The 57,671-nt window shown below is 43.8% G+C and carries 53 protein-coding genes (1 of these 53 running past the window's edge); 12 read left to right on the top strand and 41 right to left on the bottom strand.

The annotated features are described in order from the left end of the window. From B6A27_RS11595 to B6A27_RS11550, 10 genes are all read right to left on the bottom strand, one after another. Positions 1 to 464 carry the 5' end (the start) of an iron-containing alcohol dehydrogenase gene (locus B6A27_RS11595; protein WP_080862202.1) on the bottom strand. The gene continues 682 nt to the left of window position 1, outside the view, so only the first 464 of its 1,146 coding nucleotides appear in the window; the start codon lies at positions 462 to 464; its stop codon lies off the left edge, out of view. Between the two features lie 628 nt (positions 465 to 1,092). After that, entirely contained in the window at positions 1,093 to 1,536 is a 444-nt protein-coding gene (locus tag B6A27_RS11590) for a hypothetical protein (RefSeq protein WP_231734678.1), read from the bottom strand. 67 nt (positions 1,537 to 1,603) lie between these two features. Beyond that, positions 1,604 to 2,230, bottom strand: coding sequence for a thymidine kinase (locus B6A27_RS11585; RefSeq protein ID WP_066150649.1), 627 nt, complete (start codon positions 2,228 to 2,230; stop codon positions 1,604 to 1,606). Between the two features lie 133 nt (positions 2,231 to 2,363). Next, positions 2,364 to 2,564, bottom strand: a complete 201-nt coding sequence (gene rpmE / locus B6A27_RS11580) for a 50S ribosomal protein L31 (protein WP_044741529.1) — start codon at positions 2,562 to 2,564, stop codon at positions 2,364 to 2,366. 130 nt (positions 2,565 to 2,694) lie between these two features. Continuing rightward, a complete protein-coding gene (rho, locus tag B6A27_RS11575; protein WP_044741528.1) occupies positions 2,695 to 3,966 on the bottom strand; it encodes a transcription termination factor Rho in 1,272 nt (423 codons plus the stop codon). 643 nt (positions 3,967 to 4,609) lie between these two features. Continuing rightward, positions 4,610 to 5,575 (bottom strand): class II fructose-bisphosphatase, encoded by a 966-nt coding sequence (gene glpX, locus B6A27_RS11570; protein WP_066150651.1) that lies wholly within the window; start codon positions 5,573 to 5,575, stop codon positions 4,610 to 4,612. 28 nt (positions 5,576 to 5,603) lie between these two features. Beyond that, on the bottom strand, positions 5,604 to 6,890 hold the full coding sequence (locus tag B6A27_RS11565; RefSeq protein ID WP_044741526.1) for a UDP-N-acetylglucosamine 1-carboxyvinyltransferase: 1,287 nt from the start codon (positions 6,888 to 6,890) through the stop codon (positions 5,604 to 5,606). Positions 6,891 to 6,979: 89 nt separating this feature from the next. Next, positions 6,980 to 7,627 carry a fructose-6-phosphate aldolase gene (gene fsa / locus B6A27_RS11560; RefSeq protein WP_080862201.1) on the bottom strand — a complete coding sequence of 216 codons (648 nt, stop codon included), beginning with the start codon at positions 7,625 to 7,627 and terminating at the stop codon, positions 6,980 to 6,982. A gap of 86 nt (positions 7,628 to 7,713) precedes the next feature. After that, the gene (locus B6A27_RS11555) at positions 7,714 to 8,574 is read right to left on the bottom strand and encodes a class II fructose-bisphosphate aldolase (RefSeq protein WP_044741524.1); all 861 of its coding nucleotides are present in this window, start codon (positions 8,572 to 8,574) and stop codon (positions 7,714 to 7,716) included. A 191-nt stretch (positions 8,575 to 8,765) separates the two neighbouring features. Beyond that, entirely contained in the window at positions 8,766 to 9,125 is a 360-nt protein-coding gene (locus B6A27_RS11550; protein WP_044741523.1) for a response regulator, read from the bottom strand. A 188-nt stretch (positions 9,126 to 9,313) separates the two neighbouring features. Here B6A27_RS11550 and B6A27_RS11545 point away from each other — a divergent pair, with 188 nt between their 5' ends. After that, positions 9,314 to 9,847 (top strand): DUF2529 domain-containing protein, encoded by a 534-nt coding sequence (locus tag B6A27_RS11545; protein ID WP_201722561.1) that lies wholly within the window; start codon positions 9,314 to 9,316, stop codon positions 9,845 to 9,847. Positions 9,848 to 9,890: 43 nt separating this feature from the next. On the opposite strand, the gene B6A27_RS11540 is transcribed toward B6A27_RS11545, so the two are convergent. From B6A27_RS11540 to B6A27_RS11500, 9 genes are all read right to left on the bottom strand, one after another. Then, complete coding sequence (locus tag B6A27_RS11540) at positions 9,891 to 11,486, bottom strand: CTP synthase (protein ID WP_044741522.1); 1,596 nt, start codon at positions 11,484 to 11,486, stop codon at positions 9,891 to 9,893. Positions 11,487 to 11,656: 170 nt separating this feature from the next. Continuing rightward, positions 11,657 to 12,175 carry a DNA-directed RNA polymerase subunit delta gene (rpoE, locus tag B6A27_RS11535; RefSeq protein WP_236631839.1) on the bottom strand — a complete coding sequence of 173 codons (519 nt, stop codon included), beginning with the start codon at positions 12,173 to 12,175 and terminating at the stop codon, positions 11,657 to 11,659. Between the two features lie 227 nt (positions 12,176 to 12,402). Beyond that, complete coding sequence (icmF, locus tag B6A27_RS11530; RefSeq protein WP_080862199.1) at positions 12,403 to 15,660, bottom strand: fused isobutyryl-CoA mutase/GTPase IcmF; 3,258 nt, start codon at positions 15,658 to 15,660, stop codon at positions 12,403 to 12,405. A gap of 21 nt (positions 15,661 to 15,681) precedes the next feature. Beyond that, complete coding sequence (locus B6A27_RS11525; protein WP_044741591.1) at positions 15,682 to 16,311, bottom strand: TetR/AcrR family transcriptional regulator; 630 nt, start codon at positions 16,309 to 16,311, stop codon at positions 15,682 to 15,684. Positions 16,312 to 16,332: 21 nt separating this feature from the next. Next, the gene (locus B6A27_RS11520) at positions 16,333 to 17,475 is read right to left on the bottom strand and encodes an acyl-CoA dehydrogenase (RefSeq protein ID WP_044741519.1); all 1,143 of its coding nucleotides are present in this window, start codon (positions 17,473 to 17,475) and stop codon (positions 16,333 to 16,335) included. A gap of 16 nt (positions 17,476 to 17,491) precedes the next feature. After that, positions 17,492 to 18,625, bottom strand: a complete 1,134-nt coding sequence (locus B6A27_RS11515; RefSeq protein WP_044741518.1) for an acyl-CoA dehydrogenase — start codon at positions 18,623 to 18,625, stop codon at positions 17,492 to 17,494. A 43-nt stretch (positions 18,626 to 18,668) separates the two neighbouring features. Beyond that, positions 18,669 to 19,520: a 3-hydroxybutyryl-CoA dehydrogenase gene (locus tag B6A27_RS11510; RefSeq protein ID WP_044741517.1), complete on the bottom strand. Its 852-nt coding sequence runs from the start codon at positions 19,518 to 19,520 to the stop codon at positions 18,669 to 18,671. A gap of 158 nt (positions 19,521 to 19,678) precedes the next feature. Next, on the bottom strand, positions 19,679 to 20,857 hold the full coding sequence (locus B6A27_RS11505) for an acetyl-CoA C-acetyltransferase (RefSeq protein WP_080862198.1): 1,179 nt from the start codon (positions 20,855 to 20,857) through the stop codon (positions 19,679 to 19,681). A gap of 216 nt (positions 20,858 to 21,073) precedes the next feature. After that, the gene (locus tag B6A27_RS11500; protein ID WP_066150671.1) at positions 21,074 to 23,179 is read right to left on the bottom strand and encodes a heterodisulfide reductase-related iron-sulfur binding cluster; all 2,106 of its coding nucleotides are present in this window, start codon (positions 23,177 to 23,179) and stop codon (positions 21,074 to 21,076) included. 203 nt (positions 23,180 to 23,382) lie between these two features. Between B6A27_RS11500 and cls the strand changes: the two genes are divergently transcribed. Further along, positions 23,383 to 24,570, top strand: coding sequence for a cardiolipin synthase (cls, locus tag B6A27_RS11495; protein ID WP_066150674.1), 1,188 nt, complete (start codon positions 23,383 to 23,385; stop codon positions 24,568 to 24,570). 29 nt (positions 24,571 to 24,599) lie between these two features. On the opposite strand, the gene B6A27_RS11490 is transcribed toward cls, so the two are convergent. From B6A27_RS11490 to speE, 5 genes are all read right to left on the bottom strand, one after another. Next, positions 24,600 to 24,767 (bottom strand): XapX domain-containing protein, encoded by a 168-nt coding sequence (locus tag B6A27_RS11490; RefSeq protein ID WP_066150676.1) that lies wholly within the window; start codon positions 24,765 to 24,767, stop codon positions 24,600 to 24,602. A gap of 194 nt (positions 24,768 to 24,961) precedes the next feature. Continuing rightward, entirely contained in the window at positions 24,962 to 26,632 is a 1,671-nt protein-coding gene (gene argS, locus B6A27_RS11485; RefSeq protein ID WP_080862197.1) for an arginine--tRNA ligase, read from the bottom strand. Further along, the gene (locus tag B6A27_RS11480; RefSeq protein ID WP_066150680.1) at positions 26,632 to 27,066 is read right to left on the bottom strand and encodes a YwiB family protein; all 435 of its coding nucleotides are present in this window, start codon (positions 27,064 to 27,066) and stop codon (positions 26,632 to 26,634) included. Before B6A27_RS11480 ends, argS begins: the two co-directional genes overlap by 1 nt. Before the next feature lie 251 nt (positions 27,067 to 27,317). Further along, positions 27,318 to 28,199, bottom strand: a complete 882-nt coding sequence (gene speB / locus B6A27_RS11475) for an agmatinase (protein ID WP_044741510.1) — start codon at positions 28,197 to 28,199, stop codon at positions 27,318 to 27,320. 13 nt (positions 28,200 to 28,212) lie between these two features. After that, entirely contained in the window at positions 28,213 to 29,040 is an 828-nt protein-coding gene (speE, locus tag B6A27_RS11470; RefSeq protein WP_044741509.1) for a polyamine aminopropyltransferase, read from the bottom strand. A gap of 181 nt (positions 29,041 to 29,221) precedes the next feature. Between speE and B6A27_RS11465 the strand changes: the two genes are divergently transcribed. After that, positions 29,222 to 31,285: a transglycosylase domain-containing protein gene (locus B6A27_RS11465; RefSeq protein WP_080862196.1), complete on the top strand. Its 2,064-nt coding sequence runs from the start codon at positions 29,222 to 29,224 to the stop codon at positions 31,283 to 31,285. Between the two features lie 154 nt (positions 31,286 to 31,439). Here B6A27_RS11465 and B6A27_RS11460 read toward each other — a convergent pair whose 3' ends face one another. Both B6A27_RS11460 and B6A27_RS11455 read right to left on the bottom strand, forming a co-directional pair. Then, entirely contained in the window at positions 31,440 to 31,949 is a 510-nt protein-coding gene (locus B6A27_RS11460) for a YwhD family protein (protein WP_080862195.1), read from the bottom strand. A gap of 12 nt (positions 31,950 to 31,961) precedes the next feature. After that, entirely contained in the window at positions 31,962 to 32,582 is a 621-nt protein-coding gene (locus B6A27_RS11455; protein ID WP_080862212.1) for a site-2 protease family protein, read from the bottom strand. Between the two features lie 116 nt (positions 32,583 to 32,698). Between B6A27_RS11455 and B6A27_RS11450 the strand changes: the two genes are divergently transcribed. Continuing rightward, positions 32,699 to 32,944, top strand: coding sequence for a 2-hydroxymuconate tautomerase (locus B6A27_RS11450; protein WP_080862194.1), 246 nt, complete (start codon positions 32,699 to 32,701; stop codon positions 32,942 to 32,944). A gap of 121 nt (positions 32,945 to 33,065) precedes the next feature. Continuing rightward, positions 33,066 to 34,367 (top strand): NCS2 family permease, encoded by a 1,302-nt coding sequence (locus B6A27_RS11445; RefSeq protein ID WP_080862193.1) that lies wholly within the window; start codon positions 33,066 to 33,068, stop codon positions 34,365 to 34,367. A 50-nt stretch (positions 34,368 to 34,417) separates the two neighbouring features. Here the strand turns inward: B6A27_RS11445 and B6A27_RS18670 are convergent, their stop codons facing one another. From B6A27_RS18670 to B6A27_RS11430, 4 genes are all read right to left on the bottom strand, one after another. Continuing rightward, entirely contained in the window at positions 34,418 to 34,570 is a 153-nt protein-coding gene (locus B6A27_RS18670; RefSeq protein WP_156487537.1) for a hypothetical protein, read from the bottom strand. Between the two features lie 10 nt (positions 34,571 to 34,580). After that, positions 34,581 to 35,093, bottom strand: coding sequence for a YwgA family protein (locus B6A27_RS11440; RefSeq protein ID WP_044741503.1), 513 nt, complete (start codon positions 35,091 to 35,093; stop codon positions 34,581 to 34,583). A 13-nt stretch (positions 35,094 to 35,106) separates the two neighbouring features. Beyond that, positions 35,107 to 36,408, bottom strand: a complete 1,302-nt coding sequence (locus B6A27_RS11435) for an HD domain-containing protein (protein ID WP_080862192.1) — start codon at positions 36,406 to 36,408, stop codon at positions 35,107 to 35,109. Positions 36,409 to 36,545: 137 nt separating this feature from the next. Then, on the bottom strand, positions 36,546 to 36,773 hold the full coding sequence (locus B6A27_RS11430) for a YuzB family protein (RefSeq protein ID WP_044741501.1): 228 nt from the start codon (positions 36,771 to 36,773) through the stop codon (positions 36,546 to 36,548). Positions 36,774 to 37,355: 582 nt separating this feature from the next. Here B6A27_RS11430 and B6A27_RS11425 point away from each other — a divergent pair. Continuing rightward, positions 37,356 to 38,003 carry an RsfA family transcriptional regulator gene (locus tag B6A27_RS11425; protein WP_044741500.1) on the top strand — a complete coding sequence of 216 codons (648 nt, stop codon included), beginning with the start codon at positions 37,356 to 37,358 and terminating at the stop codon, positions 38,001 to 38,003. 351 nt (positions 38,004 to 38,354) lie between these two features. Here B6A27_RS11425 and lipL read toward each other — a convergent pair whose 3' ends face one another. Continuing rightward, complete coding sequence (gene lipL, locus B6A27_RS11420) at positions 38,355 to 39,188, bottom strand: octanoyl-[GcvH]:protein N-octanoyltransferase (RefSeq protein ID WP_080862191.1); 834 nt, start codon at positions 39,186 to 39,188, stop codon at positions 38,355 to 38,357. 82 nt (positions 39,189 to 39,270) lie between these two features. Then, positions 39,271 to 40,245: a phosphate acetyltransferase gene (gene pta / locus B6A27_RS11415; RefSeq protein ID WP_080862190.1), complete on the bottom strand. Its 975-nt coding sequence runs from the start codon at positions 40,243 to 40,245 to the stop codon at positions 39,271 to 39,273. A 209-nt stretch (positions 40,246 to 40,454) separates the two neighbouring features. Here pta and hemQ point away from each other — a divergent pair, with 209 nt between their 5' ends. The 3 genes from hemQ (at position 40,455) to gerQ (ending at position 42,391) form a co-directional block, all read left to right on the top strand. Next, positions 40,455 to 41,201, top strand: a complete 747-nt coding sequence (gene hemQ, locus B6A27_RS11410; protein ID WP_044741497.1) for a hydrogen peroxide-dependent heme synthase — start codon at positions 40,455 to 40,457, stop codon at positions 41,199 to 41,201. Positions 41,202 to 41,438: 237 nt separating this feature from the next. Continuing rightward, complete coding sequence (locus B6A27_RS11405) at positions 41,439 to 41,861, top strand: cell wall hydrolase (protein WP_044741496.1); 423 nt, start codon at positions 41,439 to 41,441, stop codon at positions 41,859 to 41,861. Positions 41,862 to 41,887: 26 nt separating this feature from the next. Continuing rightward, a complete protein-coding gene (gene gerQ, locus B6A27_RS11400; RefSeq protein ID WP_066150698.1) occupies positions 41,888 to 42,391 on the top strand; it encodes a spore coat protein GerQ in 504 nt (167 codons plus the stop codon). Positions 42,392 to 42,526: 135 nt separating this feature from the next. Here gerQ and B6A27_RS11395 read toward each other — a convergent pair whose 3' ends face one another. Together B6A27_RS11395 and B6A27_RS11390 are read right to left on the bottom strand one after the other, a co-directional pair. Continuing rightward, a complete protein-coding gene (locus B6A27_RS11395) occupies positions 42,527 to 42,895 on the bottom strand; it encodes a DUF423 domain-containing protein (protein ID WP_066150701.1) in 369 nt (122 codons plus the stop codon). Between the two features lie 116 nt (positions 42,896 to 43,011). Continuing rightward, positions 43,012 to 43,263 carry a YwdI family protein gene (locus B6A27_RS11390; protein ID WP_201722560.1) on the bottom strand — a complete coding sequence of 84 codons (252 nt, stop codon included), beginning with the start codon at positions 43,261 to 43,263 and terminating at the stop codon, positions 43,012 to 43,014. A gap of 96 nt (positions 43,264 to 43,359) precedes the next feature. On the opposite strand from B6A27_RS11390, the gene B6A27_RS11385 reads away from it, so the two are divergent. Beyond that, positions 43,360 to 44,976 (top strand): glycoside hydrolase family 13 protein, encoded by a 1,617-nt coding sequence (locus B6A27_RS11385; RefSeq protein WP_080862189.1) that lies wholly within the window; start codon positions 43,360 to 43,362, stop codon positions 44,974 to 44,976. A gap of 125 nt (positions 44,977 to 45,101) precedes the next feature. On the opposite strand, the gene B6A27_RS11380 is transcribed toward B6A27_RS11385, so the two are convergent. The 6 genes from B6A27_RS11380 to B6A27_RS11355 all read right to left on the bottom strand — a co-directional run bounded on the left by B6A27_RS11380 (position 45,102) and on the right by B6A27_RS11355 (position 52,458). Then, the gene (locus B6A27_RS11380; RefSeq protein ID WP_066150707.1) at positions 45,102 to 45,779 is read right to left on the bottom strand and encodes a uracil-DNA glycosylase; all 678 of its coding nucleotides are present in this window, start codon (positions 45,777 to 45,779) and stop codon (positions 45,102 to 45,104) included. 255 nt (positions 45,780 to 46,034) lie between these two features. Next, complete coding sequence (locus B6A27_RS11375; RefSeq protein ID WP_044745198.1) at positions 46,035 to 47,417, bottom strand: glycine--tRNA ligase; 1,383 nt, start codon at positions 47,415 to 47,417, stop codon at positions 46,035 to 46,037. A gap of 296 nt (positions 47,418 to 47,713) precedes the next feature. Continuing rightward, positions 47,714 to 48,529 (bottom strand): glycosyltransferase family 2 protein, encoded by an 816-nt coding sequence (locus B6A27_RS11370; protein WP_080862188.1) that lies wholly within the window; start codon positions 48,527 to 48,529, stop codon positions 47,714 to 47,716. A 16-nt stretch (positions 48,530 to 48,545) separates the two neighbouring features. Then, on the bottom strand, positions 48,546 to 49,463 hold the full coding sequence (locus tag B6A27_RS11365) for a DMT family transporter (protein WP_080862187.1): 918 nt from the start codon (positions 49,461 to 49,463) through the stop codon (positions 48,546 to 48,548). A gap of 77 nt (positions 49,464 to 49,540) precedes the next feature. Continuing rightward, positions 49,541 to 50,737, bottom strand: coding sequence for an MFS transporter (locus tag B6A27_RS11360; protein WP_080862186.1), 1,197 nt, complete (start codon positions 50,735 to 50,737; stop codon positions 49,541 to 49,543). Between the two features lie 89 nt (positions 50,738 to 50,826). Further along, complete coding sequence (locus B6A27_RS11355; protein WP_080862185.1) at positions 50,827 to 52,458, bottom strand: M20/M25/M40 family metallo-hydrolase; 1,632 nt, start codon at positions 52,456 to 52,458, stop codon at positions 50,827 to 50,829. 593 nt (positions 52,459 to 53,051) lie between these two features. On the opposite strand from B6A27_RS11355, the gene B6A27_RS11350 reads away from it, so the two are divergent. Beyond that, on the top strand, positions 53,052 to 54,290 hold the full coding sequence (locus tag B6A27_RS11350) for a PucR family transcriptional regulator (protein WP_044745193.1): 1,239 nt from the start codon (positions 53,052 to 53,054) through the stop codon (positions 54,288 to 54,290). A 112-nt stretch (positions 54,291 to 54,402) separates the two neighbouring features. Next, entirely contained in the window at positions 54,403 to 55,539 is a 1,137-nt protein-coding gene (gene ald, locus B6A27_RS11345; protein WP_080862184.1) for an alanine dehydrogenase, read from the top strand. A 487-nt stretch (positions 55,540 to 56,026) separates the two neighbouring features. Here the strand turns inward: ald and putP are convergent, their stop codons facing one another. Beyond that, a complete protein-coding gene (gene putP / locus B6A27_RS11335; protein ID WP_080862182.1) occupies positions 56,027 to 57,481 on the bottom strand; it encodes a sodium/proline symporter PutP in 1,455 nt (484 codons plus the stop codon). Between the last annotated feature and the right edge of the window lie 190 nt (positions 57,482 to 57,671).

Genomic DNA, 57,671 nt, shown 5'->3' with positions numbered 1-57,671 from the left:
TTTGTATCGACAATAACGGAAAATTGCGATACTTCTGAACCTGATCCAGCGGTAGTCGCAACCATGACCTGCGGGGGAAGCGGATGGTGGATTTTATCCACTCCCTCATAGCTTTGAATCTGGCCGCCATTGGTGGCGAGAATGGCAATCGCTTTCGCTACATCAATCGAACTGCCGCCGCCAACGCCAATAATGGAGTCACACTCATGCTCCATATAAACGCGGCATCCCTTTTCTACTTCTTCATCTTTCGGATTAATCGTGATATCAGAAAAAGTAGTGTACTTTAAGCCCGCTTGCTTACAGCTTTGAATGACCACATCTAGCCACCCTGCTGCGATCACACCTGGATCACTGACAATCAAGACATTTGTCGCACCAAGCCGTAAGCAGCTTTCTCCCACCTGCTGAATGGATCCGTTTCCAAAAATGATTTCTGGCATCATGAATTTGTGAATGTTCATACTTTCTCCATCCTAATTATAACCTTTTACTAATTTTATAATTATTCTCAATTTTTTGTCCACAAAAAAACCGGGATACAGTATAACGGCTTTTTATTTCAGGTGGCCAATAAGCTGTTCCCCGGCAGGACTCTTCTGTTTTTTTATATAGAACGGAGTTCATCTTTCAAGCTTTCCATTTTAGCGGCGTCATCCAGCGCAGCTGATGTTAACCCTATCAACCCCATTCATTGGATGCGCCGATAGATTCCTCTCAGATGAGCAAATAAAAATCTTATGAGATGATTCCATTCGTGGTTACGCTTTAGCATGAGCGAGATCATGGACGGACTTGTCGCCAACCGTCGAAGAAATGACATTCTGCTTTTGAATGGGCGATAGGTTCTATCCTCTCATTGGATTGATATCATTTGACAGTCGATTCCATGCTGAAATCGTTCATTACTTATGTATCATAAATAAACTTTTAGAGATTGAAGGGATATGTCTGTAAACACATACGGTCAGAAGACAAGTATATGTGCTTACCTTCCGACCGTTAAACTTCATCACTGCACATGTTCATCTGTCCAATTGCATCTCTCAATATTATGCAGCACCAAAAACCCTATTGCAGAGCAGGCACATATCAGTCATGGATTCGTACATGAACACGATAGGTCGGGATTGCCTTTGTCAATAATTGCTGCAAACGCGCTTGATCTTTTTGTCTCTGCTCATTCGACAGACGGTTTCGTGCATGAACGGTGATCCACATGTCAGCACCATTCATCCACACCGATCCAGCCTCATAATTTGTATATTTTTCCACTACTTGAACCGCTTTTCGCACATCCGCACGATTATTTTCGCTGCCATCGGTCAAGCTTATAAAATTCGGGTTTTGATTGGTGTTTTCTGGATCATCAAAATGATTATACATTCGATCATAATTGGGCTTGGCCCGATCCCCTGTCATTAGTTTTCTTCCGTTTTGATCTTCCTTTTGCGCATGATATTGTGAATCGGTTGGATTCAGTGCACATGCGGAAAGGAGCACACCGAAAAGTAACGGCAGTACCTTTTTCATCATTCGTCGCCTCCCTGCCGTTATCTTTTCCTGTTATGACAGAAATATTGATAGCAGAATGTACCATGCACTACCGAATGATACGTTCGGTTTCGCTTCCATTACGGTCTCGCTTCTCTGGCTTATCAGGAACTTCATGATGATGGCGGCAACGCGGCTCATATGATTCACTGGCTCCCACTAAAATCACCGGATCATAATAAGAAGCAGGTTTGCCATTAATGAGTCGCTGTGTACGGCTTGCTGGGGAACCGCATACCGTACATACTGCTTGAAGCTTTGTGACCGATTCGGCAATCGCCATTAATGTCGGCACAGGACCAAATGGTTCACCGCGAAAATCCTGATCCAATCCAGCTGCAATGACGCGATAACCGCGATCTGCTAACGTTTGCACAATTTCGACAATTTGCTCATCAAAAAATTGCACTTCATCAATGGCAACGACATCCGTTTTTTCTGATATGTATTCTAATATTTCCTCAGCAGTCGCGACGGAAATAGCAATCACTGAAGCGCCATTATGAGATACAACCGCTTCTTCGCTATAGCGGTTATCAATCGCAGGTTTAAATACCTTCACTTCCTGCTTTGCAAATGTAGCACGACGAACGCGGCGGATCAGCTCCTCTGATTTTCCAGAGAACATGCTGCCGCAAATCACCTCGAGCCAGCCTGATTGTTTCATTACATCCATCGGGGCTTCCCCTTTCTTTCCAAACTTCATGAAAAAACAGGCAAGTGAATCAACTTCGCTTGCCTGTTCTGTACGTTTACTCATCGAAGTAATGATAAAGCGGCACGCTAATCGCTCAGCGAGCCGTTTTCTATTATTTAAGGCCGTATTTTTTGTTGAATTTATCAACACGTCCTGCAGCAGAAGCGAATTTTTGACGTCCTGTGTAGAATGGATGGCACTCAGAGCAAATCTCTACGCGCACTTCCTCTTTCACAGAGCCGCTCTCAAACTCGTTTCCACAAGCACATTTTACGATCACTTTTTTGTACTCAGGATGAATGCCTGCTTTCATTTCTTTTCATCTCCTTCCGCCCTGAATCATTTCGAAACAGAGTTTCTCTATCCGTTGTGAGTCATTTCTCATTGTTTGACAAAACACACATGATAAAATTATAGCAAGGGTGTTATGGTTTTGCAACTGGTTATTTTTTAATCCCTATATTTTTCCATTCATCGTCTAATATCGAGAAAAATTCTTCATTTGTTTTCGTTTGGCGAAGCTTATTTAAAAAGCGCTCGATAAAATCTGGTGTATCCGACATCGTTTTGCGAATCGACCAAAGCTTGTCTAAATGCTCTTTTGGAATCAGCAATTCTTCTTTACGAGTACCAGAACGGCGAATATCAATAGCTGGGAAAATCCGACGTTCCGCCAGCGAGCGATCTAAGTGCAGCTCCATATTGCCCGTTCCTTTAAATTCCTCATAAATCACATCATCCATGCGCGAGCCGGTATCGACAAGCGCTGTCGCTAAAATCGTCAAGCTGCCGCCTTCTTCAATGTTGCGCGCAGCTCCAAAAAATCGCTTCGGACGGTGGAAAGCGGCTGGATCAATCCCTCCGGAAAGTGTCCGTCCACTTGGCGGAATGACTAAATTATAGGCTCTTGCCAAACGAGTAATACTGTCCATTAAAATGACAACATCGCGCTTATGCTCAACGAGGCGCATCGCGCGTTCAAGCACTAACTCAGCAACCTTGATATGGTTTTCCGGCACTTCATCAAACGTCGAGCTGACAACATCGCCCGCTACCGAGCGTTCAATATCGGTCACTTCCTCAGGACGTTCATCAATTAGAAGGACAATCAGCTCGACATCCGGATGGTTTGTCGTAATACTGTTAGCGATTTCTTTTAAAAGCATTGTTTTCCCTGCTTTTGGGGGAGCGACAATTAACCCGCGCTGGCCAAAGCCGACCGGGGCGATTAAATCCATAATTCGCGTCGACAGCTTATCCGGCGTTGTTTCTAATTTCATTTGGCGACTTGGATAAAGCGGCGTCAAGGCAGGAAAGTGAACGCGTTCTTTCGCTACTTCAGGGTCTTCGCCATTTACAGCCTCCACGTGAAGAAGCCCATAATATCGTTCATTTTCTTTAGGAGGACGAACTTTTCCTGAAACTTTATCGCCATTTCTTAAATCAAAGCGGCGAATTTGCGAAGCGGAAATGTAAATATCCTCTGAGCTTGGAGAGTAATTGATCGGCCTTAAAAACCCGAACCCTTCTGATTGAATGATTTCGAGAACGCCTTCCATAAACAATAATCCGTCTTGTTCAGCCTGTGCTTTTAAAATAGCGAAAATAAGCTCTTTTTTTGTTAGTTTACTGTAATAAGAAATTTTATATTGCCGAGCTAGTTCATATAGCTCTTTAAGTTTCATATTTTCTAATACCGAGATTGTTAAGTCCATTTCGCCACCACACTTTTACTATTTTTCATTCTCTCCCATATACACCAAATGAATTTATGAAATAAGCTATGGATGGGATGAAAGAAGATTACGAAGGTTTATATGTTAAAGAAGCAAAAAATCGCAGAGCTTATTTTTATGCACACACGGCATGACTATTTTACCCTTTTTACAGTTTTTTAATCAACCATTTTTTATTTTTATCATGATCAATACAGGTTAGAGTGCTTCCTCCGAAGTAAAGCTAAGGGACGTGCGGAGCCGGATGTTGATCATTTGCGGATGAGATCGATTACATATCATCCATTCGCCGATTGGTTGGAACACTACATAGGCAAGCGCCCATAAAATGATGATGATAGATCATCCATTTGGACCTTGCAACAAAAATGAGCGGGTTGAGGTGCTATATGAGTAGATGTAACTGAACATTTGCGGCGATATGAAGCTTGTTATTGTCCTTTTCTCATCTGATGCACTCCAGTTTCTAGATAAATTAAAACACCATAGGCTGTCAATGAAACGTTCCCATTCTACAAAAATGGGATGAATTCCTTGGCTTTTCATCTTTCCAGCCATTTGACTAGTGACAGCGTGATAGAAAGGAGCGAGGGAAGCTGCATCTGCCCCTCGCTCACATGGCTTATGGTTTAATGACTAAATTAGGTTTTTTCTTTAAGCTGTGCCGCCCGTCAATGAAACGAACCGTGCCTGATTTCGCCCTCATGACAAGGGAATGCGTTTCTCCATAAGAGCCTTTAAATTGAACTCCTCGCAAAAGCTCACCGTCAGTGACACCCGTTGCAGCAAAAATAGCGTCATCCCCTTTTACTAAATCTTCCATACGCAGCACTTTGTCGACATTCAATCCCATTTTTTGGCACCGTTCCAATTCTGCGTCATTTTGCGGCAGAAGCTTCCCTTGAATTTCACCGCCTAAGCATTTTAACGCCACAGCGGCTAATACACCTTCTGGCGCTCCTCCTGATCCAAACAAAATATCAACACCGGTATGATCGAACGCCGTATTAATCGCTGCGGCCACATCGCCATCATTAATGAGTTTAATGCGGGCGCCGGCCTCTCGCAGTTCCGCTATAATATGCTCATGCCGCGGGCGATTTAACACGATGGCCACCACGTCTTCAATATCTTTATTTTTCGCTTTCGCAACCGCTTTCAAATTGTCTATAATTGGCGCATTGATATCAATCATCCCTACTGCTTCTGGGCCAACGGCAATCTTATCCATATACATATCAGGAGCATGAAGTAAATTTCCATGGTCGGCTACTGCTACTACCGCCAATGCATTCCAGCCCCCAGATGCCAAGATATTGGTTCCTTCTAGAGGGTCAACTGCCACATCAACACGCGGCCCATAACCGTTTCCTAGCTTTTCACCAATATATAGCATCGGCGCCTCATCCATTTCTCCTTCACCGATAACGACTGTTCCTTTCATTGGAATCGTGTCAAAGACGTCACGCATCGCCGATGTCGCCGCACCGTCCGCTTCATCCTTTTTTCCGCGACCCATCCAGCGCGCTGCGGCTAATGCCGCTGCTTCCGTTACACGAACAAGCTCCATTGATAAACTTCTTTCCATTGTGACTTCTCCCTCTCCCCTTCGTTGCCTATAGATTTTGAATTTGCTCAATTTCCTGATCGGTCATTTTCTCCCGCCAAATGGTTGCGCCTAATCCTGTCAATTTTTCGACAAGATGGCTATACCCACGGTCGATATGATCGACCCCAGTAATTTCCGTCATTCCATCCGCCATTAAACCAGCGATGACAAGAGCTGCACCCGCCCGTAAATCGCTCGCTTTCACTTTCGCTCCCTGCAGCAGCGTTGGACCGGTTACGATGGCCGAGCGTCCTTCTACCTTAATGTTGGCGTTCATTCTCCGCAACTCATCAATATGTTTAAAACGCGCACTGTAAATGGTATCGGTAACAACGCTTGTCCCATGTGCCTTGGTTAATAAAGCTGTGAATGGCTGCTGCAAATCTGTTGGAAAGCCTGGATATACGAGCGTTTTCACATCGACCGCTTTCATTTGCGGAGATCCAACAACCACCATTTGATCATCGCTTGCTTCGACACGCACACCCATTTCACGCAGTTTTGCTGTTAATGACTCCAAATGCTGCGGAATCACATTGTCGATCATCACTTCTTGTCCCATGGCAGCTGCGGCAATCATAAATGTTCCTGCCTCAATTCGATCAGGAATAATGGAATGACGGCACCCTGTCAATCGCTCCACCCCATCAATGCGGATAATATCCGTTCCCGCTCCTTTAATTTTAGCCCCCATGTTGGACAGTAGTGTGGCTACGTCAATGATTTCTGGCTCTTTTGCAGCATTTTCAATGATGGTGCGTCCTTTCGCGCGTACAGCAGCCAGCATAATGTTAATGGTTGCCCCAACACTTACTACATCTAAATAGATACGGGCACCGCGCAATTCATCCGCACGCAAGTAAATGGCTCCTTGCTCGTTTGTGACTTTAACTCCTAACGCTTCAAACCCTTTAATGTGCTGGTCGATCGGGCGCGGTCCTAAATGACAACCGCCCGGTAGACCGATGACAGCTTTTTTAAAGCGGCCGATCATCGCTCCCATTAAATAGTAAGAAGCGCGCAGCATTTTCACTTTTCCGTTTGGAAGAGGCATTGACACGATGTTCGTCGGATCAATTGTCGCTTCTTTGCCATCAAAATGGAACGTGCCGCCAATTTCCTCGATTAACTCTCCTAATACGCGAACATCCGAAATATCAGGCAGCCCTTCGATTGTTACCGGCGATTCAGCGAGAATCGTTGCTGGAATCAACGCCACAGCACTGTTTTTCGCCCCGCTGACTCGCACCGTTCCGCGCAAAGGGTCGCCGCCTATGATCTTTAATTTTTCCATTGTAGTCTCCCTTCCAGCGAAGATGCCTTGCTTTTGCGCGAATTGCAACGGAAACGCTTATTTACAGTTTAGACCAAAACTCATGATTTTTATCGCTGTTTTTGCTGATTCCAATCTGCTAAAAATTTTTCAATTCCTTGATCAGTAAGTGGATGCTGGAATAGCTGCATTAATACCTTATAAGGAATCGTCGCAATATGAGCTCCTCTTAATGCTGCCTCCGTTACATGAAGTGGGTGACGAATGGATGCTGCGATGATTTCTGTCTCAATGCCGTGAATATCAAAAATGTTGGCAATCGTTGAAATAAGCTCCAATCCGTTATGACCGATATCGTCTAAACGCCCAAGGAATGGTGAAACATATGTTGCACCAGCACGTGCAGCTAACAGAGCCTGATTGGCAGTAAAGATGAGGGTAACGTTGGTTTGAATTCCTTTTTCACTAAATGCCTTAACGGCTTTAAGACCTTCTGGCGTCATCGGTACTTTAATCGTAATATTTGGAGCGATTTTCGCTAGCTCTTCTCCTTCGCGAATCATTCCTTCTGCATCCGTTGAAATAACTTCGGCGCTTACAGAACCTGATACAATCGATGTAATCTGGCGAAGGCGATCGTGGAAGGACACGTTTTCTTTGGCTACAAGGCTCGGGTTAGTCGTCACTCCCGCTAAAACCCCCAGCTCATTAGCCTGTTTAATTTCTTCCAAATTTGCCGTATCAATAAAGAATTTCATCGCTCTCTCCTCCTAAACATATTCCTTAATGAAATGAAACAAAACCGCTCGTTTCGGGTTCAAACCGAAACGATGCGGCTATCTGATTACAAAGCTTTTCCAGAGGAACCAAACTCGCGCATTTTCCCAATGACGGTTTCTTTAATAGCGTCACGGCCAGGACCGATAATTTTGCGTGGATCGTATACTTTTGTATCTTGCGCCAAGATTTCACGCACAACTTTTGTAAAGGCCATTTGGTTTTCAGTATTTACATTGATTTTTGAGGTTCCAAGTGAAATCGCGCGTTGGATTTGTTCCGTCGGAATGCCTGTACCACCGTGCAATACAAGCGGAACGCGCGTTAAATCACGGATAATTTCCATTTCTTTGAATCCTAATTTTGGCTCTCCTTTGTAAGGACCATGCACAGAACCAAGCGCTGGAGCCAAGCAATCGATATTTGTACGCTTAACAAGCTCCTCGCATTCCTTTGGATCTGCATAAATAATGCCGTCTGCCACCACATCGTCCTCTTGTCCGCCGACTGTGCCGAGCTCCGCTTCGACAGACACGCCGCGCGTATGGGCATACTCGACCACTTGTGAAGTGATCTGGACATTTTCTTCAAACGGATGATGAGAAGCATCGATCATTACGGATGTAAAACCAGCATCAATCGCTGCTTTACATTTTTCGAAGCTGGAACCATGGTCAAGATGAATGGCCACAGGAACGGTAATATTCATATCCTCCATTAATCCTTTCACCATGTTGACAACCGTTTTAAAGCCGCCCATATATCGAGCTGCTCCTTCTGATACACCGAGGATTACTGGAGATTTTTCTTCTTCGGCAGCGGCTAAAATGGCTTGGGTCCATTCTAAGTTGTTAATATTAAATTGCCCTACCGCATATTTTTCTGCTAACGCTTTGTTTAGCATTTCCTTCATCGATACTAAAGGCATGATAAAAAACCCTCCTTGTCATTAAACTCCGCCTTTCGTCAAAAGGGAGGCTATGCCGCAGCATCGCCGCAACAACTTGCATTATGTATGAAAGGCGCGCTTCGGCCTTACTTTATAAGCATACCAACTTAGAGACGAAACAGCAACATTATGCGCACCTAGGAATTCCACAAAAATTTATTGAAAGCGCATTACGAAATATATTTTTTCACAGCTTCCCGCAATTCATCAATATCGAATGGTTTAGCAAAATGCATGATGGCGCCTAAATCTTTTGTTTCCTGAATCATATCAAGCTCGCCATATGCTGTCATAATAATGACTTTAATGTTCTCATTCATTGCCTTAATCCGTTTTAATATTTCAATTCCATCCATTCCTGGAATTTTCATATCTAATAATACTAAGTCAGGTTGGTGCTTTTGGACGATCTCTAATGCTTGTATACCGTTAGCTGCTTGAAAGGTTGTATATCCTTCTCTTTGAAAAACTTCATTTAGTAAAATACGAATGCCATATTGATCGTCAACGATTAAAAGTTTGTTTCCCATCTGTTATGCACCTCTATTCTTTGTTTTGCTAATTTGTATAATTCCGCATTTCTTTGTTGATTTCCTGCCTCTTTTCCATCATTGTCCGCAAACGAATACAGTAGCGATCATCAGCAGCCAAATGAAACGGTTGTGTTCTTTCCCCAATTCAGTATACTGTAATAATGTAAAGGACGGTGAAAAAAAGCATGATGAAAGTTTTTTCCACCCAATTAACGGGTTACTTCAAAAAACTCGCAGAGCAAGAAGAAATGGCAATCGAAGATGGTGCGCGCCTGCTTGCTCAAGCATTGATCGGGGACGGGCGCATTTTGATTCATGGCTTTGATGAGATGGAATCCGTTGCTCTTACGGCCATAAAGGGAGCAGAGATGTTGCCCAAAGCCGAGCCGCTCATGAAGCACAGAACGATTCGTGCAGATAGGAATGAAACCGATCGTGTTTTACTCATTACGCGCTTCTCCAACGATGAGCGTGCCATTGCATTAACTGAGCAGTTGATTCAGCAAAACATTCCAGTCGTCGCCATTTCAGCTGCCGTCCCTCAAGAGCCTTCGCTTGCCGATGTAGCCGATGTGCATATTGACAGCAAGCTGGTAAAGCCTCTTATTCCAAAGGATGACGGTACGCGCTTTGGATTTCCAGCTGTCATGATGGCGCTATTTGCCTACTATTGCTTGTTCTTTACGATTCATGAAATTTTTGAGGAATACAACGAATAAGACGATCTCGCCATTGATGCGAGATCGTCTTTTTCTACTGTTTTTATTTCTGCAATGATGCTTTTACAAATTCACGGAACAGCGGCTGCGGTCTTGTTGGACGAGAAGTAAATTCCGGATGGAATTGAGCCGCCACAAACCATGGATGATCCTTTAATTCAATAATCTCCACTAAACGTCCATCTGGGCTTGTGCCGGAAAAAACAAATCCTTTTTGTTCCATGATTTGTCTATATTGGTTATTAAATTCGTAACGATGGCGATGACGCTCATAAATGACCTCATCCTGATAAGCTTCATAGGCAAGAGTTCCTTCAACAAGCTTGCATGGATATAATCCCAAGCGCAGCGTTCCTCCTAAATCCTCAATATCTTTTTGCTCTGGAAGCAAATCAATGACAGGATGAGGAGTATTTGGATCAATCTCTGATGAGTGCGCATTTTCTAATCCAACTACGTGGCGGGCAAATTCAACTGACGCCAACTGCATGCCGAGACAAATTCCGAGAAACGGAATCTGCTGCTCCCGAGCGTAGCGAATCGCTTCGATTTTTCCTTCAATACCGCGATCACCAAATCCACCCGGAACGAGGATCCCGCTAGCATCTTTTAACAGTTCATGAACATTATCCCGATCTACATGTTCTGAATTGATCCATTGGATTTCTACTTCTGCATCGAAAGCATAACCCGCGTGGCGAAGTGCTTCAACAACTGAAATGTAAGCATCCTGCAATTCTACATATTTCCCGACAAGCGCTATTTTCGTTTTATCAGAAAGATGGCGCACTTTTTCGACAAGCGCCCTCCATTCGGTCATATCTGCTTCTTGGCAGTTCAGCTTGAGATGTTCGCAAACAATTTGATCTAATTTTTGCTCCTGCAGCATTAACGGCACAGCATATAATGTATCGGCATCGCGCGCTTCAATTACAGCTTTCGGGTCGATATCGCAAAATAGCGCAATTTTATCTTTCATTTCTTGCGACATCGGCATTTCGGTACGAACCACAATGACATTTGGCTGAATCCCTAAGCTGCGTAATTCTTTTACACTATGCTGAGTTGGCTTTGTTTTCATTTCTCCAGCTGCTTTAATATACGGAACAAGCGTACAATGAATATACATGACATGGTCGCGGCCAACATCGCTTTTGATTTGACGAATGGCTTCTAAAAACGGCAGCGATTCAATGTCTCCAACCGTTCCGCCAATTTCCGTAATCACTACATCGGCATTTGTTTCACGGCCAGCACGAAACACTCGCTCTTTAATCTCATTCGTAATATGAGGGATGACTTGTACAGTTCCCCCTAAATAATCACCACGGCGTTCCTTTTTCAATACCGCAGAATAAATTTTCCCAGTTGTGACGTTGCTGTATTTATTTAAATTAATGTCAATGAAGCGCTCATAATGTCCTAAATCTAAATCCGTTTCTGCACCGTCATCCGTTACAAATACCTCTCCATGCTGATACGGACTCATCGTCCCTGGATCGACATTAATGTATGGATCAAACTTTTGAATCGTTACATTCAATCCGCGATTTTTCAATAAACGGCCTAGCGAGGCAGCCGTGATTCCTTTTCCTAATGACGAGACAACGCCACCCGTTACAAAAATATACTTTGTCATCTTGTTTTTCCCCCTTGCCAAAAATATATGTAACACTTTAAAGTGTGCTCAAAGCGCCAAAATAAAAAACGCCCCTCTTACCTTTGTAAGGGAGCGTTATCATATTTAATAATTTTTAAAGAGCCCAAATAAAATTCTACATAGTCCGCCATGTAAAGTCAAGAGGAAGGTCATTCTTCCTCCTCTTCTGCTTCCTCCATCTCTAGCAGTTCATCGTCCATTTCTTCATCTTCGAGTTCAAACTCATCTTCATCAAGCAGTTCTTCATCGAACTCATCCGCTTCGTCGAGATCGAATTCGTCCTCATCGAGGAGGTCGTCGTCTAAATCGACATCTTCTTCGTCTTCATAATCATCGAGATCATCATAATCTAGTTCTTCATCGTCAAGAACTTCATCATAATCATCATATTCATCCAATACTTTTTTCTTCTTCTTCGGCTTGATCGTTGTAACATTTTCGTCTTCTGTTTGATCGTATGGATACCAAGAGCGCAATCCCCAGCGATTTTCTCCAATGCAAATAAAACGGCCGTCGATATTCAAATCTGTATAAAATTGCGCAAGGCGCCCCTTCACATCTTCTTCTTGCAAATTTGCTAAAGCAGCAATTTCACGAACAAGCTCTTGAAATAATAGCGCTTCTTTTCTCTCTGCCATCACAAGATAAGCGAGTTCAACGAGTGACATTTCTTGTAATTCCTCTGGAGAGTATTGCTGCAAACTTAAATCCGGCACTCCCTTTCTATGTAATAAACTTCCCTACCGATAAAAATGAATGAATGCACTTGGAATACATACCATTCATTATAAACAAATTCTCTTTGTTTATGCTAGCTCTGAATCAATAGTTTCTAAAATTTTTTCAGCGAAAAATGGGCTGATCCAATACAATGGATCAGCCTGCGATTGTTTGATTACATATTGCGGCGGTATTGTCCGCCCACTTCATATAATGCTTTTGTAATTTGACCAAGACTTGCGACTTTAACCGTCTCCATCAACTCTTCAAAAATATTGCCTCCGCTTACTGCTGCGTGCTTCAAGCGATTTAACGCTTCTTCGGCCTTATCTCGATTGCGTTCTTGGAATGCTTGCAAGTTCTTAATTTGCAATTCTTTTTCTTCGTATGATGCTCGAGCTAATTCGATGCTGTTGAGCTCTTCTTCTGATGGCGGATTCGGATTTAAATAGGTGTTCACGCCAATAATCGGAAGTTCGCCGCTATGCTTTTTCATTTCATAGTACATGGATTCATCTTGAATTTTGCCACGTTGGTATTGCATTTCCATCGCGCCTAATACACCGCCGCGGTCATTGAGGCGCTCAAATTCTTTTAATACCGCTTCTTCAACCAAATCGGTTAATTCTTCAATAATAAATGATCCTTGCAATGGATTTTCGTTTTTCGTTAAACCGTGCTCTTTTGTAATAATGAGCTGAATCGCCATCGCACGACGGACCGACTCTTCGGTTGGTGTTGTGATCGCTTCATCATACGCGTTTGTATGAAGCGAGTTACAGTTATCATGAAGCGCCATTAGCGCTTGAAGCGTTGTTCGAATGTCATTAAAATCAATTTCCTGTGCATGCAGAGAGCGCCCGGATGTTTGCACGTGATATTTTAACTTCTGGCTGCGCTCATTTGCGCCGTATTTTTCACGCATAACAACGGACCAAATACGGCGAGCCACACGCCCGATTACCGTATATTCAGGATCTAATCCGTTGCTAAAGAAGAAGGAAAGGTTTGGTGCAAAATCGTCAATATGCATGCCCCGGCTTAAATAATATTCAACATACGTGAAGCCGTTCGCCAACGTAAACGCGAGCTGTGTAATCGGATTCGCTCCTGCTTCGGCGATATGATAGCCGGAGATCGAAACGGAATAGTAGTTGCGCACTTTGTTTTTAATAAAGTATTCTTGAATATCTCCCATCATTTTTAACGCAAATTCTGTCGAGAAGATGCATGTGTTTTGTCCTTGATCCTCTTTTAAAATATCCGCTTGCACCGTGCCGCGCACGGTTTGCAGCGTCCAAGCCTTCACTTCTTCATATTCTGCCTCTGTTAATGGACGGCCTAATTCTTCTTCTCGTTTTTCCACTTGCTGTTCAATTGCCGTATTCATAAACATCGCCAAAATAATGGGCGCTGGACCATTGATGGTCATGGAAACAGAGGTTGATGGATGGCATAAATCAAAGCCTTTATACAACTTCTTCATATCATCAAGCGTACAAACGCTTACACCACTTTCGCCTACTTTCCCAAAAATATCAGGACGATATTGCGGATCTTCTCCATACAAGGTGACCGAATCAAAAGCCGTACTTAAGCGCTTCGCCGGATCATCTTTACAGAGATAGTGAAAACGGCGGTTCGTCCGTTCTGGCGTGCCTTCGCCAGCAAATTGCCGCTTCGGATCTTCCCCTTGGCGCTTGAACGGGAATACGCCAGCTGTATATGGAAAGAAACCCGGTACATTCTCCTTATATACCCATCGTAAAATTTCCCCATAATCTTTAAATTTCGGCAGTGCTACTTTTGGAATATCTAAGCCGGCCAAGCTTTTCGTCGTTAAGTCTGTCACAATTTCCTTATCGCGAATTTTTGTCACAAATTGCTTGGCTGCATATTTCGCTTTAAGCTCTTCCCATGAGGCAAGAATTTGCTTAGATTCCGCTGTTAATTGATTTTCATAATGTTGCTTTAACGCTTCGAGCGAGGCGAGCACTTCCTCGTTTCGTTCACGCTCTTTGACGGCTTCAATGGCCCCTTCTAATTGGAACAACCGCCGAGCCACATCGGCTTGCTGCTCAGATTTTTTGTGATAAGAGCGAACGGTATCAGCGATTTCACGCAAATAATAGCGGCGATCATTCGGAATAATCACATTTTGTTTTTGAACATCTGCCACCGATTCAAGCGTTGTTGTCCAGTTCGTTCCCGCTTTTTTATTGATCAGATCAATTAAAGCGACAAACAATGTATTCGTGCCCGGATCATTAAATTGGCTTGCAATCGTTCCATATACCGGCATTTCTGATAAATCTTTATCAAACAATTGATGGCTGCGCTGATATTGCTTTTGCACCTGGCGCTTTGCATCTTCAGAACCTTTGCGCTCAAATTTGTTGATCACGATTAAATCTGCATAATCGATCATGTCAATTTTTTCAAGCTGTGTCGGCGCACCGAATTCGCTCGTCATGACATACATGGAAATATCACATACTTCGGTAATCGCAGCATCCCCTTGACCGATTCCGCTCGTTTCAACAATGATTAAATCAAAACCGGCCGCTTTTGCGACTTCAATGGCATCTTGAATCGCCAATGAAAGCTCAGAACGAGAGCTACGAGTGGCTAGGCTGCGCATATAGACTCGCGGAGAATGAATGGAATTCATACGAATGCGGTCTCCTAATAGCGCACCACCTGTTTTTTGCTTCGTTGGGTCAACTGATAAAATAGCCACCTTTTTATCCGGAATTTCATTTAAAAAGCGGCGTATTAATTCATCGGTTAACGAGCTTTTTCCTGCTCCCCCCGTTCCTGTAATCCCTACAACCGGAACAGGTTTTGTCAGCTCTTTTATTTTATCAAGAACCGTCTCCGCAGCAGCGGCGACTTCTGTTGCCGTATCCATCCGATTTTCACATAAGGTAATCAGGCGGGCAACCGCTTGAACGTCGCCATTTGGCAAGCGTTCAAGTTCATCCGTGATCGTTCGAACCGTTGGAAAATCACACTCTTCCAACATGACATTGATCATTCCCTGTAAGCCGAGAACACGACCGTCTTCTGGCGAAAAAATGCGGGCAATTCCATAGTCATGTAACTCTTTTATTTCCCTAGGAATAATGACGCCGCCCCCTCCCCCATAAATGCGGATGTGGGAAGCGCCTCTTTCCTGCAACAGATCATGCATATATTTAAAAAATTCGACGTGTCCTCCTTGATAAGAAGAAACAGCAATGCCTTGAACATCTTCTTGAATGGCCGCATTGACAATCTCTTCTGCCGAGCGGTTATGCCCTAGATGAATGACTTCGGCGCCGCTTGTTTGTAAAATGCGGCGCATAATATTAATTGAAGCGTCATGGCCATCAAATAAGCTAGAGGCTGTCACAAAACGAACATGATGTTTCGGACGGTAAATGTGAGCCATCCTCTCTCCCCCTTATTGTCATTATGACCGTTTTTCCAAAATACCCCTTAATAACAAATCCGTCTGCAATTCAATATATTCTTCCAATGTATACATTTTGTGCAGCGCCCAACGGCGAAACGCCCACATTTGCCCTAGCACAAAAATGTTATGGGCAAACAGCTGAATTTCTTGTTCTGTTAATTCAAACACGCCATTTTGCACACAAGCCTGCAAAATATTTTCAAACATTCCGACCATTTGTAGTTCTTTATTAAGAACATATGGGAGCGAATCTTTCGTTAATGATTTTGCTTCTTGGTACATGACAAGGACTTCGTCCTGCAATTCATTGACCACCCTAAAGTAATGAGCGATCGCCAATTTAAAGCTTTCAATTGTTCCATGATGAGTATCAATGTCCTTTTCCATCCGTTCGCGTACTTCATCGTAAATGCGGTCACACACTAAATACAGCACATCTTCTTTTTGACGGATATATTCATATAAAGTTCCGATGCTAAACCCTGATGCTTTCGCAATTTCTCTTGTTGTGGTACGATGAAATCCTTTTTGCTTGAAAAGGGAAATGGCCCCTTTAATCATTTCATTGCGCCTTTTTTTCACAAGGCGTTCATCCTTTACAGATGCTGGGACTTCTCGTTTTTTCATATTCATCGTGGATCGCTCCGCTTATTCTTTTGTGAGCATTCTTGAAATGACAATTCGTTGAATTTCTTGTGTTCCTTCATAAATTTGCGTAATTTTCGCGTCACGCATAAAACGTTCGACTGGATAATCTTTTGTATATCCATATCCACCAAAAACTTGAACCGCATCTACCGTTACTTTCATCGCTGTGTCTCCAGCAAACAGTTTGGCCATCGCTGACGCTTTGCCATATGGAAGACCATTGGATTCTAGCCATGCTGCTTGGTAGGTTAACAAGCGAGACGCCTCAACGGCTGTCGCCATATCCGCCAACTTAAATCCGACTCCCTGCTGCTCGATGATCGGCTTGCCAAATTGAACGCGTTCTTTTGCATATTCCACCGCCGCATCCAATGCTCCTTGCGCGATGCCTACTGCTTGTGCAGCGATGCCGTTGCGCCCGCCATCTAATGTCATCATGGCAATTTTAAAGCCTTCCCCTTCTTGACCGAGAAGATTTTCCTTCGGAATGCGGCAATCTTCAAAAATAAGCTCGGTTGTTGGCGAAGAACGGATACCAAGTTTTTTCTCTTTTTTTCCAATCGAAAATCCTGGCGTTCCTTTTTCTACAATAAACGCGCTAATGCCTTTATGCTTTTTCTCTGGGTCTGTCACCGCGAATACAACATAAATTTCCGCTTCTCCGCCGTTCGTAATCCATACTTTCGAGCCGTTTAGCACGTAGTGATCCCCGTCAAGCACCGCCCGCGTTTTCATGGAAGAAACATCCGATCCTGCCCCTGGCTCCGAAAGGCCGTAAGCTCCAAGTTTTTCGCCAGTTGCAAGAGCGCGTAAATACTTTTGTTTTTGCTCCTCAGTACCAAATTTATAAATAGGCCAGCTTGCCAAAGAAATGTGGGCCGACAATGTTACGCCTGTCGAAGCGCAAACTCTTGATAGCTCTTCCACAGCAATCACATAAGCTAAATAATCACTGCCAATGCCGCCGTATTCTTCCGGCCATGGAATGCCGGTTAAGCCAAGCTCGGCCATTTTATCGAAAATACTGCGGTCAAAGCGCTCCTCTTCATCGCGCTCTGCCGCTGTTGGCGCGACTTCATTTTTGGCAAAATCCCGCACCATTTTTCGTATCATTTCATGCTCTTCTGTTAATTGGAAATTCATGTCCTCTCCCCCGTTTTTATAATTGTTTACTAATCACTAACCGTTGAATTTCACTTGTTCCTTCGTAAATTTCACAAATTTTTGCATCACGGAATAAGCGCTCTACCGGATAATCTTCGGTGTATCCGTTCCCCCCGAAAATTTGTACCGCTTCAATGGCATTTTCCATAGCCGCTCGCGATGCAAACAGCTTAGCCATTGATGCTTCTTTGCCGCACGGAATTCCATTTGCGCGCAAAAAGGCAGCACGATAAACGAGCAGCTTGGCAGCCTCCGTCGCTGTCGCCATATCAGCAAGTTTAAACCCCACTCCTTGCTGTTCAGCGATCGGTTTGCCGAATTGGATTCTTTCCTTTGCATAAGCCGTTGCATGTTCAAGCGCTGCTTCCGCAATACCGAGCGATTGGGCAGCAATGCCGATGCGCCCAACATCAAGGTTGGCCATGGCGATTTTAAAGCCTTGTCCTTCTTCGCCCAATAAATTTTCCGCTGGCACTTTCGCATCTTCAAAAGAGATTTGTACGGTTCGTGAACCGTGAAGCCCCATTTTCTTTTCATCTTTTCCGATGATAAATCCTGGCGTATCCTTTTCCACAATAAAAGCAGAAATGCCTCGGCTTCCTGTTTCGTCTGGATTTGTGCGGGCAAATACAATATACGTATCTGCTTCCCCGCCGTTTGTGATAAACACTTTTGAACCGTTTAAGATATAATAATCTCCTTGGCGAACGGCCTTTGTCTTTAAGCTTTTCGCATCTGAACCCGCGCTAGGCTCTGTTAAGCAAAAGGCTCCTAAATATTCACCGCTTGCAAGCTTCGGCACATATTTTCTTTTTTGCTCCTCCGTTCCAAAGTAAAGAATAGGATTCGTGCCGACAGATGTATGCACAGATAAAATCACGCCGACCGTTGCGCTGACTTTTGAAATTTCATGAATCGCAATAATATACGAAACAAAATCCATTCCTGCCCCGCCGTACTCTTCTGGAATCGTGATTCCCATTAAACCGAGCTCCGCCATCTTGCTGAGGATGGGGCGAGGGAATTCTCCTTTCTCCATTTGCTCTACAAACGGGGCAATTTCACTTTCTGCGAACTCTCTGACCATCTTGCGCATCATTTCTTGTTCTTCTGTAAAATGTAAATTCATGTTTGTCACCCTCTTTGTTGGATACTGTCAAACCATCTGTTGATTATTCATATGTGTAGAAGCCTTTTCCTGTTTTGCGTCCAAGCCATCCAGCCTTTACGTACTTGCGCAACAGCGGGCATGGACGATATTTATCATCGCCAAATCCTTCGTGAAGCGTTTCCATAATATAAAGGCATGTATCTAAGCCGATAAAATCTGCTAGGGTTAATGGTCCCATCGGATGATTCATACCGAGCTTCATGACCTCATCAATCGCCTCTTTTGTCGCTACACCTTCATATAGCGCATAAATCGCTTCATTAATCATCGGCATTAAAATACGGTTTGAAATAAATCCTGGAAAATCGTTTACTTCGACAGGTACTTTATTGAGCTTGTGGGTCATATCTTCAATCGTTTGATAGACTTCTTCAGCGGTTGCCAGCCCCCGAATAATTTCGACAAGCTTCATTACAGGAACTGGATTCATAAAATGCATGCCAATCACTTTCTCTGGTCGTTTTGTTGCTGCGGCGATTTCTGTAATCGGAAGCGAGGATGTGTTCGTTGCTAAAATGGCATGCGCAGGGGCCATTTCATCAAGCTGTGCAAACAGCTTTGTTTTCACTTCCATATTTTCCACAACCGCTTCAATGACTAAATCTACTTCGCTTGCATGTTGTAGATCTAGAGAAGGGGTAAGGCGATGCAAGATACTTGCTTTTTCGTCTTCAGTCAGCTTTCCTTTTTCGACTTGTCGCGTTAAATTTTTTGAAATCGTAGCAAGGCCGCGATCTACATATTCCTGTTTTAAATCATGCAAAAACACATCATATCCAGCCATGGCACATACTTGCGCAATACCTGATCCCATTTGACCGGCACCAATTACCATTACTTTTTTTACATCCATCTTTCTATCCTCCATCAATCAAACTTTTTGTAAAATCTTCAGCATTGAAATAGGTCGATCAATCGCGATTGGCCTCTTGTCAAGAATGGCCCGCTCTGTCTACAAGGCTTATTTTCCACACTATTCATTCCATGTACAGCTGCGGGCCTTGGTAATGTTTATACTTGTACCATAATGGCATCCCCTTGACCGCCGCCGCTACAAATAGCCGCAATTCCGATGCCGCCGCCGCGACGTTGCAATTCATGAATTAGCGTGATAATAATCCGCGCGCCGCTTGCACCAATCGGATGTCCTAGTGCGACCGCCCCGCCATTCACATTCACTTTTTCAGGGTCTAATCCAGCAATCTTGATGCTGGCTAAAGCGACTGCTGAAAACGCTTCATTAATCTCAAACAAATCGACTTCCTCCGCTTTTTTTCCTGTTTTTCTGAGCAATTCATTAATGACAAGCCCTGGTGTTTTTGGGAAGTCCTTTGCCTCAACAGCTATCGCAGCATGACCGATAATGGTCGCTAACGGCTTTCTTCCTTCTCTTAGCGCTCGTTCTTCGTTCATTAAAACAAGCGCAGCTGCTCCGTCATTGACTCCTGGAGCATTGCCGGCTGTAATCGTGCCAGACGGATCAAATACAGGAGACAGCTTTGCTAATTTATCAAGCGATGTATCTTTACGCGGTGATTCATCATGCTCCACCAACAGCGTTCCACCCTTGCGTTGCGGTATTTCAACCGGTACAATTTCTTCTGCTAACAACCCTGCCTCGATCGCCGCGATCGCGCGCTGATGGCTGCGATACGCCCACTCGTCTTGATGCTGCCGGGAAATTTCTAATTCTTTGGCCGTCTCGCCTCCATATATGCCCATATGGACACCTGTAAAGCTGCATGTGAGACCGTCATACACCATTAAATCTTTTACTGTCGAATCGCCCATGCGGAGCCCCCAGCGTGCCTTTGGTAAAACATACGGTGCATTGCTCATGGATTCCATTCCTCCGGCGACAATCACTTCGCCATCTCCAGCGCGGATGATTTGGTCAGCCAATGTTACGCTCCGCATACCAGAGGCACATACTTTATTAATCGTCTCCGTGCGCACTTCCCACGGAATTCCGGCATAGCGAGCCGCTTGGCGTGAAGGGAGCTGTCCTTGCCCTCCTTGTAGAACAGTTCCTAAAATGACCTCATCAATTTGCTCAGCGCTAAGATTAGCCCGATGAAGCGCTTCCTTAATAGCGATCCCGCCTAATTGTGAAGCCATTAATGAGCTAAGTCCCCCGCCAAATTTTCCAAACGGCGTACGCACTCCGCTTAAAATAACCGTTTTTCCCATCTTCCTCTCCCCTTTGAACTATATTTATCCACTTAAGCCATGTTTAAGTGTCAGCAGTCTGTACGATGGACTGTTCGAATTTAGAAAGCGATTACAAAATACAGACTGAACGCTCGCTCGATACAATAGACTAGGAGAAAGGTGTACATTTCGCACACCTCCCTCTTCTATTATACTAATTATTTTTAAAAATACGAATTATTTATTCAATTTTTTTTAAGATACCATATCCTTTTGGTTTTCGTCACCAAATACCGCTTTTTCTAAAAGCTCGGCAATATCATACGTCGCCACTTTTTCCTCTACTTCCTTCGCTTTTGTTCCATCCGTCAGCATCGTTAAGCAATATGGGCAGCCGGAACTGATCACCGTTGGATTGACAGCCAATGCCTGTTCCGTACGTGCAACGTTAATGCGCGTTCCTGTCGTTTCCTCCATCCACATGAGACCGCCACCGGCGCCACAGCACATTCCTTTTTCGCGGTTGCGTTCCATTTCTACAAGCTTGACGCCTGGAATCGCTCGCAAAACGCTGCGCGGCTGCTCATATACTTCGTTGTAGCGCCCAAGATAGCAAGAGTCATGGAACGTAACGGTTTCATTCACTTCATATTTCGGTACTAATCGCCCTTCCTCCACAAGCTTGGCAAGAAGTTCCGTATGATGATAAACCTCTGCTTCGAATCCAAAATCCGGATATTCATTTTTAAATGTGTTATAAGCATGTGGATCAATTGTTACAATCTTTTTGACACCTGCTTTTTCAAATTCAGCGATATTGCTATTCACTAATTCTTGGAATAAAAATTCATTTCCGAGCCGGCGTGGGGTATCACCGGAGTTTTTCTCTTTATTTCCTAAAATGGCGAACTTGACGCCTGCTTCGTTTAATAAGCGCGCAAATGCTAAAGCGATTTTTTGGCTTCGATTATCAAATGCGCCCATTGAACCAACCCACAATAAATATTCAAATTCTTCGCCGGCTTTTTGCATTTCCTTCACCGTCGGAATATGAGCATCCTCGCGCAGCTCCCGCCAATTTTCTTTCTCTTTTCGATTGAGCCCCCATGGATTTCCTTGGCGCTCAATATTGGTCATGGCACGTTGGGCATCGGGATTCATTTTTCCTTCTGTTAATACAAGATAACGGCGAAGATCGATAATTTTATCGACATGTTCATTCATGACTGGGCACTGATCTTCACAGTTACGGCATGTCGTACAGGCCCAAATTTCTTCTTCAGTAATGACATCGCCAATTAAGCTTGGCATTTCGAGCGTAGCTGCTTGCTCCTGCAAGCCTTGTGCGGCAAACGCCAGCTGATTGCCTCGCGTATTTTTAAACGCAAATGCCGGCACCCATGGAGCTTTGGAGGTCACAGCCGCTCCTGTTTCCGTTAAATGATCGCGCAGCTTTAAAATTAAGTCCATCGGCGAAAGCATTTTGCCCGTTCCTGTGGCTGGGCACATGTTCGTACATCGGCCGCATTCCACACAAGCATATAAATCGATCAGCTGCGTTTGCTTAAAGTCTTCAATTTTTCCAACGCCAAATGATTCCTGTGTCTCATCTTCAAAATTAATTTTCTCAAGCTTTGGTCGGGATAAACGACTAAAGAAGACATTCACTGGACCTGCAATTAAGTGTGCATGCTTCGACTGAGGGACATATACTAAGAAGGTAAGCAGGATCAGCAAGTGAATCCACCATGCGACATAGAAAAGTACAGTCGCTCCTGTTTTTCCTACCCAGAAAAACGCACCAGCGACAAGAGAGGCGATCGGTTCGCTCCATGTTGCTTCCTCGGCGTGCCAAATCATGGACATGCCATTTCCAAACAACACAGAAAGCATAAGCCCCCCGATAAAAATTAACACTAATCCAGCCTTGAAATCGCGTTTTAAGCGCACAAGCTTTTCAATATATCGGCGATAAAACGCCCAAAATACGGCAATTAAAATGAGGAGAGTCACGATTTCTTGGAAAAACGTAAATCCTGGATAAAGCGGCCCTAATGGAAGATGGGCTCCTGGTACAATTCCTTTCATAATAAAATCAATAGCCCCAAATTGAACAAGAATAAATCCATAGAAAAAAACGACATGGATTAAACCGCTTTTTTTATCCTTCAAAAGCTTTTTCTGCCCGAATACATTCACCCAAATTTTATCTAGCCTTTCTTTTACCTTTTGGTCAAATTCCACTTTCTTTCCTAGCTTAATGTAAGCAATGCGCGTTTTTACAAGATACGCAAATAAATACACAGCGTAAGCGGTTACAAGCAAAAACGCAAGGAAGTTAATCACTAATAACGCATTCATATTTCTAATGCTCCTTTCCCCCTTGTTTTTCCATTAATAATAAAAATAATATTAATAACAAAAGAAATTTTCAGAATTATACCCCTTGGCTTTATTTTAATAATGAATGAGCATTCAGTCAACAACGTTTTGCTGGGGCAGGTGCTAATTTTTTTCATTTAGGGAACATTAATAACGATCGATGCAGACAGGAGGAACGTACAATGATGATTTTGTGGGTCATTGTCATTTTCGTTGTACTGATTATAATAGATGTACAAATAGGGCGCAGACGGACAAGCGGAAATGCCAAAAAAGAATACCCGATGCGCCAAGGCAACATAGAGCTGTTTACCAATGGAAAACATTTATTCTTCGATTATTTCCAAACAATCGAACAAGCAAAAAATCATATTCATATTTTGTTTTATATTGTCAAAACGGACGACATTAGTCAATATTTTTTTTCTCTTTTACAGCAAAAGGCAAGAGAAGGAGTGGAAGTCCGTTTGCTTGTAGACTGGATCGGCAGCTTTGGACTTCCTAAATCAATTATTCGTTCTCTACGAAAAAGTGGTGTCCAGTTTGTCTATAGCCGAAAACCTACATTCCCTTATTTCTTTTACAAGCTAAATCGCAGAAATCATCGAAAAATAACCGTAATTGACGGAATGATTGGCTATGTTGGCGGTTTCAACATTGGCAAAGAGTACATTGGCCAGGATACGGATTTTGGAGATTGGCGTGATTATCATTTAAAAATAACCGGAGAAGGGGTAGCGGATTTGCAAACACAGTTTTTTGATGATTGGGAAGCCGCGACAAAAGAAAAGCTCACGACACGCCAGCTGTACTTTCCACGAGCAGATAAAGGCCCCATTACCCATCAGTTCATTGCGACAAATGGGCAAGGACTTGAAAATGAATTCATTGCGCTGATCCGCCAAGCACAGCAGCAAATCATCATCGGTTCCCCTTATTTTATTCCTAGTGCTAAAGTAATGAACGCGTTGCTTGACGCATTAGAACGCCAAGTCGCGGTGACCATTCTCGTTCCGCTCAAAGCGGATCATCTATTTGTCAAGGAAGCCGCCTTTCCCTATTTCTACCGCTTATTAAATGCGGGAGCGGAAATTTATCGTTTTTATCAAGGATTTTACCATGCGAAAACGATCATGATCGATGATCGCGTATGCGATATTGGCACCGCTAATTTCGATAAGCGCAGCTTGTTTTTAAATGGCGAAATGAATTGCTTGATTTATGACCGTTCCTTTATGCAGCACATGCATCAGGTGATTAAACGCGACCTTTCCCGCTCTGAACGATTGACGATCGATTTTTGGAAAAAACGAACCATATGGGACCGCGGCAAAGAATCGCTATCTCTCCTTCTTTCTGAATGGCTATAAAAAATGTTGGGGCTTTTTCCCCAACATTTTTATTTCCAAAATACACTCAGCCACTGAAATACTTTCATGCCAAGATAAACGCCAATAATTCCTGAAATTCCCGCCAGCGCCGGCGGAGCTGGAATCGGCAGACGAAATAGGGTAAATAAAAAACCGACGACCATGCCGGTCAGTAATGATATAATTACTTCTTTCATGACATTCTCCTCCGTTCATGTCCGCTGTCCATTTTTCGACATATATCTACTTTTATCGACAGCCCTTACACATCTTAACATACTCTCTGCAAAATGAGGAGTCAAAAAAAATGGATATATTTGTGTTGCCTTCAATACAAATATATCCATTTCCTGTTTCACTTAATATGATATTCAAAAAATAAAATAGGCGATTACATTTTTTCTGGCGCCGACACGCCAATTAAAGCTAAAGCGTTTTGCAGCGTGATTTGTACAGCTTTAACAAGAGCTAAGCGCGCTTGGCTTTTTTCCTTATTTTCCGGATCAATTACTTTTTCCGCATTGTAAAAGCTGTGCAAAGCAGAAGCCAGATCAAAAACATAGTTGGTAATTCGATGCGGCGTGCGCTTCAAAGCCGCTTCAGAAACAGCAGACGGAAACTCGCCAAGCTTTTTCAAGAGTTCGATTTCTTTTTCAGATTGAATATACTCGAGCTTCTGTGTCCCTTCATATGTCAAATTCTGCTCGGCTCCTTGACGAAGAATGCTGCAGACGCGCGCATGAGCATATTGTGCATAATATACCGGGTTTTCATTCGATTGCGAAACCGCTAAGTCCATATCAAAATCTAAATGGGTATCGCTTGAACGCATCGCAAAGAAATAACGAGTCGCATCCAAGCCAACTTCTTCCATTAAATCGCGCATCGTCACCGCCTTGCCAGTACGCTTGCTCATTTTTACTTTCTCGCCATTTTGATATAAGCTTACTAGCTGAATAATTTCGACTTCCAATACCGCCGGATCATAGCCGAGCGCTTCAATGGCCGCTTTCATGCGCGGAATATAGCCATGATGATCGGCTCCCCAAATGTTAATCAGCTTCGTAAAACCGCGTTGCAGTTTATCCTGATGATAGGCGATATCTGGAAGCAAATACGTATAAGAACCATCTTGTTTGATGAGCACACGATCTTTATCATCGCCGAAGGCTGTCGAACGGAACCATGTAGCGCCATCCTGCTCATAAATATGCCCTTTCTCTCGCAACGCTTGCAGCGCTTTTTCGATTTTACCGTTGTGATATAACGATGTTTCCGAATACCATACATCAAAGTGGACGCGGAAATCCTCCAAATCTTTTTTTATTTTATTCATTTCGTAGTTTAGGCCGTATTCGCGAAACAGCTTTAAACGTTCCTCTTCGTCCAAAGCTACAAGCTTGTCTCCATGCTCTTTAGCCAGCTGTTTTCCTAGCTCAACGATATCTTCGCCATAGTAGCCGTCCTCCGGCATGTCTTTATCAAGGCCAAGCGCTTGGAAATAACGAGCTTCCACCGACTTCGCCAAATTGAAAATTTGATTGCCCGCATCATTAATATAGTATTCGCGCGTCACTTCAAATCCCGCTTTTTCTAAAACATTGCACAAGGAATCACCAACAGCGGCTCCACGCGCGTGTCCTAAATGCAAGCTCCCAGTCGGATTGGCTGATACAAACTCGACCTGCACGCGCTGTCCTTGTCCGACATTCGTTTGCCCGTAGGATGCGCCTGCTTCAATAATGAGCGGAATTAAGTTGGTTAAATAGCTATTATCCATGTAGAAGTTGATGAACCCAGGACCGGCAATTTCAATTTTTTCAATCGATGCCTTCGTTTTGTCAAAATGGCGGACCAGTTCTTCTGCAATCATACGCGGTGCTTTTTTAGCCACTCTGGCAAGCTGCATCGCCATGTTGGTCGAGTAATCGCCGTGAGCCTTTTCTCTTGGCACCTCTAAAATAACATTGGGCACTTCCTGTTCTGTCGCAAGGCCCGCTTTGATTACCGCTTGCTTGATTTCTTTCTTTAACTGCTCCTTCACCTGTTCCACAATATTCATCATAATTCCTCCCTAAATGTGATCGTTACGGCGTGGCGACCCACTCGCTCATGCTGCATTTCTAATGTATAAGATAGAAATAGCTTCCCTTTTTTCGTTTTTTCTTCATACCAATATTCGATATGATCCGTTTTCGTTTTCATGGTCCATACTCCAAACGGCGTTCGGTAGTTTCCTGATGTTTCTTGCTTTTTTCGAAACACATGGCGCATTTGAACCGCTCCAGAACGAATCACGACGACCTCATCTTTCGTTATTTTTACAACGGTTTTCACGTTGCCGATGTCTTGGCTTTCTTCAAATGTTAAATACGAAGCATTTTCTTTTATGTAATATAGACCATGCGCTTCCAATACAATTGTCTCTTTTCGGCTTCCGTCCCGAATATCCGTTACATGCTTCAGACGGATCGGTGTTCCGTTGGCCTTTTCCATCGTTGGACACACCCTTATAAACATGTTATAACTTTAATAAGTATAAGAAATGGTGTGATGATATTCAAGAGTGCGAAGACAAGAAAACAAAGCGGCTCGCTTGAAACCGGATGCTTTCAAGCCTCCAAGGCCACTTCAAGCAAAATTTTATCAAAAATGGACCAGTTGAACTGTCCACTATTGATATATTCTAATGGACGCAGGCGTGAGTATGAAGTAAAACCCCGTCTTTTGACAAAGACGGGGTTTGTTTATTTTCGTTTTTGCACCCATCCGAGAATCATTTCGCGGATTAGTTTGCTTGCTGTGTTAGCTGTTTGTTCAGAATGATCATAAACCGGTGCTACTTCCACTAAATCAGCACCGACTACATGCACATCTGACCGTGCGATTTCGTGAATGGCAGCCAGCAGCTCTTTTGACGTGATGCCTCCGCAATCTACGGTGCCTGTTCCTGGTGCGTGCGCTGGATCTAGCACATCAATATCAATCGTCACATATACAGGACGTCCCGCAAGCGTCGGAAGCACTTGCTTAAGCGGCTCTAACACCTCGAATTTAGCAATATACATGCCGTTTTCTTTCGCCCATTGAAATTCCTCTTTCATCCCTGAGCGAATACCGAACGAGTATACATTTTGCGGTCCAATGAGCTCAGCAATTTTACGGATTGGCGTTGAATGAGAAAGCGGTTCGCCTTCATACTGCTCGCGCAGGTCTGTATGGGCATCCATATGAATAATTGCCAAATCGGGATATTTTTTATATACAGCTTTCATCACCGGCCAAGAAACTAAATGTTCACCGCCCATGCCAAGCGGGAATTTATCGGCTGCCAAAATGCGGTCTACAAACTCTTCAATCATATCCAAGCTCCGTTGGGCATTGCCGAACGGAAGCGGAATGTCCCCAGCATCGAAAAATTTGACCTCTTCCAGCTCACGATCTAGGTATGGGCTGTATTCTTCAAGCCCGATTGATACCTCGCGAATGCGTGCCGGGCCAAAACGGGAGCCGGGACGGTAACTGACCGTCCAATCCATCGGCATGCCATAAATCACGGCTTCACTTTCTTCAAAGTTCGGATGGCTTTTAATAAAGACATTGCCAGAATACGCTTCATCGAATCGCATAAGCACCTCTCCTTTACTTCGTTAAATCCGCCACAAATTTTGGCAACACGAAGCATGCTTTATGAAGCTCTTTCGTGTAATATTTCGTTTCGATTTCATGGAAACGTTCATCACTTACTGCAAGCGGATCATATTTTTTCGAACCTAGTGTGAATGTCCACATGCCGCTAGGGTACGTAGGAATATTGGCAATGTAGAGGCGCGTAATCGGAAAAATTTCGCGTACATCGCGTTGAACATTGCGAATTAAATCTGCTTTAAACCAAGGGTTGTCTGTTTGCGCTACAAAAATGCCATCTTCCTTTAACGCTTTCGCAATGCCTGCATAAAAGCCTTTTGTAAATAAATTGACTGCAGGACCAACCGGTTCTGTTGAGTCTACCATAATGACATCGTATTCGTTTTCACTTTGCGCAATATGCATAAACCCATCGTCTACCTTCACTTCGACGCGCGAATCCTCTAATTTCCCAGCGATTTCAGGAAGATATTGCTTCGAATACTCAATGACTTTGCCATCGATTTCAACAAGTGTTGCCTTTTTGACACTTGGATGCTTAAGAACTTCGCGAATGACTCCACCATCGCCGCCGCCAACCACAAGCACATTCTCCGGATTTGGATGTGTGAACAGAGGAACGTGTGCGACCATTTCATGGTACACAAACTCATCCTTTTGCGTCGTCATGACCATTCCATCAAGAATCAGCATGTTTCCAAACTCTTCTGTTTCCACCATATCAAGCTTTTGGAATTGCGTTTGTTCTGTATGTAAAGTGCGTTTAATTTTCGCAGTAATTCCAAAATTTTCTGTCTGTTTTTCCGTAAACCATAGTTCCATACTGAACACCCTTTCTTGATTAGCATTCATATACAATGATTATTTCCTCACACAAAAAAACCAAACATGAAAAAGTATAGAGCAATCTAGCAAAATTTCAAGTGAAAATTGCTAGAAAAATGTTTAAAATGGGAAAAATTTTTTCATACTAATATCAATAACATCGATGAGGTGATGAACATTGGAAATCATCCCAAGCAGCCGGTTCCGCGGAACAGTCAAATACATTCGTGCATTTATATTTATAACCCTTATCCTAGCAATCTTATTCACCCTCTGCCTAGCAGGGGTCATTGCGCTGGCGAAAATTGAAGGAGCGCCTCCCTTGGCTGTACCGCAAACGACGATTTTTTATGCTGATGACGGCACAAAAATCGGGGAAAGCGATAACGGACAAACGCGTTACTGGGTGAACCTGCGCGATATCTCTCCGTCTGTTATTCAAGCCACCGTCGCCGTGGAGGATCGAAGTTTTTTTGAGCATCACGGCTTTGATACCAAGCGGATCGCCGCTGCCGTCATTGCTGATATAAAAGCCATGAGTAAAGTGCAAGGAGCCAGCACGATCACACAGCAATATGCCCGGAACTTATTTTTAACCTTAGATAAAACATGGATGAGAAAATTGCAAGAGGCATTATATACCATTCGCTTAGAAGTAAACTATAGTAAACAGGAAATTTTAGAAGGATATTTAAATACAATCTATTACGGACACGGCGTTTATGGAATTGAAGCGGCCGCTAATTATTATTTTGGAAAATCAGCTAAACAACTCACACTAAGCGAGGCCAGCATGTTAGCCGGCATTCCGAAAGGCCCCTCCTACTACTCGCCGTTCAATAACGAGCAACGAGCCAAGTCGAGACAGAAAATTGTGCTGCAATCCATGGTTGAAAGCGGCTATATTACGAAAAAAGAGGCGGCAGCAGCATATAAAGCGCCGCTTGTCTATTCGCGAAATCACGAAGTCACAAAAAAGCAAATCGCTCCTTATTTTCAAGATGTAGTAAAGGATGTATTGCGTAACAAATTAGGAATTGATGAACAAACCATTGAAATGGGTGGTTTGCGCGTCTATACTTCTTTAGATCCGAAGATGCAGACCATTGCTGAACAGCAAATTCGCGACACGATCGATCCAGCATCAGCGATTCAAGTGGCATTTGTAGCGATGGATCCTCATACTGGCGAGGTCAAAGCGCTTGTCGGCGGAAGAGATTACAATAAAAGTCCTTATAACCGAGCGGTTCAAGCCGAACGTCAGCCAGGTTCAACATTTAAGCCGTTTCTTTATTATGCAGCGATCCGCCAAGGCTTTACGCCATCAACAGAAATGCGCAGCGAATTAACCACCTTTACATTTGACGATGGCAAGGCCACTTATACGCCGCATAATTATAATAATTATTACGCTAATGATACCATCACACTAGCGCAAGCCATCGCTCTTTCTGATAATGTCTTTGCCGTGAAAACCCATCTATTTATTGGCGAAGACAAACTTGTGCAAACCGCCAAAAAGATGGGTATTACCAGTTCATTAAAGCAAGTGCCGTCACTGGCGCTGGGAACATCGCCAGTAAGAGTGATTGAAATGGTCAATGCCTACAGTATATTAGATAATAATGGAAAGAAGGTCGAGCCTGTATTTATAACGAAAGTTGTCAACCATAAAGGAGAAACGATCTACGAATACAACGCAGAATCAAAGCAAATTCTTAACCGCGATGCGGCTTATGTAACGACTCAGCTGATGACAGGCATGTTCGATCCAAAGCTTAACGATTACACGACCGTCACTGGGCAAGCCGTTCTTCATGATATTACTCGTCCATACGCAGGAAAATCCGGAACAACCGAAACGGACAGCTGGATGATCGGCTATGCGCCGCAGCTGGTAGCTGGTGTATGGACAGGATACGATCGCGGAGAAAAAATTACGAAGCTGGCAGAAAAACAATACGCTAAAAAGATTTGGGTCAAATTTATGGAAAACAGCTTAAAAAATGAACCGGTTCAATCATTTAAACCAACAAAAGGAGTCGTCGGAGTATATATCAATCCCGATAACGGAAAATTAGCCACAAAAGCATGCCCTATAAAACGGCTCACGTATTATGTGGCTGGAACAGAACCGACTGAATATTGCACGGAACACCTTGATAAGAAAAAGAAAAAGGCACCTCATCATAAAGAAGAAAATGAACCGAACTGGTTTGATAAGCTATTCAAATGGTTTTAAGCAAAAAGAAAACCCTCAAGCGACATTTGCTTGAGGGTTTTCCTGTCCTAGTTTTATTGTGTTATGCATGTAGATTTAGTTTACTCTTTTTCCAAAAAAAGCTCAAGTACTCGCCTACATACGTTCACAAAAAAGCCATATATATGGATAAATATTACTTAAATTCCAATCCATTCTTCAATTCATCGCTAGAGCGATCCCACATCCCGCGATCATGCTGCTTTAAAAAGTCAGCCAGCACTCGCTTCGATCGTTCGTCCATATGGTCGACAAGAATGCGCCGCTTCAGCGATTTATCAAGCTTATTGACATGATCCGGAAGCACCTTGTATCCGCGACGCGCTTGGCGATCCACTGTCATTTCACACGCAGTGACCCCTGCATAATAAGGCCCCTCGGCTGCTCGATCAATCGTCACCCACACAAGCCAATAAGGTTTTCCATTCGGTACTTCATCGCGGTTAGGCGTAAATTTAATTCCTTTTTCCACTACGCTTCGAGCATGCATCGCCCCAATATCAACAAACGCTTCGCCAGCTTCCACATCGATAATGACAGGCGATACGTTGTCCAAGCTTAGCGCTCCTGCTCCAAATCCGCCATGCCCAGCTGTCGGATCACTTTTAATAATATTAAAACCGATGTTTTTCTTTTTTTGCTCCATGTAAACACCCCTTTAAAAAATAATGGATGAAAACCATGATTGCATCTGCTGCAACACAAAAGGAACCGCTATATTAAAAATCGGATGGATCGTATATCGATCAAGCGGCGTCAACACGAGGATCAGAAAGATAAGCGCGCCGTAGTTTTCCCATTGCGTCATTTTCGCCCGCACATGGCGAGGCGCAAGATCCTCAATAATCCGGTATCCATCCAATGGAGGAAACGGCAACAAATTAAACACGAATAACAACGCATTTAAACTGATGAAGATTCGGAAAAATAAATCGAATCCCGCGGCAAACCAGTCAGGAATCATCGTCATGACTCCAAAGCGAATCATGCTGTACCAAACAAGAAATCCTATTGCCGTCAGCAATAAGTTGCTGATCGGTCCCGCAATGGAGACAAGGATGCCGGCTAAACGCGGATTTTTAAAATGATGCCGATTAACAGGCACAGGGCGCGCCCAACCGAAACCGGCAAGAAAAATAAGTAGCGTCCCCAGCAAATCTAAATGAGCTAACGGCGACAGCGTCAGCCTTCCTTGATTTTTTGCCGTCGGGTCGCCAAATTTATAGGCGACATAAGCATGGGCAAATTCATGAACTGAAAAAGCAATGGCCAGCGCCATCAGCACATAAGGGATTTCACCGAGTGAGTATGGCAAAATGTCCACGTTGACTTTTCTCCTTTTTTCTATAATATTTACTAAAATTAAGTATACATGATTCCTCACAAAAAGTGCACATGCACTCCCTAGCTGATGCTATAATAAAAGTGATTTTCTTAAAAAGGAGGCGGGCAATCATGCCTTATGTAACGGTAAAAATGCTTGAAGGCCGCACCGAAGCACAGAAAAAAGCGCTTGTCGAAAAGGTGACAGAAGCGGTCGCCGAAACGACAGGAGCGCCAAAAGAAAAAATCGTTGTGTTTATTGAAGAAATGTCAAAAAACCATTACGCTATCGGCGGCAAGCGTCTTAGCGACGAATAAACGTACATAGAGATTGGAGGAGGCCCTATGACCGGCTTCCTTATTTTTTTATTGCACACCCCATAAAAAACGAATAATATAATATATGTTTGATAAAACGTTCGTATTTTTGGAGGTGCCTATGTTTAAGCTATCGGAATATCGCACAAATATAAAAACAGAAATCATCGCTGGGCTCACGACATTTTTAACGATGGTCTATATCGTTGTTGTCAATCCGGTCATTTTATCAGATGCCGGCGTACCATTTCAACAAGTATTTATGGCAACAATCATTGCCACTGTGGTCGGAACGCTATGGATGTCGCTTTTCGCTAATTATCCTATTGCGATCGCGCCAGGCATGGGCCTGAACGCCTATTTTACATATTCCGTTGTCGGATCGCATGGGAACATCTCCTACGAAGTCGCGTTTTCCTCTGTCTTTGTAGCAGGAATCTTGTTTGTTATCTTATCGCTAACGCCGTTACGCCACAAGCTCATTGAAGCGATTCCTGAAAGCTTAAAGCATGGCATTACGGCTGGAATCGGCCTATTTATTGCTTTTATTGGCTTGCGCTTAACAGGAATCATTAAGGCGCACCCACAAAATTTAGTGGCGCTGGGTGATTTACACGCCCCTTCTGCTTGGCTGACGCTTATTGGTTTAGCTGTTACCCTTATTTTAATGTCGCTTCGCGTCAACGGGGCGCTTTTCATTGGCATGATCATCACGGGTGCTGTCGCTTATTTTACGGGACAGCTCAAATTTGATCAGGGGATTGCTGCGATGCCTTCGCTTCCTAAAGGACTCATCATCGCTAACCCTTTCACTGCCATTGGCGATGTTGTGCAATATGGTTTATATGCGGTTGTTTTTTCCTTTTTGCTTGTGACGATTTTTGATACAACTGGCACAATGATCGGCGTAGCGCAGCAAGCTGGTTTAATGAAAGGAAAAACCATGCCGCGCGCTCGTCAAGCCCTGTTGGCTGATTCTGTCGCGACAACTGTCGGCGCCATCTTTGGTACCAGCCCAACATCCGCTTATATTGAATCATCTGCCGGAGTAGCAGCAGGCGGACGCACGGGATTGACAGCTTTGACGGTTGCCATTTTATTTGTCCTATCCGCCTTTTTTGCACCCCTAGTCAGCGCTGTCTCTGGAATTTCAGCCATTACGGCTCCTTCCCTTATTATCGTGGGCAGTTTAATGATGGGAAGCATTGCTCGCATTCAGTGGGATGAATTAGATGAGGCGTTCCCGGCGTTTCTCATTATCCTGAGTATGCCGCTCACATCGAGCATTGCCACAGGGATCGCGCTAGGCTTTATCTCGTATCCGCTGCTAAAGGTAACACGCGGGAAGTGGCGGGAGGTCCATCCGCTCGTCTATATTTTCGCCGTGCTGTTTTTCTACCAGCTCGCATTTTTGCCCCATTAAAAAGAAGCCCCTCAGCTCAGAGGGGCTTCTCAAACCGTTAACAAACGCTTTTATCCTGCGTCACGGACCCCGGTCGTCCGCTCATGACCATCTCTTGTTCCATTCGCGTCCTCACTCGGCTGCGTTCCTTGTCTGCCAAGCGTTTTCAAGCCAGTCTGATGTAAAAAGGTGTAGGCAAAGTCCATGTTGACTTTGTCCACCATCTGTAAACCCTCAAACAGGAGCTTCTGTTTTATGACGCAATTGCTCAATATATCGATAAGCCTGCTCAATCTCTTCTTCTGTATAACGCTGCTTGCTCTTTACCAAAAACACTTTTTCTTTTACTGCATCCTTGCTGAAATTGTCAAAATAAAGGATGGTAGACACAAGCTCAAGAAATCGTGAATTTTGTTCATTCATATCTTGGAGGCATTCTGTTAAATGCGGCATATGAATATCATAATGCTTTAAAAAATCCGCTCCCGCTTCCGTCAGCGTATAGCGATATTGGAAATAGCCTCCTTTTTTCTCTTTTACTTCGTTTAAAAAACCGAGATTGCAAAGTTCTTCAATGCGCCATGTCAATTCCTCTGAATATGGCCCATAAAAATGAAAGTCAAACTTCTCATAAAAAGGGAAATTTAATTTCTTGGCAATATAAATCATCTTTTGGAGCTTTTTTCGCCCTACAATTTCCCCCGCCGCCGCAAATGCCTTTACAATCTTTGCGTGTTCTGTTAACACCCCTTGTCATCTCCTAACCCTCAAGTATTTCAAGAATCTTTTTCTTTGTCGTACGTTTTGTCGAAAAATCCTGCAGAAAATCGTCCGGAAAATACAATTTATGATCGGTTCTGCGCTTGCCAGAAATCGCATCCACAAGCACCGATTCCCTTGACAGCTCACGAAGTTCCCCGTTTGGCATTAACAAATAGATCGGCAACCGTTCCCCTTCTTCCCCGGGACGGTAAAAGTCGTATGGAAGATCAGACGAGGAATCAACCACTAAATAATAGTCTGGATCAATCCCCGCCTTTTTAAATAAAGCGGTCAGCTCCATCAGCTTCTTCATTTGCTCATTGGTCGGACTAAATTCCACATATTTAAATAAACGGCGATGAACAAAGCGGCGGCATAAATCCCGCAAAATCTCATCTTTCTCATCCTGCCATTGTTGAAAGTAGTACAGAATCACCGCTTCATCCAGTTTAAGGTAATCATGCAGCATCACCTGCCCCGTAAAAAGAGAATAGAAGTGATGCGGATGCGTTCGGAACATATAGCCCTCTTCATGCAAAGTTTTCGCCCGATGCAAAATTTTCGTCAGTATCACTTCAGCACTGCGTGTTACGGGATGAAAATAGACCTGCCAATACATTTGATAGCGGCTCATAATGTAGTCTTCAACTGCATGCATACCGCTTCGCTTAATGACGACCTGATCTTCACGCGGGCGCATGACGCGCAAAATGCGTTCCATATCGAAGTTTCCATAGCTGACGCCTGTATAATAGGCATCGCGAAGCAAATAGTCCATGCGATCAGCGTCAATTTGGCTCGAAATTAAGCTGACGACAAGCTTATTTTGATACGTTTTGGCAATGACCTCTGCCACTTTCTGTGGAAAGTCATCCCCCATTCTTTTTAAAACCGCATGAACTTCCGTGTCTCCTAAAATAATCGCCTGTGTGAAATCTTCGTGATCGAGGTGGAATACTTTTTCAAATGAGTGTGAAAACGGACCGTGACCTAAATCATGCAATAACGCCGCACATAAACAAAGCAGCCGTTCACTATGATCCCAATGCTCCCTGCCGACAAACACATCATCAATAATGCGGCGGATAATTTCATAGACGCCAAGCGAGTGGTTAAAACGGCTGTGCTCCGCACCATGAAACGTTAAGTAAGTGGTGCCTAGCTGCTTAATGCGGCGCAATCGTTGAAATTCTTTTGTTCCTATTAAATCCCATATAATCTTATCGCGAACATGTATGTAACGATGAACAGGGTCTTTGAAGACTTTCTCTTCACTTAATTGACCGCCGGGATATGACATATAATCCCCTCTTCCATTCATAGCATGAATCTATTATAAGGTGTTTTCTCATGCAAAAAAATACTTGATTTTTTATGATTAATATTTCCTAAAAATAGAAACAAAAAATCACCTTTCATAAAAATGAAGGCGATTTTTTAAGCTTTTTTGAGCTTTTGCATAATTTTTTCGATTAATTCATCTTCATTTGCGGCAGAGATCGGACGATTATTGACAAAAGCGAACGATTTTTTGCGGCCAGGCCCACAATACGACTGGCAGCCGATTTGAATCGTTGCATTTGGATCCAATTTTTTCAGCCGAGGCAGCAACGTTTTTAAATTAGTGGCTTGACAATCATCGCACACCCGAAACTCGTTGGCCATTTTGAACGTCATCCTTTCCAACGTTTTTGCGCTAACGAGTATTCTACCTCTTCTTCGTCCACAATGCAAGCTATATAACTGTAAATTGATTTTCCAATCAACTCCATCGACCAAAAATGAACAACAACCATCCTGTTGTTCAGCTATTTCCACCGGCGATATCGACTTGGCTCGAAAAACCGCCATAAAAGAGTAACCAGCTTTCCTCCAAAAAAATAGAATGCTGCTTTTGAATCGGTGATATGTCCTACCTTCCTTATCACCTCTATCTATAAGGAGAGCGATGGGCTTCTGTCGATATAGAGATCACCTTCAGGCGGCATTGAGCTTGTATCTTTCTTGTAAAACTTGCAATTTTTTATTCACAAAAACTCAAAAAATTGTATAGACTTTCTTATTTTTGTCTATGCTACTACTAACCAACAGCCCAGCCTGACATGACGCCAATCCATTTAGCTGCCCGCAGCTGGCAGACCGTCCAGATACGGATCATGGATGCTTCATATAGCTTGCTTTCCTGCTAAAAGCAAAGCTGTCTTTTTTCATAAAGCGATCATAATTAAGAAAGGAAGTTGAGAAATTATGAAACAACGACAAGATGCATGGACAGAAGAAGATGATTTGCTGCTTGCGGAAACCGTATTGCGCCATGTGCGCGAAGGAAGTACGCAGCTCAATGCTTTTGAGGAAGTAGGAGACAAACTTAACCGCACATCTGCCGCTTGCGGATTCCGCTGGAACGCAGTCGTTCGCAGCCGCTACGAAACAGCGCTGCAGCTGGCGAAAAAACAAAGAAAAGAGCGACAGCGGCTACTTGGCAAAAATCAAGCCGTTCGCAAAAAATTGTTGTATACACCACCCGTTCCTGCTCTTGAAGAATTGGGAGAAATAACAGAAATCACCCATTCTCCTGAGCAAACAACGATGACACTTGATCATGTCATTGCCTTTTTGCAATCATTCCAATCGACTAGCGTCAATGCCGAGGCGCTTAAAAGTGAAAATGAACGGCTACGGCAAGAAAAAGAAGAGCTGGCAGCTAAAAATGACGAATTAGAAACGAAAATTGCGAAACTAGAAGAAGAATCTTCTACCATTCGTGAAGAATACGAAACGATGCTACGCATTATGAACCGCGCTCGAAAAATTACTTTGCAAGAAGAAGAGGAGCGGCAAATGCTAAAATTCAAAATGGACAAAAACGGCAATTTAGAAAAAATCGCCGAATAATGACAAAGGTGACCCCAATAAAGGAGAAAGCATTCCTTCGAGGGTCACCTTTTATTTACTATATTCAGATTGAAAATCGCCATCAATGAAAAGTGAAAAGGCTTCAATGGACAAAAAATAGTGAAAAATGGTTAGATTATATAGATACCGCTCGATTCATTCATATTTTTCATTTGCAAATAAGCCAATTTCGATGGTGGTACGGCCAAAAAAATAGAACAATACATATTTGAATCGGATATAAGTGGAATCTTTTCGTTATCTCTATATGACCATGGCTTTATGCCTCTGATGTTTCTACTATTTTGATGATCGTGACGCTGTCCAATCCGTTCTCAGAGCACCGCTCTTTTATTGCGACAGCGTTTTTTCATTCCGTTCGATCATCCGCTGCAAATGATGTTCATATAGCGGCCATTCCTCTTGCGTTAAGACAGAAGAATATAGCTCTGCTCCAAACGAGCGCAACGTTTGCAGCAAACGAAGCATCACATCTGAAATCGTCAGCGGCACATGCAGCAGTTCAGACAATGATGCCATCGTTTCCGGAACAATGCGCGGATACATAAATTTTGTTGGCGCTCCCTGCAAACTGCGCTCATAAAATTGGCGAATGAGCTCCGCGCGAGCTGAACCGCTTCCATGAACGCATATATATATTTGCACAGCCACTCCCCCGCGCACGCGCCGCTGCGAAATACCGGCAAATTTTTTGCCGTTAATGCTTAAATCGTAGCTGCCTGGGCAATAAGAGCCTTCGATTTCTTTCGCTTCGATGATCGCTCCATAGGAAGCAAACATTTGCTGAATCAGCGCCCACATCGCTTCATAGCCTTGATTAATATCAATCGCTTTTTTCGTTTCTGAGAAAATCAGCGAAATATTCAGCACACCTTCGTCTAGCACAACGGCAAGCCCTCCTGAATTGCGAACCATTACGCGGTAGCCTTGCTCCTGCAAAAAAGAAATCCCTTCACGCAAATACGGGAGTTTCGTATCTTGAATGCCCAATACAATCGTATCATGATGCACCCATGTACGGACAACCGCTTCTGATACCCCTTGTCCCACCATTGTACAGAGCGTATCATCAATCGCAAATGATTGCTTTGCATCAAAGATTGGACCTAAATGTGATTGGTCAATAATTCGCCATCTCGGCTGCTGTAACAGCTCATTTGCCATGAATCAATCTCCTTGCTGCCATAGTTTACATTCATTATATCATAAAAAAGAGGTTTGACGACGCCGTCAAACCTCTCTGCTCTTATTGAAGCGCTTGAGCAGCGGTAATCAGAGCAAGCTTATACACATCTTCCGCGTTGCAGCCGCGCGATAAATCATTCACAGGCTTATTCAAGCCCTGTAAAATGGGACCAACTGCTTCAAAATGGCCCAGGCGCTGAGCAATTTTATAACCGATATTTCCTGCTTCTAAGCTTGGGAAAATAAAGACATTAGCATCGCCTTGAATCACGGAATCAGGCGCTTTCTTTTTCGCGACAGACGGCACAAACGCCGCATCAAATTGAAACTCGCCATCAATAGTCAGCTGCGGCGCCATTTCCTTAGCAAGACGAACAGCCTCCACCACTTTTTCTGTTTCTGGTGATTTAGCCGATCCTTTTGTTGAAAAGCTTAGCATCGCAATACGCGGTTCAATATCAAACATGCGCGCCGTATGAGCGCTCTCAACCGCAATTTCCGCTAGATCCTGGCTGTCTGGAGCAATATTAATGGCACAATCCGCAAATACATACTTTTCCTCATCGCGCACCATAATAAACACGCCTGATGTTTTACGAATGCCTGGTTTTGTTTTAATAATTTGCAAGGCTGGTCTCACTGTATCAGCCGTCGAGTGCGCCGCACCACTAACTAAGCCGTGCGCCTGATTAGTATATACAAGCATCGTTCCAAAGTAATTTTCATCTAACAAAATACGGCGAGCATCTTCTTCAGACACTTTGCCTTTTCGGCGCTCAACAAATGCTTGAACAAGCTCATCCATTTTTTCATATGTTTCCGGGTCTATTATCTCTATATGTGCAAGCTCAACTCCGATTTCAGCTGCTTGATTTTGAATGGCCGCCTTGTTACCGATTAATATGGGACGCAGCACCTGTTCACGTGCTAAGCGGCTGACAGCGGTCAAAATCCGCTCATCTGTTCCTTCTGGAAATACAATCGATATATTTTTTCCTGTTACTTTTTGTTTTAAAATAGAAAATAAATCACTCACACATAATCCTCCTCAATTCAATAAACTTCCTTATCTATTAGCATACTCTTATTGTATGGAAAAGCAACCAAGGTAACCCCTTACAAACAATAGTCTTTTTATTAAAATAATTCAGGCATGGACAAGACCATTTGTTTTTCGAGCGTTTCCGGGACAAACTATGGTATAGTAGTAACAAAAGATCATTTATACATAAGGAGTGGAAAATGATGAGTGAAGCAGCACAAACGCTTGAGGGCTGGTATTGTCTCCATGATTTCCGTTCAGTGGATTGGTCCGCTTGGAAAACGCTCACAGATGATGAGCGGCAGGAAGCCATCCATGAATTTTTATCATTAGCAGAAAAATGGCAGCAAACAGAAAACAATAACGAAGGCAGCCATGCCATTTATACAGTAGTCGGCCAAAAAGCCGATATCATGTTCATGATTTTGCGTCCGACAATGGAAGAGCTAAATGAAATTGAAACAGCATTCAACAAAACAAAGCTAGCAGAATATCTTGTACCGGCTTATTCGTATGTATCCGTCGTTGAACTAAGCAATTATTTGCCTTCTAATGGAGGGGATCCTTACGAAAATCCAGAGGTTCGCCGCCGTTTGTTCCCAATTTTGCCAAAGACCAAACATATTTGCTTCTATCCAATGGACAAGCGCCGCCAAGGAAACGACAACTGGTATATGCTTCCGATGGAAGAGCGCCGCAACCTGATGCGAGCACACGGAATGACAGGGCGCAAGTATGCCGGCAAGGTCGTGCAAATCATTACAGGCTCTGTCGGATTTGATGATTACGAGTGGGGCGTTACCTTGTTCTCAGATGATGCATTGCAATTTAAAAAGCTAGTCTATGAAATGCGCTTTGATGAGGTCAGCGCTCGCTATGGAGATTTCGGCTCCTTCTTTGTTGGAAATCAACTTCCGCAAGATAAAATCTCCTCCTTTTTTCATGTATAGTACAAACTAAGGCCCATCATGGACTTGCCTTTGTCGCGCCACAGGGCGTGGCATGCCAAGTTCCGGCTTGATGCATTCGGGATGTCAAAATAAACAGACATCCCGAATTTTTTTGTCATATCATCTCCTCCTTGCCCATAACTATAAAAATAAAAATGTCTCCTTTCATTGTCACCATTTTCTCCTTTTACAATAGCCTATTATTGTCGAGAACAAAGACAGAATGAGGTGACAATATTGGCTGTTGTAGCTACCAATACAGAGGATGTTAAACTGCTGGCAAGACTGATGCGGGCAGAAGCGGAAGGAGAAGGACGGCTCGGAATGTTGATGGTTGGCAACGTCGGTGTCAATCGGGTAATCGCCGATTGTCTTGATTTTCGAGGGTTGCGCACAATCCGGCAAATGGTCTTTCAAAGACCTGGCGGCTTTGAAGCCACACAAAAAGGATACTTTTACCAAGCAGCGAGAGATCTCGATATTCAGCTAGCCCGCCAAGTGATTCGCGGCTGGCGTTATCATCCAGCTACGAATTCACTTTGGTTTTTCAAACCGGAAGGCGACTGCCCACCGCAATGGTTTAATCAGCAAAACGTCGGCCGTTATAAATCACATTGCTTCTTTGCACCAACGCGAAGCAATTGTCCGCGAGTATATTAATCTACTTTTCATAGGAGGGTCTTGAGATGACGTATGAAGAAGATCGTCAACAAAGCCAAGGTTATGCATCATATCCTTATGGATATGCTTATCCGCAAGGCTATTATCCAACCACTTATCCATACTCTCAACAAGCTGTACCATATCAACCGGCTGCCGCGCCAATGGCTGGATTTGGAATGCAGACCCCTTCGTTCGCAGCCCAAACTCCCACAACTGCCAGCCAGCCGGTAGCCGGGATGCTGCCGCTCGAAGAGTCTTATATTGAAAATATTTTACGTTTAAACAAAGGGAAAATGGCTACCGTTTATATGACCTTTGAAAACAATCGGGAATGGAACGCCAAAGTTTTTCGGGGCACGATCGAAGCAGCTGGACGAGATCATTTAATTTTAAGTGATCCGCAAAATGGAAAGCGCTATTTGCTTCCGATGATTTACCTTAATTATGTGACTTTTGATGAAGAGATTGCCTATGAATATCCATACGCAGGCAGTGCCGCTGGATTAAGCTCCTACTCTCCTCGATGATAAGGCAAAAGGGCTGCCAAACGCAGCCCTTTTCAGATTGTTGACAAACGCCTTCATTAAAACCATCATAAGCGGAGAGCCCCTAAAATGGTTGTAGACAAAATCCAAAAGGACTTTGTCTACAACCTGTTTTTTTCAATATTTTACGGCCGCGTAAGCGATCAGCGCCCACGCAATTAAAAAGGCCACGCCCCCAAATGGCGTAATCGCCCCAAGCGGTTTGATTTGTGTTAAACTTAACACATACAAACTTCCCGAAAACAAGACAATACCTGTGAACATAAGCCAGCCCGCTGCTTGAAGCGATCCTGCGTTGGGCCATTTGGCCAATAAAAGCGCGACAACAAAAAGACCAGCAGCATGGAACATCTGATAATGCACAGCCGTTTTCCAGATTTCTAAATAACGTTCGGGAATTTTTCCTTCTAGTCCATGTGCACCAAATGCTCCCAAAGCGACAGCTAAAAATCCATTGATAGCTCCCAGCAAGACAAATAGCTTCATCCTTTTTCTTCCCCTCGTTGATATAAGTTCCACTCTTATCATATCGCATTCACCATCAAAAGAAAAACCCTCCCTCTACATTCCGTTAAGAGGCGGGGATTCCTGGATGAATGATGTTAAAAATCGAGCAAAGATGGCCCATTCGCATCATCCCCGATGTCCATCCGCTCTGTTTTTGTTTCTAATACTAGCGGTTCAAATGAAGAAGCCGCAACATGCGCCGCTTGAAGCTCTCCTTCTAAAATCAGATCGCAAAGAACTCGAAGGGCGGCAATATGTTCGCGAAGCTGCTGTTCATTTTGTATCGACCGAGCTTTTTGAAGCTGTTCCGACATTTTCGTTAAAATCGTTGTTATTGAAACATCCAAAACGTTTTCACTCCCATCTTTCTTCTCATGTTGATTCAATGGTATTCTATATATAAAAACATTTCAAGCTAAGATAGTTTGAGAGGAGTGAAATCTGTGAAAAAAACATGGTGGAAAGAAGCGGTCGTATATCAAGTTTACTGGCGAAGCTTTTACGATTCCGACGGCGATGGTTACGGCGATCTGCAAGGTTTAATGGAAAAGCTGGACTATATTCAGCATCTCGGCGTTAATGTGATTTGGCTTAACCCATGCTACCAATCACCAGATAAAGATAACGGCTACGATATTTCCGACTATTATCAAATCATGGATAAAGCCGGAAACATGAAGACATGGGAAACCTTGCTCCATGAAGTACATAAGCGCGACATGAAGCTCATTATGGATCTTGTCGTTAACCATACATCCGACCAACACCCTTGGTTTTTAGAATCCCGTTCATCCAAAGACAATCCAAAGCGCGACTGGTACATTTGGCGCGACAAGCCAAATAACTGGCGGTCTTATTTCACTCCATCCGCTTGGGCATTTGATGAAACAACAGGACAGTACTATTTTCATTCCTTTGCGATTGAACAGCCAGATTTAAATTGGAAAAACCCTGAAGTGCGTGAAGCCATCTATGAAATGATGCGATTTTGGCTTGATAAAGGCATTGATGGATTTCGCTTAGATGCCATTGCTCTTCTCGCTAAACCGGATGGATTTCCTGATGCCGCCAACCCAAATGATATTCGTTATTTGACCAATCATCTGGGGCTGCACGATTACCTAAAGGAAATGAACGAAAAAGTGTTTCGTCATTACGACATTTTTACCGTTGGCGAAGTCGCCTTTGTCACTCCGGAAGAGGGGTTAAAATATGTAGCAGAAGATCGGCAAGAATTGCATACGCTGTTCCATTTTGAAGTATGCGATGAAATGCCAAGCTGGGATCCGCTCCGCTTTAAACAAATTCAAAAACGCTGGTACGAAGCATTATGGGGAAAAGGCTGGAACTCGCAATTTTTAAACAACCATGATCATACGAGACAGGTGACGCGCTATGGAAATGATCAGGAGTATCGCATGGAATCGGCAAAATTGCTTGCCACCATGCTCCATACACTGCCGGGAATTCCATACATATATCAAGGAGAAGAAATCGGCATGACGGGCGTCCGCTTCCCATCGATTGAAGACTATAACGACATTGCGATGAAAAATAAATATGCGGAAGAAGTCGCGAAAGGACGCGACCCGCAGGAGGTGCTTGAAAGCTTGCAGCCGTTAAGCCGCGACAATTCGCGGACACCTATGCAATGGGAGGACAGCGAACAGGCAGGCTTTACGACAGGGACGCCATGGATCAAAATCAATCCTAACTATAAAACTATTAACGTCAAACAAGCCCTTGCCGATCCAAATTCAGTCTATCATTATTATCGAAAGCTCATTCAACTGCGAAAAGAGCGCCTTGAAATGGTATACGGCACCTTCTGCGACTACACCGAAAACGAGCCGTATATTTATGCTTACACGCGCGAATGGGAAGGACAGCGTCTTCTCGTCGTGCTTAACCATTGTGACCACGCCAACCATTACGAGCTGCCGAAAGCTTTAACCGCTACAAACCGCCAGCTCTTGCTCACCAATTATCAGGACGTGCAAGAGACGGGGAATACCTTGCACATGCGTCCTCATGAGGCGCGGATTTACGAATTAGAATAAAGCGAAAGCACGTCATCCCAAGTTGTAGACAAAGTCCATTTGGATTTTGTCTACAACTGGTGATTTTCCCCTATCAGACTGGCTTGAAAACGGATGATCCTGAGTCTGGCAAATAACGGACAGCTCTATCCCATATTTTCAATTTGCCAATCAATTGGTTCTCTCCCTGTTTTTTTCAAAAAGGCATTGGTTTTGGAAAACGGACGGCTGCCAAAAAAGCCGCGTGCGGCAGAAAATGGACTCGGGTGCGGCGCTTCAATCATATAATGGGCAGGGTTCGTAATCAGCTCTTTTTTCGCTTGGGCATGACGTCCCCACAAAATAAAAACCACCGGTTCTTGTTTGCTGTTCACGAGCTCAATGACACGGTCTGTAAAGATCTCCCATCCCTTACCTTTATGAGAATTCGCTTCTCCACGGCGAACGGTTAATACCGTATTCAATAAAAGAACCCCTTGCTGAGCCCATTTGACTAAATAACCGTTGTTTGGAATATAGCAGCCAAGATCATCCTGCAATTCCTTAAAGATGTTTAATAAAGAAGGCGGCAGCGGAACGCCCGGCTTCACTGAAAAACTGAGTCCATGCGCCTGATTGGGGCCATGATACGGGTCTTGTCCCAAAATGACGACTTTGACTTGCTTATAAGGCGTATAATGAAGGGCATTGAAAATATCGTACATATCCGGATAAATCGTTCTCGTCTGATATTCCGCTTTCAAAAATTCCCGCAGTTTGATATAATACGGCTTTTGAAATTCTTCTTCTAACAAAGGAGCCCAATCATTCTTTAAAATGGCCATCGTCACAACCCTTTCTTCATTCTTTTACCATTAATGTATCACAATCAGACCTCTTGTATAAACTGTTCTATCGTTGTGCGGTATTAAAGTAACCTCACAATGAATCGGGGCTGACCCAAAAGTCCGATTTTGGCGGACTTTTGGGTCAGCCCCATGAATGTTCAACCGCATCTTACCGCAAATGTCCCGACGATGAACCTCCCCCCACCTCCACTCCGTTTAGAGGTGGGAGACTTCTCGGTGCGGTGGATTATATTAAAATTGAATTTTTTCTTCAAGAAAGCTTTTTAACTCGGTAATCGGCACTCTCGTTTGCTCCATCGTATCGCGATCGCGCACGGTTACCATGCCGTCCTGCTCTGAATCAAAATCATACGTAATGCAGAATGGCGTGCCAATCTCATCTTGGCGGCGATAACGTTTACCGATTGATCCAGACTCATCGTAATCGACCATAAAATATTTGGATAAATCAGCGAAAACTTGGCGCGCCCCCTCAGAAAGCTTTTTCGATAGCGGAAACACCGCCGCCTTATACGGCGCCAATGCTGGATGTAGGCGCATGACGGTGCGCGTCGTTCCGTCTTCAAGTGCTTCTTCGTCATACGCGTCAATCAGAAAAGCAAGTGTGACGCGGTCCGCCCCAAGCGACGGTTCAATGCAGTATGGAATATAGCGTTCATTCGTATCCTGATCGATGTAATGAAAATCCTCGCCAGAATGCTCCATATGCTGCTTCAAGTCATAATCCGTACGAGAAGCAACCCCCCAGAGCTCTCCCCAGCCAAACGGGAATTTATATTCGATATCCGTAGTCGCATTGCTGTAGTGCGACAATTCTTCTTCCGAATGGTCGCGAAGACGGATATTCTCGGCTTTCATTCCCAATGATAACAGCCATTGCTCGCAAAACTGCTTCCAGTAATCAAACCACTTCAATTCCTCGCCCGGTTTGCAGAAGAACTCCAGCTCCATTTGTTCAAATTCGCGCGTGCGGAATGTAAAGTTCCCTGGTGTAATTTCATTGCGGAAGCTTTTCCCAATTTGCGCAATACCAAATGGAAGCTTTTTGCGCATCGTGCGTTGCACATTTTTAAAGTTGACAAAGATTCCTTGCGCGGTTTCTGGTCGAAGATAAATTTCATTGGCGCTTGATTCGGTCACGCCTTGGAACGTTTTAAACATTAAGTTAAATTGACGAATGCCGGTAAAATCTTGACTGCCGCAATCCGGACAAACGATATGATGCTCGTTAATCAGTTCTTCCATTTTGGAAAATGGCAGCCCGTCAACGATCATTTCGATTCCTTTTGCTTCTAAAGCTGTTTCAATGAGCTTATCAGCCCGATGGCGCGCTTTACATTGTTTACAGTCGATCATTGGATCATTGAAATTGCCTAAATGGCCTGATGCTTCCCATGTTTTTGGATTCATTAAAATAGCGGCATCTAAGCCGACATTATAAGGGGATTCTTGAACAAACTTTTTCCACCATGCCCGCTTAATATTATTTTTGAGCTCTGTACCAAGCGGACCGTAATCCCATGTGTTGGCTAGTCCGCCATAAATTTCTGATCCTGGAAAGACAAATCCGCGATGCTTCGCATGAGCAACGATTTGATCCATTGTCACTGACATCTTTTTTCCTCCTTTATTTTTTCAAACAAAAACGCCCTCGCCACTAGGCCTTGCGCCTAGGGACGAGAGCGTGACTCCCGCGGTTCCACCCTAGTTGATGCGTATGCCGCATCCACTTTGTACCAAAGCAACTCCGGATTGCCGCTTCATTGACCATCTTCACCGGGCTTCCACCGCCCCCGGCTCGCTATGGAAGAGAGGGACAACTACTATTGATCCATCATCGTTACAATATCATATTTTGCTATTTATCATAACAAAAATAAAAAATGTTCGTCAATGCCAGGAGTTATTTTTTATATTTTTCTTCTTAAGCGCGACACGATCGGCGCTCCATCCCAAATAACCTCACTGTTTGCTTTTCGCTTTGCCACCTCCGGCTCTTGAAGCAAAAGCCAAAAATTCTTCGTTGGCAGCTTCCCAAGGCGATGCTTTGCGCTAAGCCGGTCTAAATACATTTGCCGTTTGTTGTCCATCTGTCGCGATAAATGATCCCCTTCGTCTGAAAAAGCGTACAAGATGCTGGCCGCCGCAACGCGCTTCACGCGAAATACCTCAGACACACGCAAAAAGAAATCCCAATCCCAGTAATTATGTACAAAAGGATCAAAGTAGCCGATCGACTCATGGATCTCCTTTCGATATAAGCTGCCGGATGGCACATAGGTGGAGAATTTCCGCATGGCTTCTTGATCATATTCATAAGCGAACAAAAAACGACGGAGCGGTATGCGCTGTCCCCGATCCATTCGATAGTGAAAGATTTCCACATCGGAATATACAAAATCCGCATCAACCATCGCTTCCACCATCCGCTCAAGATGGCAAGGCAGCAATAAATCATCATCGTCGCAGAGCATGATCCACTCGCCTCGCGCCTTTTTTACTCCGATATTTCGCGCTTCCACATGACCGACATTCGCCTGACAATGAATCAAACGAATGCGCATCTCTGGGTACAATGCGATAATATGATCAACACGTTCACCGCCATCATTGACAATGATCACTTCAAAATGGCGGTATATTTGCCTGCTTAATGACTCCAACAGCTCGGCGAGCGGATACGGTCGATTATAAGTAGGAACAACAATCGAAACAAATGGTTTCATCGTCGCGTCACTGCCTTCACCCCATTATTTTTCTACGCAGGGACTGCCGCGTCCCTTGCTCTAATGCTCCAGATGCAAACAAAACACCGATAACGACCAACAAAAAGCCGAGCCATTGCACCATCTGGATCGTCTCACCTAAAAAAAGCGACGAAGCGACTAACGAAAAAAATGGCGACAGGTTAATAAAAATAGCGGCTTCCGCGGCTCCAAGCTGCTGAATCGCCCGATTATAAATCATTTGTCCCAACCCGCTAGCCACCATCGCAGAAGCCAAAAATACAAGCCATGCAGAGCCTCGGCCCTCCAACAATTTGGACAGACCGTCTTTTTCAGTAACGAGGCCGATGATAAACAAAATAACAGAGCCTATCAACAGCATCCAAGCCGTTAATGCTCTTACATCCATGGTCTCCGCCAGCTTTTTACTAAAAATAAAGCTGAGTGCTTGGGCGAGTACGGCACAAAAAATAGAAACATCGCCAAGGGAAACGGAACCGAGCTTTGCAGAGCTATGTATCACAATAAAGATTACTCCTGTAAAACCAAGAACGATCCCGACAAATTTGCTTACTCCCAGCCGCTCTCGCAAAATCACGATGGCGAGCAATCCGGTGACTAGCGGCGACATTCCTAAAATAATGCCTGCATTAGAAGCGGTTGTTTTCACCAGACCCGCTGATAAAAAATAATGATGGCCTACCACATTGAACAGCCCCACAAGACCAATCCACACCAGCTGCCGCGCCGTAACCGACTGGCTTTGTCGCGTTACCGCCAAAATAGCGAGCACGGTCAACGCGGCAACCAACAGGCGCAAAGCTGTAATGGTAATAGGGGAAAAAGCATTGACTAATATTTTAATTGCAACCACATTGGCTCCCCAGCATATCATCACGAATACAAGCCCAATATATAGCGACCATTTTGTCATCTGATTTTACCTCTTTTGTCAAAATAAAAAGAAGCGATAATACTAAAAGTATCGCTCCTTTTCTTATTTGTCAATTCTTATGCTAGCTCCTGCTGTTTGGTTTCCTTTCCTAATATCCATACGGCCAAAACACCGATAAAAATAGAAATGCAAAAAATCGTAAAAATTGTGGTCACTCCCACTTTTTGCGCGACAAGATAGCCGACTAACAGCGGCCCTAAAATGCCGCCAACCCGACCGAATGAAGCAGCCATCCCTGCTCCCGTTCCGCGAATCGAGGTCGGATACTGCTCTGGAGTATAAGCATACAAAGCACCCCATGCCCCCAAGTTAAAAAATGAAAGTAAAATGCCAAAAAGCATTAAAAAGGCGTGCGATTCCGCGTTGCCAAAAAAGTAGGCGCTGACCGCTGTCCCCATTAAATAAACAATAAGCACAAATTTTCGCCCGAGCCGCTCAATCAGCCAAGCAGCGCTAAAATATCCCGGCAATTGCGCCAGCGTCATAATCAGGACATATTGAAAGCTTTGAATCAAGCTGAATCCTTTGATGACCATCACGCTCGGGAGCCATAAAAACATGCCGTAATAGGAAAATACAACAGCAAACCAAAGCACCCATAACATAATCGTCTCACGGCGGTAAGCAGAAGACCATACCTTGATCACATTCGCAAGAACATTGCTTTCTGCTTTCGGCTTCGTAAATCGCGGAGAATCAGGCAAATTCAACCGTAAATAAAGCGCATAAAGGGCAGGAATCGCTGACAAAAGCAAGGCGAGCTTCCACCCATAGGACGGAATAATGAAATAGGAAATCAATGCTGATAAAAGCCAACCCAACGCCCAAAAGCTCTCCAGCAAGACAACCACTTTCCCGCGCTCACTTGCCGCAACACTTTCAGACACTAATGTCGAGGCGACTGGCAGCTCTCCGCCAAGGCCCATCCCCACAATAAAGCGCAGCACTAGAAACGCTGCTAAAGTCGTCGTTAAAGCAGACAATCCACTTCCTAACGAAAATAATAAAAGCGTCAAAATAAAGACCTGCTTTCTTCCAATCTTGTCTGCTAAAAGTCCAAACACAAGCGCTCCTACTGCCATGCCAATCGAGTTCATGCTGCCAATCCAACCCATTTGCTGAGCCGTTAACCCCCATTCTTTTTGCAGCGCCGCAATAATAAATGACAGCATGCCCACATCCATGGCATCGAACATCCAGCCTAAGCCGGCAATTCCTAAAAGTTTTCGCTGTGAAATTGCATATTGACTCATGACAAGCCTCCTTTATTGACAGGTGTCAATCTATACCATTCATTATATTGATATATTCCCCGTTATTCAAACAAAAAAACAAAGGAGGCTTACTCCTTTGTTCGGAATGAAAAAGCTTGTTCGATCACATATGTTAACCAATTCCTAAGTGTTTCAAAAGCAAATGGCACATTCAAACGCTCTGTCCACTGATGGGCATCACGGCCAATCGGGCCAACGTTTAGCACAGGCGCAGAAAACTCCGCCAGCGCCTGAATAGGAAGATCATATCCTTGGCCCCATAGCGGCATATTGGCGGTGAGCGTTCTTAAAGCAGAGAGCGGTTGATGCAATCCAACATAGCTTAAATCGGAAATGCCGCCAAAATAATGTTGCTGTACAAGGGAGATATCATCTTTTTCCTTGGCGTACGCCCGCAACTGATCAACGAGATAAAGAACAAGCGGATCATCGCTGGAATTCACAGCTGGATAGTAAGGCGGCGCATAAAATAATACGATCATCGGTCCTAAATCTTTGCAAAGAATGGCTAGCTGATCAACGAGCTCAATCGTCCGTTGCCGCTCATCTTTTCCGTCTCCATCCGCCAACACGCTTTGTTCAAGCTTCTCCACTTTTTCCGTTCCAAACATCTCGACCGCCCTTTGTCGCAGTTCAGCAAACGTCCACACATGAATGGATAGCGATCTCGGCGCAGATTGCTCCATTTGCGCAAAACGGAGAGCTTGCTCACGATATCGCTGTTCAATCTTTTCCGCTGCCCGCTTTGTTAATTGCCGTAACGATTCTGTAATGTCATCCATTGATTTTTGCTGCAAAAATAGATTAAATAGCGCTACAGCACGATGCGGAATTTGTACAGAATAATCCTCTTTTAAATCGGTCTGGAACAAACTTGTCGGCGGCGGGCTCACTTCTTGACCAAACAGCTCACAAAAATCAACATTCAACTCTAGTTCATTCACAATTTGCGAAACCATCCCGTTCGCATTTAATCCCGCTAATGGCTCACCAACATGCGTTTCCTTCCCATAGCAATAAAACCCTGGCAGCACTTTGCCGATGGAACCTGTATAAATATAATTCGTTTGATCGCCTGGATAACGCGTAAACATCGGTTCTGAATTAAGAACAAGCCGATAATTCAGGCGATGTTTTTTCGCCATCTCAACCAGCGCCGGCACAGCCGCCCGCATGCCCACTGAATTCACTTCTTCATCCGGCACGGTTAGAAGCAATACATTTCCACGGAAATAGCCGTGGCATGCCTGCTCGATAAGCGACATATGTAAAGCCAGCCCGCATTTCATATCCATGACCCCGCGGCCAAACAGCCACTCCCCTTGTGCTAAGTCTGCTTGAACAGCTGCCGGCAGCTTCTCCTTATGATGATAAAAATACTGGGTCAGCGTCTCCGGAGAAAATGCCCACTCCTTCCAAATTCCATAATCTTGTACATCGACCACATCAAAGTGGCTGACAAGAACAATCGTATCTTCTACCTGCTCCTCTTGTTTAACAAGCGCTGTGATAAAATAGCGGCCGTCTCCTGTCGGATGCAGTTGCACAAGAGATGGGTTCGCTTGAAAATACTCAAGTGTACAAAGCTGTTGCGCAATATAATGCGCCAGCTCGACCTCCGCTTTTGAATGACTTACACTTGCATGCTGCACTAACTGACAGAGCAGCTGCTTTAACTGTTGCTTTGTCTGCCATTTCATCCTCTTCCCCCGCTTTTCTGTGTCATCCTTTCGTGCTGATGGATAGTGGTTTTGAAAAAGTACGCTTGTGCTTATGATATAAAGAAAGCATAGAATGCTTCGATCTTTATTCATCCATCCACACGTTTCCTTATCGCTACTATTTTAACAAATATCGAGGATAAACAAACGATATAAATACAACTTAAACCATGAACCTCTCCCACCCCACTCCGTTAAGAGCGGGAAACTTTTTGGGGGATTGTTAAACAAATGTTATCTATAGACCACAGCCAAACAACGCCGTTTTCAGACTTATTCATCGTTCTGTGAAACAGCGCTGTTCGATCGCCCAATCTTAGGAAAATATCCCCTTTATCGCTTGTTTACAAAACAGCGACAAATCATTGCTTATTTTCCTTTCTGTTTTGCTACAATAAAAATACATCCTAATTTGCCAGCCATGACTTGTACGATCAACATGGCTTTTCTGTTTGATTCTAGATCAACCATACCGATGTTTAACGATAGACAAAAAATAATCCGTACCATGCTTTACTGGCAGATCAGTCTTATGAGCTGAAACTATTATTTCGTTTGGAAGCGGGGATGACATGATACATAAAGAAGATCCATTTAAAGCGAATTTCGACAGTCTTGAAGAGTTTGCCGATCGCATTAGTGATTTGTTGCAATGCCCGATTACGATTGAAGATGCGAACCATCGGCTCATCGCCTACAGCGCCCATGATGACTATACAGATCCGGCGCGGACCGCCACCATTATTAGCCGCCGTGTTCCAGAGAAAGTCATTAATAGCCTCTGGAAAACAGGAGTCATTCCTGCGTTGTTAAGTAGCGAAGAGCCTTTGCGCGTCGAAACGATCTCTGATGTGGGTCTCGGGAATCGAGTGGCCGTATCCATTTGGAAAAATAACGAGGTGATTGGATTTATTTGGGCGCTAGAAACAGGGAGAACCCTTTCCAAGGATGATATGGAATTGCTGAAAAAAGCAGCGAAGGCGGCTAAAAATAAAGTATTGCAGCTGTACATGCGCAAAAATAAACGAGAAGAACGGGTGCAAGAATTTTTTTGGAAATTGCTTACTGGCCATATTAAAACAAATGAAGAAATTCATGAAAATTTTAGCGCGATGCAAATTCCGGCCGCCCCACGTTTTTCCGTTCTTGTCTTCCGCTTTGCCAACGGCATTACAAGCGATTTAGAAAAACAAATTTCTTACATTTTACAAACCACTCAACAAGTTCAAGTTCTACTGTATACCGTTGAACGAAACGATTTCATTTTATTGGCGGCTCCAAAATCAGCCGATCAGCCATTGTATGAATTGAATCAATTTATCTCCTCATTTGCGACAAAAATGAAGGAACGCTTCCATATTAACAGCATTCAAAGCAGCTTTGGCGGCATTTATGAAACGTTTGAATGCATTGAAAAAAGCTACAAGGAAGCACTGACCGTTTTATCAATGAAAGAAAAGTTTCCTGAGCAAACTTCTTCCATTTATGGATATCAACAATTAGGTATTTATCAATTTTTTGATTTATTGTTAGAAAAAAAACAGCAAGGAGAATTTGCAAATTCAGCGCTGACAAAACTGCAGGCCTACGATGAGAAGCATCATACCAACCTCATCGAAACGTATGAAGCCTTTTTCGATCACGACAGCAATGTCAATGAAACCGCAAAGGCGTTAAATATCCATCCCAACACTCTTTCATATCGGCTCAAGCGCATCGCCGAAATTGGTGAAATCGATTTGCACAATATGAACCAAAAAGTCAAATTATATATCGATATTAAATTGGCCAAATATGAAGCATTGCATTAATTTTGTGGAAATCCACAAAATAATGCTGCTTCTTTTTCTTTTCTAAACAAAGAAAAAATCATGGAAACTGTGTATACTGCAAGTAAGGACAATATGAGGGAGGAACTCATCCATGATTATTGGTGTACCAAAGGAAATTAAAAATAACGAAAATCGTGTGGCAATCACTCCGGCTGGAGTTATGTCATTCGTTCAAGCTGGTCATACAGTGATTATTGAAAAAGACGCAGGGATTGGAAGCGGTTTCACAAACGAAGACTATGCAAGCGCTGGTGCGCAAATCATTGATAGCGCGAAAGACGTTTGGGCGCAAGCTGATATGGTTATGAAAGTGAAAGAGCCGCTTGCAAGTGAATACGACTATTTCCGCCCAGGATTAATTTTATTCACATACTTGCACCTTGCGGCAGAGCCTGAATTAGCGCGGGCGTTAAAAGAAAAGGGCGTGATCGCCATCGCTTATGAGACTGTACAAGTTGGCCGCACGCTTCCGCTTTTAACACCAATGAGTGAAGTCGCTGGACGCATGTCCGCACAAATCGGCGCACAATTTTTAGAAAAGCCAAAAGGCGGAAAAGGCATTCTTCTTGGCGGTGTCCCAGGCGTCAGCCGCGGCAGAGTCACGATTATCGGCGGCGGTGTCGTCGGAACAAACGCAGCGAAAGTGGCGATCGGCCTAGGTGCAGATGTTACGATCATCGACTTGAGCGCTGACCGTCTTCGCGAACTTGACGACATTTTTGGCAACCAAATTACAACGCTTATGTCAAATTCGATGAACATTGCCCAAGCTGTCGCACAATCGGATCTTGTGATTGGCGCCGTCCTCATTCCAGGTGCCAAAGCGCCTAAGCTTGTAACAGAAGAAATGGTGAAAAACATGAAGCCTGGTTCTGTCATTGTCGATGTTGCGATCGACCAAGGCGGCATTGTGGAAACAAGCGACCATGTCACAACACACGACAACCCAACATATGAAAAACACGGGGTTGTTCACTATGCGGTTGCCAACATGCCTGGCGCTGTACCAAGAACATCCACCATTGCTTTGACAAACGTAACCATTCCATATGCGCTACAAATCGCAAATAAAGGTGTACGTCAAGCCATTGCCGACAATGCCGCATTAAAACTTGGCGTCAATGTCGCAAATGGCGAAATCACATATGAAGCCGTTGCCCGTGACCTTGGCTACGAATACGTATCGGTTGAAGAAGCGCTCGAAAAACAATTTGCCGTTCAAGCATAATGCAAAACCGGGTACCGTCGATCATGGCGGTACCCGGTTTTTTATTTTTGATGAAAGAAAAGCCTCTGTTTGGAGGCTAACGAATCCTTCTTTACATTATCGCTTTAAAAGCATCCAACTGTCTTCATATAAACAGATGGCCAAAAATCCGGAAACACAGAACCCGTTCGATCTCCTCTAAGGAATCATGGATTCTTCTGCTCTTGCCATCTAAAATATTTAGTTCCAATAAGAATGCTGCCTACATAGAGAACCGCTAGAAAAATAAAATCGAACAACAAGTCTGATACAAACAGCTTTCCTGTCCATCCTCCTTGCATGAGATCAACGACCGATGCCAACGGAACGAAATTAAAAATCTTTTGCATCACCTGCGGCCGTGGCTCGACGATGGGGACATCGTGCAACTTGAGTCTCGAAACTCTATCCGAGTCAGCCCTTATCCAAAAAGCAAAACAGCCTTTCCCATTCAGGAAAGGCTGTTTCCTTATAACGCTTTTTTAAATTGGTCAAATTGATCAAGAACTTTATCAGATGGCTGTTTCGTCAACAGGCTGACGACAATAATCGCGAGCAAGCTTGCCGCAAAGCCAGGAACCATTTCATATAGCAAGTTTTTCAAATAATCCGACTGCGTCCAAAGGATGACCGTTGCAGCTCCTGCAACCATTCCGGCTAATGCTCCCCACTTGGTCATCCGCTTCCAACATAAGCTTAGCAAAATAACAGGTCCAAAAGAAGAACCGAATCCAGCCCACGCATAACCGACAAGGCGTAAAATGGTATCGTTTTGCTTGAAAGCGAGCGCAGCAGCGACCAATGACACGAACAAAACAGCCAATCGGCCAATAAGAACAAGCTCTTTATCAGAAGCTGAGCGACGGAACCATACTTTATATAAATCCTCCGTTAATGAACTTGAGGTAACGAGCAATTGCGATGAAATCGTGCTCATAATCGCCGCTAAAATCGCAGCGAGCAAAAATCCAGTCATTAACGGATGGAATAAAATTTCGCCAAGCTTAATAAATACCGTTTCTGGATCCGCTAGCTTTGCTCCTGATTCAAAATAGTAAGCGATTCCAAATAACCCTGTCAACATAGCCCCAACGACAGAAAAAATCATCCAGCCCATTCCAATGCGGCGAGCGTTTTTCATTTCCTTAATAGAAGAAATCGCCATAAATCGAACGATAATATGTGGTTGTCCGAAATATCCAAGTCCCCAAGCAAACAAAGAAATCACGCCAAGCAAAGTGGTCCCTTTGAATAAATTTAACAAATCCGGATTAATGTCACGGATCGTGTTCATCGTATCGCCTACGCCCCCTGTATGAAAAAGGGTGACAACAGGCACAAGAATTAAAGCAATAAACATAATCAAGCCTTGAACAAAGTCTGTCCAGCTAACGGCTAAAAATCCGCCAAACAGCGTATAAGCCACAACGACTCCCGCAACAATCCATAGTCCTGTATGATAGCTTGTGCCAAAAGAGTTTTGGAACAAGACCGCTCCGGATACTAATCCAGAAGATACGTAAAATGTGAAAAAAATCATAATGACAAGACCGGAAATTAAACGCAATAGCTTCGATGTGTCCCCAAAGCGGTTTTCCAAAAATTCTGGAATGGTAATCGAATCATTAGCGACTTCTGTATAAACGCGCAAGCGCGGTGCCACGTACAACCAGTTGGCATAAGCTCCAAGCGTTAAACCAATGACAATCCAAGAAGCGCTTAAGCCTTGTACATACATCGCTCCAGGCAATCCCATTAAAAGCCATCCGCTCATATCAGAAGCCCCAGCACTGAGCGCTGTAACCGCAGGACCTAATGTACGTCCGCCAAGCATATAATCAGAGAGATTTGATGTTCTCTTATATGCCCAATATCCAATCAGTAACATCCCGATCATATAAATCGTGACCGAAAGTAATACCATGGTGTTCTCCCCTTCCTTTGTTGTCTCTAGTCAATAACATCATAAACGAAAGAATATTATTTATGCAATAGTAATCATATTTTTCCATCTGTAGTATAACAACAATAAAGCCGCTAAAAATCAATGTTTTTAGGCATTTTCAACATATATTTAAAAAATATTCAGATAAATAAAAAATAATAAATAATTC

The sequence above is a fragment of the Anoxybacillus sp. UARK-01 genome (assembly GCF_002075365.1).
Classification (GTDB): domain Bacteria; phylum Bacillota; class Bacilli; order Bacillales; family Anoxybacillaceae; genus Anoxybacteroides; species Anoxybacteroides rupiense.
Note: the sequence above shows the minus strand (reverse complement) of the source record. Positions and strands in the feature narration are given on the sequence as shown.

Coding starts and splice junctions, on each gene's coding strand:
- B6A27_RS11565 (WP_044741526.1), bottom strand. CDS start 6,890: ATGGAAAAATTAAAGATCATAGGCGGCGACCCTTTGCGCGGAACGGTG.
- speE (WP_044741509.1), bottom strand. CDS start 29,040: ATGGAACTATGGTTTACGGAAAAACAGACAGAAAATTTTGGAATTACT.
- ald (WP_080862184.1), top strand. CDS start 54,403: ATGATTATTGGTGTACCAAAGGAAATTAAAAATAACGAAAATCGTGTG.
- B6A27_RS11590 (WP_231734678.1), bottom strand. CDS start 1,536: ATGATGAAAAAGGTACTGCCGTTACTTTTCGGTGTGCTCCTTTCCGCA.
- B6A27_RS11585 (WP_066150649.1), bottom strand. CDS start 2,230: ATGGATGTAATGAAACAATCAGGCTGGCTCGAGGTGATTTGCGGCAGC.
- B6A27_RS11505 (WP_080862198.1), bottom strand. CDS start 20,857: ATGGGAAAAACGGTTATTTTAAGCGGAGTGCGTACGCCGTTTGGAAAA.
- gerQ (WP_066150698.1), top strand. CDS start 41,888: ATGACGTATGAAGAAGATCGTCAACAAAGCCAAGGTTATGCATCATAT.
- putP (WP_080862182.1), bottom strand. CDS start 57,481: ATGGTATTACTTTCGGTCACGATTTATATGATCGGGATGTTACTGATT.
- B6A27_RS11425 (WP_044741500.1), top strand. CDS start 37,356: ATGAAACAACGACAAGATGCATGGACAGAAGAAGATGATTTGCTGCTT.
- B6A27_RS11370 (WP_080862188.1), bottom strand. CDS start 48,529: ATGAAACCATTTGTTTCGATTGTTGTTCCTACTTATAATCGACCGTAT.
- B6A27_RS11430 (WP_044741501.1), bottom strand. CDS start 36,773: ATGGCCAACGAGTTTCGGGTGTGCGATGATTGTCAAGCCACTAATTTA.
- B6A27_RS11435 (WP_080862192.1), bottom strand. CDS start 36,408: ATGTCATATCCCGGCGGTCAATTAAGTGAAGAGAAAGTCTTCAAAGAC.
- B6A27_RS11355 (WP_080862185.1), bottom strand. CDS start 52,458: ATGAAATGGCAGACAAAGCAACAGTTAAAGCAGCTGCTCTGTCAGTTA.
- hemQ (WP_044741497.1), top strand. CDS start 40,455: ATGAGTGAAGCAGCACAAACGCTTGAGGGCTGGTATTGTCTCCATGAT.
- B6A27_RS11445 (WP_080862193.1), top strand. CDS start 33,066: ATGTTTAAGCTATCGGAATATCGCACAAATATAAAAACAGAAATCATC.
- B6A27_RS11550 (WP_044741523.1), bottom strand. CDS start 9,125: ATGGGAAACAAACTTTTAATCGTTGACGATCAATATGGCATTCGTATT.
- B6A27_RS11520 (WP_044741519.1), bottom strand. CDS start 17,475: ATGAATTTCCAATTAACAGAAGAGCATGAAATGATACGAAAAATGGTG.
- argS (WP_080862197.1), bottom strand. CDS start 26,632: ATGAATATTGTGGAACAGGTGAAGGAGCAGTTAAAGAAAGAAATCAAG.
- lipL (WP_080862191.1), bottom strand. CDS start 39,188: ATGGCAAATGAGCTGTTACAGCAGCCGAGATGGCGAATTATTGACCAA.
- rho (WP_044741528.1), bottom strand. CDS start 3,966: ATGGACTTAACAATCTCGGTATTAGAAAATATGAAACTTAAAGAGCTA.
- B6A27_RS11515 (WP_044741518.1), bottom strand. CDS start 18,625: ATGAATTTACATTTTACAGAAGAACAAGAAATGATGCGCAAGATGGTC.
- B6A27_RS11380 (WP_066150707.1), bottom strand. CDS start 45,779: ATGGCCATTTTAAAGAATGATTGGGCTCCTTTGTTAGAAGAAGAATTT.
- B6A27_RS11545 (WP_201722561.1), top strand. CDS start 9,314: ATGATGAAAGTTTTTTCCACCCAATTAACGGGTTACTTCAAAAAACTC.
- glpX (WP_066150651.1), bottom strand. CDS start 5,575: ATGGAAAGAAGTTTATCAATGGAGCTTGTTCGTGTAACGGAAGCAGCG.
- B6A27_RS11500 (WP_066150671.1), bottom strand. CDS start 23,179: ATGAATGCGTTATTAGTGATTAACTTCCTTGCGTTTTTGCTTGTAACC.
- B6A27_RS11350 (WP_044745193.1), top strand. CDS start 53,052: ATGATACATAAAGAAGATCCATTTAAAGCGAATTTCGACAGTCTTGAA.
- B6A27_RS11510 (WP_044741517.1), bottom strand. CDS start 19,520: ATGGATGTAAAAAAAGTAATGGTAATTGGTGCCGGTCAAATGGGATCA.
- icmF (WP_080862199.1), bottom strand. CDS start 15,660: ATGGCTCACATTTACCGTCCGAAACATCATGTTCGTTTTGTGACAGCC.
- fsa (WP_080862201.1), bottom strand. CDS start 7,627: ATGAAATTCTTTATTGATACGGCAAATTTGGAAGAAATTAAACAGGCT.
- B6A27_RS11525 (WP_044741591.1), bottom strand. CDS start 16,311: ATGAAAAAACGAGAAGTCCCAGCATCTGTAAAGGATGAACGCCTTGTG.
- B6A27_RS11490 (WP_066150676.1), bottom strand. CDS start 24,767: ATGAAAGAAGTAATTATATCATTACTGACCGGCATGGTCGTCGGTTTT.
- rpoE (WP_236631839.1), bottom strand. CDS start 12,175: ATGTCACTCGTTGAACTCGCTTATCTTGTGATGGCAGAGAGAAAAGAA.
- rpmE (WP_044741529.1), bottom strand. CDS start 2,564: ATGAAAGCAGGCATTCATCCTGAGTACAAAAAAGTGATCGTAAAATGT.
- B6A27_RS11395 (WP_066150701.1), bottom strand. CDS start 42,895: ATGAAGCTATTTGTCTTGCTGGGAGCTATCAATGGATTTTTAGCTGTC.
- B6A27_RS11480 (WP_066150680.1), bottom strand. CDS start 27,066: ATGGAAAAGGCCAACGGAACACCGATCCGTCTGAAGCATGTAACGGAT.
- B6A27_RS18670 (WP_156487537.1), bottom strand. CDS start 34,570: ATGGTGGACAAAGTCAACATGGACTTTGCCTACACCTTTTTACATCAG.
- B6A27_RS11460 (WP_080862195.1), bottom strand. CDS start 31,949: ATGGAGCAAAAAAAGAAAAACATCGGTTTTAATATTATTAAAAGTGAT.
- B6A27_RS11375 (WP_044745198.1), bottom strand. CDS start 47,417: ATGTCAGTGACAATGGATCAAATCGTTGCTCATGCGAAGCATCGCGGA.
- B6A27_RS11540 (WP_044741522.1), bottom strand. CDS start 11,486: ATGACAAAGTATATTTTTGTAACGGGTGGCGTTGTCTCGTCATTAGGA.
- B6A27_RS11555 (WP_044741524.1), bottom strand. CDS start 8,574: ATGCCTTTAGTATCGATGAAGGAAATGCTAAACAAAGCGTTAGCAGAA.
- B6A27_RS11455 (WP_080862212.1), bottom strand. CDS start 32,582: ATGGCGCTGGCCATTGCTTTTTCAGTTCATGAATTTGCCCATGCTTAT.
- B6A27_RS11450 (WP_080862194.1), top strand. CDS start 32,699: ATGCACTCCCTAGCTGATGCTATAATAAAAGTGATTTTCTTAAAAAGG.
- speB (WP_044741510.1), bottom strand. CDS start 28,199: ATGCGATTCGATGAAGCGTATTCTGGCAATGTCTTTATTAAAAGCCAT.
- B6A27_RS11365 (WP_080862187.1), bottom strand. CDS start 49,463: ATGACAAAATGGTCGCTATATATTGGGCTTGTATTCGTGATGATATGC.
- B6A27_RS11360 (WP_080862186.1), bottom strand. CDS start 50,737: ATGAGTCAATATGCAATTTCACAGCGAAAACTTTTAGGAATTGCCGGC.
- cls (WP_066150674.1), top strand. CDS start 23,383: ATGATGATTTTGTGGGTCATTGTCATTTTCGTTGTACTGATTATAATA.